The organism is Mesorhizobium sp. LSJC269B00, assembly GCF_000502815.1.
Taxonomy (GTDB): Bacteria; Pseudomonadota; Alphaproteobacteria; order Rhizobiales; family Rhizobiaceae; genus Mesorhizobium.
Map to the genome: position 1 here is coordinate 171,232 of NZ_AYVN01000007.1, position 54,654 is coordinate 225,885.

Annotated in this window: 55 protein-coding genes and 5 pseudogenes (1 of these 60 only partly in view); 35 read left to right on the plus strand and 25 right to left on the minus strand. The window is 63.0% G+C overall.

Annotated features, from left to right (window positions below; genetic code table 11):
• A protein-coding gene (locus X771_RS146040) for a TerC family protein (RefSeq protein ID WP_023688936.1) crosses the window boundary here: on the plus strand, window positions 1-261 show its end. Its footprint begins 501 nt before the window's first position; the window shows 261 of its 762 coding nt (coding positions 502-762); its start codon lies off the left edge, out of view; it ends in the stop codon at window positions 259-261.
• 22 nt (window positions 262-283) lie between these two features.
• Here the strand turns inward: X771_RS146040 and X771_RS01000000165140 are convergent.
• From X771_RS01000000165140 to X771_RS01000000165145, 3 genes and pseudogenes are all read right to left on the minus strand, one after another.
• A pseudogene (locus X771_RS01000000165140) lies at window positions 284-767 on the minus strand (SRPBCC family protein).
• 28 nt (window positions 768-795) lie between these two features.
• The gene (locus X771_RS146035) at window positions 796-1,158 is read right to left on the minus strand and encodes a glyoxalase/bleomycin resistance/dioxygenase family protein (protein WP_023688939.1); all 363 of its coding nucleotides are present in this window, start codon (window positions 1,156-1,158) and stop codon (window positions 796-798) included.
• 20 nt (window positions 1,159-1,178) lie between these two features.
• Window positions 1,179-1,661 (minus strand): annotated as a pseudogene (locus tag X771_RS01000000165145) (SRPBCC domain-containing protein).
• Between the two features lie 51 nt (window positions 1,662-1,712).
• On the opposite strand from X771_RS01000000165145, the gene X771_RS0134380 reads away from it, so the two are divergent.
• From X771_RS0134380 to X771_RS146020, 4 genes are all read left to right on the plus strand, one after another.
• Window positions 1,713-2,015: a helix-turn-helix domain-containing protein gene (locus X771_RS0134380; RefSeq protein ID WP_031202834.1), complete on the plus strand. Its 303-nt coding sequence runs from the start codon at window positions 1,713-1,715 to the stop codon at window positions 2,013-2,015.
• A 200-nt stretch (window positions 2,016-2,215) separates the two neighbouring features.
• Complete coding sequence (locus X771_RS146030) at window positions 2,216-2,965, plus strand: YebC/PmpR family DNA-binding transcriptional regulator (protein WP_023668740.1); 750 nt, start codon at window positions 2,216-2,218, stop codon at window positions 2,963-2,965.
• Between the two features lie 81 nt (window positions 2,966-3,046).
• Complete coding sequence (locus X771_RS146025) at window positions 3,047-3,835, plus strand: RDD family protein (protein WP_023688940.1); 789 nt, start codon at window positions 3,047-3,049, stop codon at window positions 3,833-3,835.
• On the plus strand, window positions 3,832-4,143 hold the full coding sequence (locus X771_RS146020) for a SelT/SelW/SelH family protein (protein ID WP_023668742.1): 312 nt from the start codon (window positions 3,832-3,834) through the stop codon (window positions 4,141-4,143). Before X771_RS146025 ends, X771_RS146020 begins: the two co-directional genes overlap by 4 nt.
• Window positions 4,144-4,176: 33 nt before the next feature.
• Here X771_RS146020 and X771_RS146015 read toward each other — a convergent pair whose 3' ends face one another.
• Complete coding sequence (locus tag X771_RS146015) at window positions 4,177-4,656, minus strand: DUF1772 domain-containing protein (RefSeq protein ID WP_023688941.1); 480 nt, start codon at window positions 4,654-4,656, stop codon at window positions 4,177-4,179.
• Window position 4,657: 1 nt separating this feature from the next.
• On the minus strand, window positions 4,658-5,485 hold the full coding sequence (locus X771_RS146010; protein WP_023688942.1) for an NAD(P)H-binding protein: 828 nt from the start codon (window positions 5,483-5,485) through the stop codon (window positions 4,658-4,660).
• Window positions 5,486-5,603: 118 nt separating this feature from the next.
• Here X771_RS146010 and X771_RS146005 point away from each other — a divergent pair, with 118 nt between their 5' ends.
• Window positions 5,604-6,245: a TetR/AcrR family transcriptional regulator gene (locus X771_RS146005; RefSeq protein ID WP_023684159.1), complete on the plus strand. Its 642-nt coding sequence runs from the start codon at window positions 5,604-5,606 to the stop codon at window positions 6,243-6,245.
• A 186-nt stretch (window positions 6,246-6,431) separates the two neighbouring features.
• On the opposite strand, the gene rpmE is transcribed toward X771_RS146005, so the two are convergent.
• Window positions 6,432-6,653 (minus strand): 50S ribosomal protein L31, encoded by a 222-nt coding sequence (rpmE, locus tag X771_RS146000; protein ID WP_023668748.1) that lies wholly within the window; start codon window positions 6,651-6,653, stop codon window positions 6,432-6,434.
• A gap of 204 nt (window positions 6,654-6,857) precedes the next feature.
• Between rpmE and X771_RS145995 the strand changes: the two genes are divergently transcribed.
• Window positions 6,858-8,660 (plus strand): ABC transporter transmembrane domain-containing protein, encoded by a 1,803-nt coding sequence (locus X771_RS145995; RefSeq protein WP_023688943.1) that lies wholly within the window; start codon window positions 6,858-6,860, stop codon window positions 8,658-8,660.
• Between the two features lie 10 nt (window positions 8,661-8,670).
• Here X771_RS145995 and X771_RS145990 read toward each other — a convergent pair whose 3' ends face one another.
• Window positions 8,671-10,158: a carboxypeptidase M32 gene (locus X771_RS145990; RefSeq protein WP_023688944.1), complete on the minus strand. Its 1,488-nt coding sequence runs from the start codon at window positions 10,156-10,158 to the stop codon at window positions 8,671-8,673.
• Between the two features lie 146 nt (window positions 10,159-10,304).
• On the opposite strand from X771_RS145990, the gene X771_RS145985 reads away from it, so the two are divergent.
• Window positions 10,305-10,658: a DUF1304 domain-containing protein gene (locus X771_RS145985; RefSeq protein ID WP_023668751.1), complete on the plus strand. Its 354-nt coding sequence runs from the start codon at window positions 10,305-10,307 to the stop codon at window positions 10,656-10,658.
• 78 nt (window positions 10,659-10,736) lie between these two features.
• On the opposite strand, the gene X771_RS145980 is transcribed toward X771_RS145985, so the two are convergent.
• The 7 genes from X771_RS145980 to X771_RS1000000165935 form a co-directional block, all read right to left on the minus strand.
• Window positions 10,737-11,162, minus strand: a complete 426-nt coding sequence (locus X771_RS145980) for a hypothetical protein (protein ID WP_023688945.1) — start codon at window positions 11,160-11,162, stop codon at window positions 10,737-10,739.
• Window positions 11,163-11,401: 239 nt separating this feature from the next.
• A complete protein-coding gene (locus X771_RS145975; RefSeq protein WP_023688946.1) occupies window positions 11,402-12,433 on the minus strand; it encodes a peptidoglycan -binding protein in 1,032 nt (343 codons plus the stop codon).
• A gap of 1 nt (window position 12,434) precedes the next feature.
• Complete coding sequence (locus X771_RS145970; RefSeq protein WP_023668754.1) at window positions 12,435-13,460, minus strand: MotA/TolQ/ExbB proton channel family protein; 1,026 nt, start codon at window positions 13,458-13,460, stop codon at window positions 12,435-12,437.
• A gap of 179 nt (window positions 13,461-13,639) precedes the next feature.
• Entirely contained in the window at window positions 13,640-14,260 is a 621-nt protein-coding gene (locus X771_RS145965; protein WP_023694587.1) for a hemolysin III family protein, read from the minus strand.
• A 206-nt stretch (window positions 14,261-14,466) separates the two neighbouring features.
• Entirely contained in the window at window positions 14,467-15,267 is an 801-nt protein-coding gene (locus tag X771_RS145960) for an inositol monophosphatase family protein (RefSeq protein ID WP_023684166.1), read from the minus strand.
• Between the two features lie 22 nt (window positions 15,268-15,289).
• Window positions 15,290-15,856: an elongation factor P gene (gene efp, locus X771_RS145955; RefSeq protein ID WP_023668757.1), complete on the minus strand. Its 567-nt coding sequence runs from the start codon at window positions 15,854-15,856 to the stop codon at window positions 15,290-15,292.
• A 141-nt stretch (window positions 15,857-15,997) separates the two neighbouring features.
• Window positions 15,998-16,882 carry a LysR family transcriptional regulator gene (locus X771_RS1000000165935; RefSeq protein ID WP_156936012.1) on the minus strand — a complete coding sequence of 295 codons (885 nt, stop codon included), beginning with the start codon at window positions 16,880-16,882 and terminating at the stop codon, window positions 15,998-16,000.
• Window positions 16,883-16,962: 80 nt separating this feature from the next.
• Between X771_RS1000000165935 and X771_RS145950 the strand changes: the two genes are divergently transcribed.
• A complete protein-coding gene (locus tag X771_RS145950; protein ID WP_023688949.1) occupies window positions 16,963-17,979 on the plus strand; it encodes an NAD(P)-dependent alcohol dehydrogenase in 1,017 nt (338 codons plus the stop codon).
• A gap of 9 nt (window positions 17,980-17,988) precedes the next feature.
• On the opposite strand, the gene X771_RS145945 is transcribed toward X771_RS145950, so the two are convergent.
• The 3 genes from X771_RS145945 to X771_RS145935 all read right to left on the minus strand — a co-directional run bounded on the left by X771_RS145945 (window position 17,989) and on the right by X771_RS145935 (window position 20,807).
• The gene (locus X771_RS145945) at window positions 17,989-19,053 is read right to left on the minus strand and encodes a tetratricopeptide repeat protein (protein WP_198025840.1); all 1,065 of its coding nucleotides are present in this window, start codon (window positions 19,051-19,053) and stop codon (window positions 17,989-17,991) included.
• A 46-nt stretch (window positions 19,054-19,099) separates the two neighbouring features.
• Window positions 19,100-19,747: a thiamine phosphate synthase gene (locus X771_RS145940; protein ID WP_023688951.1), complete on the minus strand. Its 648-nt coding sequence runs from the start codon at window positions 19,745-19,747 to the stop codon at window positions 19,100-19,102.
• Between the two features lie 142 nt (window positions 19,748-19,889).
• Window positions 19,890-20,807: a DMT family transporter gene (locus tag X771_RS145935; protein WP_023688952.1), complete on the minus strand. Its 918-nt coding sequence runs from the start codon at window positions 20,805-20,807 to the stop codon at window positions 19,890-19,892.
• Between the two features lie 129 nt (window positions 20,808-20,936).
• Between X771_RS145935 and X771_RS0134390 the strand changes: the two genes are divergently transcribed.
• Complete coding sequence (locus tag X771_RS0134390) at window positions 20,937-21,374, plus strand: Lrp/AsnC family transcriptional regulator (RefSeq protein ID WP_023704892.1); 438 nt, start codon at window positions 20,937-20,939, stop codon at window positions 21,372-21,374.
• On the opposite strand, the gene X771_RS145930 is transcribed toward X771_RS0134390, so the two are convergent.
• Window positions 21,331-21,828, minus strand: coding sequence for a GNAT family N-acetyltransferase (locus tag X771_RS145930; protein ID WP_023684173.1), 498 nt, complete (start codon window positions 21,826-21,828; stop codon window positions 21,331-21,333). The two genes, X771_RS0134390 and X771_RS145930, sit on opposite strands and share 44 nt — an antisense overlap.
• A 206-nt stretch (window positions 21,829-22,034) precedes the next feature.
• Between X771_RS145930 and X771_RS145925 the strand changes: the two genes are divergently transcribed.
• Entirely contained in the window at window positions 22,035-22,805 is a 771-nt protein-coding gene (locus X771_RS145925; protein WP_023688953.1) for a sulfite exporter TauE/SafE family protein, read from the plus strand.
• A gap of 7 nt (window positions 22,806-22,812) precedes the next feature.
• On the opposite strand, the gene X771_RS145920 is transcribed toward X771_RS145925, so the two are convergent.
• Entirely contained in the window at window positions 22,813-23,364 is a 552-nt protein-coding gene (locus X771_RS145920) for a DUF2269 family protein (RefSeq protein WP_023688954.1), read from the minus strand.
• A gap of 310 nt (window positions 23,365-23,674) precedes the next feature.
• Between X771_RS145920 and X771_RS145915 the strand changes: the two genes are divergently transcribed.
• The 6 genes from X771_RS145915 (at window position 23,675) to X771_RS145890 (ending at window position 28,298) form a co-directional block, all read left to right on the plus strand.
• Window positions 23,675-24,055: a hypothetical protein gene (locus X771_RS145915; protein WP_023688955.1), complete on the plus strand. Its 381-nt coding sequence runs from the start codon at window positions 23,675-23,677 to the stop codon at window positions 24,053-24,055.
• Between the two features lie 387 nt (window positions 24,056-24,442).
• Complete coding sequence (locus tag X771_RS145910) at window positions 24,443-24,973, plus strand: DUF1465 family protein (RefSeq protein WP_023688956.1); 531 nt, start codon at window positions 24,443-24,445, stop codon at window positions 24,971-24,973.
• A 67-nt stretch (window positions 24,974-25,040) separates the two neighbouring features.
• Window positions 25,041-25,547, plus strand: coding sequence for a crossover junction endodeoxyribonuclease RuvC (ruvC, locus tag X771_RS145905; protein WP_023688957.1), 507 nt, complete (start codon window positions 25,041-25,043; stop codon window positions 25,545-25,547).
• Window positions 25,548-25,557: 10 nt separating this feature from the next.
• Window positions 25,558-26,178, plus strand: coding sequence for a Holliday junction branch migration protein RuvA (gene ruvA / locus X771_RS145900; RefSeq protein ID WP_023684176.1), 621 nt, complete (start codon window positions 25,558-25,560; stop codon window positions 26,176-26,178).
• Window positions 26,179-26,221: 43 nt separating this feature from the next.
• Window positions 26,222-27,259 carry a Holliday junction branch migration DNA helicase RuvB gene (ruvB, locus tag X771_RS145895; RefSeq protein WP_023688958.1) on the plus strand — a complete coding sequence of 346 codons (1,038 nt, stop codon included), beginning with the start codon at window positions 26,222-26,224 and terminating at the stop codon, window positions 27,257-27,259.
• A 136-nt stretch (window positions 27,260-27,395) separates the two neighbouring features.
• Window positions 27,396-28,298, plus strand: a complete 903-nt coding sequence (locus X771_RS145890; protein WP_023688959.1) for a metallophosphoesterase — start codon at window positions 27,396-27,398, stop codon at window positions 28,296-28,298.
• Between the two features lie 145 nt (window positions 28,299-28,443).
• On the opposite strand, the gene X771_RS145885 is transcribed toward X771_RS145890, so the two are convergent.
• Entirely contained in the window at window positions 28,444-29,694 is a 1,251-nt protein-coding gene (locus tag X771_RS145885; RefSeq protein WP_023688960.1) for a cellulase family glycosylhydrolase, read from the minus strand.
• Window positions 29,695-29,759: 65 nt separating this feature from the next.
• On the opposite strand from X771_RS145885, the pseudogene X771_RS01000000165150 reads away from it, so the two are divergent.
• The 9 genes and pseudogenes from X771_RS01000000165150 to ftsH all read left to right on the plus strand — a co-directional run bounded on the left by X771_RS01000000165150 (window position 29,760) and on the right by ftsH (window position 39,669).
• Window positions 29,760-30,138, plus strand: a pseudogene (locus tag X771_RS01000000165150) (thioesterase family protein).
• A 312-nt stretch (window positions 30,139-30,450) separates the two neighbouring features.
• On the plus strand, window positions 30,451-31,161 hold the full coding sequence (gene tolQ / locus X771_RS145880; protein WP_023673844.1) for a protein TolQ: 711 nt from the start codon (window positions 30,451-30,453) through the stop codon (window positions 31,159-31,161).
• A 9-nt stretch (window positions 31,162-31,170) separates the two neighbouring features.
• Window positions 31,171-31,623: a protein TolR gene (tolR, locus tag X771_RS145875; protein ID WP_023673843.1), complete on the plus strand. Its 453-nt coding sequence runs from the start codon at window positions 31,171-31,173 to the stop codon at window positions 31,621-31,623.
• A 7-nt stretch (window positions 31,624-31,630) separates the two neighbouring features.
• Entirely contained in the window at window positions 31,631-32,788 is a 1,158-nt protein-coding gene (locus X771_RS145870; protein ID WP_023688961.1) for an energy transducer TonB, read from the plus strand.
• Window positions 32,789-32,828: 40 nt separating this feature from the next.
• Window positions 32,829-34,133, plus strand: a complete 1,305-nt coding sequence (gene tolB, locus X771_RS145865) for a Tol-Pal system beta propeller repeat protein TolB (RefSeq protein ID WP_023688962.1) — start codon at window positions 32,829-32,831, stop codon at window positions 34,131-34,133.
• 248 nt (window positions 34,134-34,381) lie between these two features.
• On the plus strand, window positions 34,382-34,888 hold the full coding sequence (gene pal, locus X771_RS145860; RefSeq protein WP_023684182.1) for a peptidoglycan-associated lipoprotein Pal: 507 nt from the start codon (window positions 34,382-34,384) through the stop codon (window positions 34,886-34,888).
• A gap of 211 nt (window positions 34,889-35,099) precedes the next feature.
• Complete coding sequence (gene ybgF / locus X771_RS145855; RefSeq protein WP_023688963.1) at window positions 35,100-36,182, plus strand: tol-pal system protein YbgF; 1,083 nt, start codon at window positions 35,100-35,102, stop codon at window positions 36,180-36,182.
• Window positions 36,183-36,233: 51 nt separating this feature from the next.
• Complete coding sequence (gene tilS, locus X771_RS145850) at window positions 36,234-37,640, plus strand: tRNA lysidine(34) synthetase TilS (protein WP_023688964.1); 1,407 nt, start codon at window positions 36,234-36,236, stop codon at window positions 37,638-37,640.
• Window positions 37,641-37,743: 103 nt separating this feature from the next.
• Window positions 37,744-39,669, plus strand: coding sequence for an ATP-dependent zinc metalloprotease FtsH (ftsH, locus tag X771_RS145845; RefSeq protein ID WP_023673598.1), 1,926 nt, complete (start codon window positions 37,744-37,746; stop codon window positions 39,667-39,669).
• Window positions 39,670-39,736: 67 nt separating this feature from the next.
• Here ftsH and X771_RS145840 read toward each other — a convergent pair whose 3' ends face one another.
• A complete protein-coding gene (locus tag X771_RS145840) occupies window positions 39,737-40,105 on the minus strand; it encodes a helix-turn-helix domain-containing protein (RefSeq protein ID WP_023688965.1) in 369 nt (122 codons plus the stop codon).
• Between the two features lie 185 nt (window positions 40,106-40,290).
• Between X771_RS145840 and X771_RS145835 the strand changes: the two genes are divergently transcribed.
• Together X771_RS145835 and X771_RS145830 are read left to right on the plus strand one after the other, a co-directional pair.
• Window positions 40,291-41,055 carry an SDR family oxidoreductase gene (locus X771_RS145835; protein WP_023688966.1) on the plus strand — a complete coding sequence of 255 codons (765 nt, stop codon included), beginning with the start codon at window positions 40,291-40,293 and terminating at the stop codon, window positions 41,053-41,055.
• 19 nt (window positions 41,056-41,074) lie between these two features.
• Window positions 41,075-41,953, plus strand: a pseudogene (locus X771_RS145830) (NAD(P)-binding domain-containing protein); the annotation flags it as partial.
• 73 nt (window positions 41,954-42,026) lie between these two features.
• Here X771_RS145830 and X771_RS145825 read toward each other — a convergent pair.
• Both X771_RS145825 and X771_RS145820 read right to left on the minus strand, forming a co-directional pair.
• Window positions 42,027-42,479 carry a hypothetical protein gene (locus tag X771_RS145825; protein ID WP_023688968.1) on the minus strand — a complete coding sequence of 151 codons (453 nt, stop codon included), beginning with the start codon at window positions 42,477-42,479 and terminating at the stop codon, window positions 42,027-42,029.
• A gap of 238 nt (window positions 42,480-42,717) precedes the next feature.
• Window positions 42,718-43,719 carry a hypothetical protein gene (locus tag X771_RS145820; protein WP_023688969.1) on the minus strand — a complete coding sequence of 334 codons (1,002 nt, stop codon included), beginning with the start codon at window positions 43,717-43,719 and terminating at the stop codon, window positions 42,718-42,720.
• 347 nt (window positions 43,720-44,066) lie between these two features.
• On the opposite strand from X771_RS145820, the gene glmM reads away from it, so the two are divergent.
• The 5 genes from glmM to serA all read left to right on the plus strand — a co-directional run bounded on the left by glmM (window position 44,067) and on the right by serA (window position 50,641).
• Window positions 44,067-45,419: a phosphoglucosamine mutase gene (gene glmM / locus X771_RS145815; RefSeq protein ID WP_023688970.1), complete on the plus strand. Its 1,353-nt coding sequence runs from the start codon at window positions 44,067-44,069 to the stop codon at window positions 45,417-45,419.
• Window positions 45,420-45,669: 250 nt separating this feature from the next.
• Window positions 45,670-46,515 (plus strand): outer membrane protein, encoded by an 846-nt coding sequence (locus tag X771_RS145810; protein WP_023688971.1) that lies wholly within the window; start codon window positions 45,670-45,672, stop codon window positions 46,513-46,515.
• 228 nt (window positions 46,516-46,743) lie between these two features.
• The gene (locus X771_RS145805) at window positions 46,744-47,604 is read left to right on the plus strand and encodes an outer membrane beta-barrel protein (protein WP_023688972.1); all 861 of its coding nucleotides are present in this window, start codon (window positions 46,744-46,746) and stop codon (window positions 47,602-47,604) included.
• A 201-nt stretch (window positions 47,605-47,805) separates the two neighbouring features.
• Window positions 47,806-48,981 (plus strand): phosphoserine transaminase, encoded by a 1,176-nt coding sequence (locus X771_RS145800; RefSeq protein ID WP_023688973.1) that lies wholly within the window; start codon window positions 47,806-47,808, stop codon window positions 48,979-48,981.
• Between the two features lie 58 nt (window positions 48,982-49,039).
• A complete protein-coding gene (serA, locus tag X771_RS145795) occupies window positions 49,040-50,641 on the plus strand; it encodes a phosphoglycerate dehydrogenase (protein ID WP_023688974.1) in 1,602 nt (533 codons plus the stop codon).
• A 62-nt stretch (window positions 50,642-50,703) separates the two neighbouring features.
• Here serA and X771_RS145790 read toward each other — a convergent pair whose 3' ends face one another.
• Window positions 50,704-51,168, minus strand: a complete 465-nt coding sequence (locus X771_RS145790) for a DUF2231 domain-containing protein (RefSeq protein WP_023688975.1) — start codon at window positions 51,166-51,168, stop codon at window positions 50,704-50,706.
• Between the two features lie 105 nt (window positions 51,169-51,273).
• On the minus strand, window positions 51,274-52,179 hold the full coding sequence (locus X771_RS145785) for a DMT family transporter (protein ID WP_023688976.1): 906 nt from the start codon (window positions 52,177-52,179) through the stop codon (window positions 51,274-51,276).
• A 209-nt stretch (window positions 52,180-52,388) separates the two neighbouring features.
• Between X771_RS145785 and X771_RS145780 the strand changes: the two genes are divergently transcribed.
• Both X771_RS145780 and X771_RS145775 read left to right on the plus strand, forming a co-directional pair.
• Window positions 52,389-53,687 carry an adenylosuccinate synthase gene (locus X771_RS145780; protein ID WP_023684197.1) on the plus strand — a complete coding sequence of 433 codons (1,299 nt, stop codon included), beginning with the start codon at window positions 52,389-52,391 and terminating at the stop codon, window positions 53,685-53,687.
• 76 nt (window positions 53,688-53,763) lie between these two features.
• Window positions 53,764-54,654, plus strand: a pseudogene (locus X771_RS145775) (hypothetical protein); the annotation flags it as partial.

A 54,654-nucleotide genomic window follows, 5' to 3' on the forward strand; every position in this document is an offset into this window, starting at 1 on the left:
ATAATGTACATCGCCGTGATCGTGGCGGTGAGCGTGATGATGCTGGCGGCAGGGCCGCTGGCCAATTTCATCGCCAAGAACCCGAGCATCGTCATGCTGGCGCTGGGCTTCCTGCTGATGATCGGCATGACGCTGATCGCCGACGGAATGGGCTATCATGTGCCGAAGGGCTACATCTACGCCGCCATGGGTTTTTCCGCCCTGGTCGAGGGCCTGAACATGCTGGCGCGGCGGCGCAAGAAATCCGGCGGCGGGCATTGATGCTGGCGCCGCAGGGGCGGCCCTAGCGCCCCGGCACGCCGTTTGGGTAGCGGTCGCCGATCAGGCCAAGCGAAAGGCCCTGTTCCAGCCATGCCTTTGCGCCGGCAAGAACCAGTGCGAAGCCGTCGGCCGAGCCGATCGCTTGCTTGACCTGCTCGTCGGGCGGTGCCGGCGAAGCCGAAATTGCTGACCTCAAGAAAGGTCGCACCGTCAGGCGTTTCGGCGCCGGGCATCTCCGTGAATGTCCAGACCACAGTGGTCGGCGGATCGCTCCATTGCATGACGATCTTCTTGTTCTCGACGATCTCGCTGACATTGACCATCGCCGAGGCGCCGTACATGCGCCACTCCCAGCGAACCTCTTTGCCGCCATCCAGCCGGCCGCTGCTGTGGGTAAACCAGAATTTCGTGGTGATGGCCGGGTTGACGATCGCCTCGAAGACCTCGGCGACCGGCCGCCTGATCAGCATGCCGGCTTCGGCAGTCGGCGTTTTGTGAATTTCCATCGACGCTGCTTCTTTGTCCGGTTTGCGCTCACCAAGCGTCAGGCTCGCGCACCATGTGAGCGATGCTGGCCGGGTTAGCGATCCAGAAGCCGCGAAAGCCTTCGCCCAGGGGCTCGACCGCGTCGCAACGGACGACGCCGGCCTTGGCGAGATGATCCGCAATGGCTGCAGAATCGTCGGTGAAAAGCTCAAGCCAGACTTCGGCCTGACTCAGCATCGGCGCCTCGTCGATCCACAGACGGTTGGGGCCGAGCTCGAAGCCGATGGCCGGCGCCTTGGCGGTGAATGGCTTCAAGCCGACGACATCTCGATAGAAGGCGATCGTCGCCTCGTATTGATGCGGGGGCACTTTCATGGCGATGTTGATGCCGCCGGTCATTTTCGCGGTCATTGCGGGCTCCGTTGCGCGGTTCATCTGTTTGTCTCGTTGGCCGGCTCGCCCCTCATCTCGCCGCGGTAGTAGCCGTCGCGCAGGTTGATGCCGTATTCGACATAGGCTTTCATGCAAGCCAGCATCTGCGACTAGCCCTCGCAATTGAGGTAGGATTTCTGCAGGCCGACCACGCCTTCCGGCCAGCCGGATTCAGCAATGGTCACAAGGGTGCCGCCATCGTCCAGCGGCTCGAAGTTCATCTCGATGCGTGTCTTATAGGCCGGCCTGTCGTCGGCATCTGTGGCATCCCAGCGCAACACGATGCGGCTGTCCTTGACCACTTCATCGACCTCGACCGGCACTTTTCCCCACCAGACGACACCGATGCCGGCTTCCAGCGGGGCGCTGGCGCCGCCGATGGTGGTGAAATAGCAGCTGAGCTTCTCCGGATTCACGACTGCGTCGAAGACTTCTGCGACCGGTTTGCCGATGCGCCCGGAAACTCTGAATCCAAGAGACATATCCACAGCTCCTTCCTTGATTGGTTCGACAATATGTTATAGAAACATAACATGTCAAGCCAAACCGCAGACGATCACGTTTTCAAGGCGTTGGCGAATCCGCGCCGTCGCGAATTGCTGGATCGGCTGAAGGATGCGCCGCAGACGACCGGCATGTTGTGCGAGGCGTTTCCCGACATCGATCGCTGCACCGTCATGCTGCATCTCAAGGTGCTGGAAGAAGCTGAACTGGTGGTGGCAAAGCGCGAAGGGCGCGAGCGCTGGAACCATCTCAACGCGCTGCCGATCAAGCATATTCATGACCGCTGGATCAGCCAGTATGCCGGCCATGCGCTCAGCATTATCGACGGCTGAAATCCGGTCTGGAGGGCTGAACCGGCGCGGCTGGACGAATTGAGCCGATTTATCTATAAGCCGGCCATTCCGACAGAGAACGCCGTGCATCCATCGCGTTGCACCTTGGACGGCTCTGAAAATTTGAATTCGAGTACCCGGGAAGACGAGGTGAGACCACCTCGCTTCGGGATGCTCTAGCCGAAGACGACAGGGGTGCCATGGCTGGCCATTCACAGTTCAAGAACATCATGCACCGCAAGGGCCGGCAGGACGCGGTGCGGTCAAAAATGTTTTCCAAGCTGGCGCGCGAAATCACCGTCGCCGCCAAGAGCGGGACGCCCGACCCATCGATGAACCCGCGTTTGCGCCTGGCTATCCAGAACGCCAAGGCGGTGTCGATGCCGAAGGACAACATCCAGCGCGCCATCAACAAGGCGTCGATGGGCGATGCCGAGAATTACGAAGCGGTGCGCTATGAAGGCTATGGGCCAGGCGGCGTGGCGCTGATCGTCGAGGCGCTGACCGACAACCGCAACCGCTCGGCCTCGAATGTGCGCGCCGCCTTCACCAAAGCCGGCGGTGCGCTTGGTGAAACCGGCTCGGTGTCGTTCATGTGGAACCGCGCCGGCGAGATTTACTATCCGGCCTCCGCCGGCAGCGCCGACAAGGTGATGGACGCGGCGATCGAGGCCGGCGCCGATGATGTCGAGTCCGACGAGGAAGGCCACACCATCTACTGTGCGTTCGAGAGTATGGGCGAAGTGTCTAAGGCGCTGGAAGCCTCGCTTGGCGAGGCCGAATCGGTGAAGCCGATCTGGCAGCCGCAGAACAATGTCCCGGTCGACGAAGAGCGGGCGCAATCGCTGATGAAACTGGTGGCAACGCTCGAGGACGATGACGACGTGCAGAGCGTCTACGCCAATTTCGAGGTCGACGACGAGACCATGGCCAAGCTCAGCGCGGCGTAGGTCCGTGCAATACAGTCGGATGCGAATATTGCTGTATGACGGCGGCCTGCCTATAGATTAGTCAGTGATCAGGGGGGGCCGATGACCGACTATAAAGAGGCAAGTTTTGCCGATGCGGTGGCCTGGCCTCGCCGGCCCGGCATATGGCGACGGTTTCTCGCTGCACTCATCGACTACCTTGTAATCCTGATCGCCCTCTATTTGCTCGTAGGGGCTCTATTTCTGCTGACCAACGGTGGCGTAAAAGGCAGCTTTTGGCTGAACTGGAAACTATGCCAGGAGGGTACGGTTCACGGTGCCCCGACACTTGCCCGTTATGACAGGCAGGTGTGTAGAACATCAGTACTCGGTTTGCCGGTCGCCATATGGAGCGTGGGTACGGCGCCGGGCTCAAAGCCTGGAGAAACATCCTCCATCTCGATCGATCTGGATTCGCAAGGGAATTTCAGGCCTGCAGCATTGGACCTGGGTTTCCTCGAGCTGATCGCTCTGGCGTCTTATCTCCTCATTATGGAGTTGAAGTCCGGCCAATCAATCGGCAAGCGGCTCACGGAGCTCACTGTACATGATGAGGACGACAGACATAGGGCCGGCCTGCCGGCGAGAAAGGCTGTTCGGCGGCAACTTATCAAGTTTCTCGGCGCATTACCGATCGTCCTGACGGGAAGCTGGTATGCTTTTCAGGCTTGGGGCACCGCTCCCGGTGGCGTGCTGGATTACTCCAGCCTGGAAATAGTGGTTGCATCCGCTGCCCTCGTTTTGGTGCTGATCTGGCCGGTCTGGATTGCGATATCCATAGCTCTGGGCGACGACCCGATACACGATCGATTCGCAAATACCACGGTGCGCATACAGGAGGCCCAGACATGAGTGTGCCGGAGAGGCCCCGCGTGGTCATCACCTATTGCACGCAGTGCCAGTGGCTGTTGCGGGCCGGCTGGATGGCGCAGGAACTGCTCTCCACCTTCGGCACGGATCTTGGTGAAGTGACGCTGGTGCCGGGCACAGGCGGCATCTTCACCGTTTCCTGCAACGATGTGCTGGTCTGGGACCGCAAGCGCGACGGCGGCTTTCCCGATGCCGCCAAGCTCAAGCAGCTGGTGCGCGACGTCATCGATCCGGGCCGCGATCTCGGTCATTCCGACCGCAAGGGTCACACGCAAAAGGACCCCGCTTGAGGCGAGGTCCTTGCGTTTGCGAAGTGCCATTTTTCAGAGCAATGCGAACATGAAGCAGGCCATCGACACGATGGCGGTGATGGTGCGGACGTGGTTCCACATCACCCATTGATTCAGATGGTTCGCCCACACGGCTGCGCCATTGGCGCTGGCCGCGTCGACGGCGGCGAGCGCATCGTTGAGCGGCACATTGAAGACCATGGTCACGATCGGGTTGCCGATCAAATAGATCACGGCACCGGCAAGCAGCCAGTATGAACCGGACTGGCTCCACCCCCCCATGATAACGGCGGCGATAAGCACCAGACAGAGCAGGCCGGTGCCGAACAGCGCCGTCATGAAGGTGGGCGTGATCACGGTGATGTTGATCGAATTCATCGCCGCGATGCCTTGGGGGACCGGCAGCCGGGCAAGCGCCGCCATGATAAAGTTGGAAAAGGCGAAGAACACGCCGCCGACGACGCCCGAGCCGATTGCAGCGATGATGGTGAGGGTGGGAAAAAGCTTGATCATCTCAGTTGCTCCAGATGCCGGTTGCAGCGGTTTCATTTGCGTAGGCGGAAAAGTCTTTCGGCGCGCGGCCGAGCACACGCTGGACGCCGTCGGTCAGCGTCTCGTTGCGGCCGTCAAGCACTTCGGTGAACAGCTCGTTGAGCAGCCAGGCGATTTCGGGCGGCAGTTCGTATGCCGCCGTCGCGGCGGTGAATTCGTCATGCGAGATCTTGATATAGCGGATGTCGCGGCCGGTCGCCTTGGCGATCTCGGCAACCGCGTCGGCGAAGCTTAGCAGCCGCGGCCCGGTCAACTCATAGAGCTGGCCGACATGACCCGGTTCGGTCAGCGCAACGAAGGCAGCATCGGCGATGTCGTCGACATCGACGAAGGGCTCGCCAACAGGGCCGACAGGCAAAGCCACTTCGCCTTGCCGCAAGGACTCGACGAGAAAACCTTCGCTGAAATTCTGCGAAAACCAAGCGCAACGCAGGATCGTCCAGTCAGCGCCCGAGGCTTTGACCATCTCTTCGGCGCGCTGGGCTTCGGTCTCGCCGCGGCCGGAGAGCAGCACCATGCGGGTGACGCCATTTGCCACCGCAAGCCTGGCGAAGGCGCCGACGGTCTCGGCGGCGCCCGGCACGGCGATGTCGGGATAGTAACTGATGTAGACGGCGCCCACGCCCTGCATGGCAGGCTCCCAGGTCGCCGGAACCTCCCAGTCGAAGCGGGGGCTGCCGGAACGCGAGCCGATGCGCACGGGAATGACCTGTGAGGTCAGCCGCTCGGCGAGGCGACGGCCGGCCTTGCCAGTGCCACCGAGGATCAGGACTGGTTTGGTGTCGGTCATTGTGGTTTTCCTTTGTTTACAAATATGAGTAATCCTCACATTTGCAAAACGTGATAAACCCTCGTATTTTGGGAGTCAAGCCGTCTGTTGGCAGATTTTGTCGAGACCGGAGGCCGTCATGGAAGACACAGCAACGCCCGCATCTGCCCAGGAGCAGGTCGCATCGCCGCGACGGGCGCCCACCCAGCAGCGCAGCCGCGAGCGGGTCGAGCGCATGCTGGCCGCAGCCTCGGCGCTGATTGCCGAGCAAGGCAGCGACGCCATGCGCATGGGCGAGGTGGCGGAACGGGCCGCGGTGTCGATCGGCTCGCTCTACCAGTTCTTTCCCGACAAGCGGGCGATCGTCTGGGCGCTGGCCGAGCGCTACACCGCCGAAAGCCAGGCCTGCATCTCCTCGGCGCTCAAGGATGTCGTCGACGCCGAGGGCCTGCGGCAGGCGTTTTCGGAGCTGGTGGATATCTACTATCAGCTGTTCCTGGCCGAGCCGGTGATGCGCGACATCTGGTCGGGCACGCAGGCCGACAAGGCGCTGCGCCAGCTCGAACTCGCCGACAGCCGGGCAAATGCCGAATTCCTGACCATGGTGCTGAAGCGGCTGCATCCCGGCGCCGATCCGGTGGCGCTGGAGACCACAGCGTTTCTGGTCTGGCAGATGGGCGAGGCTGCCGTGCGGCTGGCGATCTCGGTCGATCGGCAGGAGGGCGACAGGCTGGTCGCCGCCTACAAGCGCATGGCGCTGCGGGAATTGGTGGACGGGTAGGCTCGCACCACTCTGGGAAGGGTCGCTTCGAAGCAGCAGGGTGGAGGCGTCGGACCGCACCCGACCCTTGGGCCGACCTCCCCACAAGCGGGAGGTATCGGCGCGTTAGCTTGAAGCGACTGACTTTGACGGCAACAAAAAACCCGCCACAAAGGCGGGTTCTTTATTCAGCGATACAGGTAAACTTTAGAGGCCGAAACCTTCGAAGCGCTTCTTGAACTTCGACAGGCGGCCGCCGCGGTCGAGCAGGGTCTGCTGGCCGCCGGTCCAGGCCGGGTGCGTGGTCGGATCGATATCGAGGTTCATCGTATCGCCTTCCTTGCCCCAGGTCGAACGGGTCGAGTATTCGGTGCCATCGGTCATGACGACCTTGATGGTGTGGTAGTCGGGATGGATATCGGCCTTCATTGTCGTGCTTCCTGGCTTGCGGCGCTATAGACGGGCCCGCGGCCTGCGTCGATGCGCCCCTTTTTAAAACTCGAAGCCGCAGCTATTGAAAAGCCACGGCTTCTAAAACGGTCGGCGAGCCTATACATCAGCCGGAATTGAATCACAAGGCCACGGCAGGCGCATATTGAACGCGCCCACCTGGAGCGGCCAGAGGAAACGGTCATGGCGGACATCAGCGGCGAGCAAGACGGGCGCAGGCGCTCGCTCGGGCCGCTCAGGCGCCTATATCCCTACATATTCCGCTACCGCAAACTGGTCATAGGCGCCCTCATTTCGCTCGCCATCGCCGCAGCGACGACGCTGGCGCTGCCGCTGGCCGTGCGGCGCATGATCGACCACGGTTTCAGTGCTTCCGGCACCGTCGTCATCGCCGAGTATTTCGCCGCCCTGGTGGCGATGGCAGCCATTCTGGCGGCGGCGTCGGCCGGACGCTACTACTTCGTCATCACGCTCGGCGAGCGGGTCGTTGCCGACATCCGCAGCGACGTGTTTTCGCATGTCACGACGCTTTCGCCGTCCTTCTTCGACACCGCCCAGTCGGGCGAGATCGTCTCGCGGCTTGCCGCCGACACCACGCAGGTGAAATCTGCGGTCGGCGCCACTGCCTCGGTGGCGCTGCGCAACGTCATCCTCGGGCTCGGCGCGGTGGCGATGATGGTTATCACCAGCCCGAAACTGTCGGGCCTGGTGATCGCGGCCATTCCGCTCATCGTGCTGCCGCTGGTCGCGTTCGGCCGTTCGGTGAGGCGCCGGTCACGGCAGGCGCAGGACACGCTGGCGCAAGCGACCGCCTATGCAAGCGAGCAAATCGGCGCGGTGCGTACGTTGCAGGCGTTCACCAACGAGACGCTGGTCACCGGGCGGTTCTCGGCCGCGGTGGAAGCCGCCTTCCAGGCGGCGCGCTCGTCGATCTTCTCCCGCTCGCTGCTCACCTTCTTTGCCATCTTCATGATCTTTTCCTCGGTCGTGGCGGTGTTGTGGTTCGGCTCGCGTGACGTGCTTGCCGGCACGATGTCGCCCGGCACGCTCGGCCAGTTCCTGCTTTACTCCGTGTTTGCCGCAGGCGCGCTGGGCGCACTGTCGGAAGTCTGGGGCGAGCTTGCCCAGGCGGCGGGTGCGGCCGAAAGGCTGACCGAGATACTCGACGAGACGCCGGCGATTCAACCGCCGGCCAATCCGCTGCCGCTGCCCGCCAAGGCGACAGGCGCGATCAGTTTCGACGACGTCTCCTTCTCCTACCCGGCAAGGCCGGACCGTGCCGCCGTCCACGGCTTGAGTTTTCAGGTCGAGCCCGGCGAGACGGTGGCGATCGTCGGCCCGTCGGGCGCCGGAAAGAGCACCGTCTTTTCGCTGATTCTGCGCTTCTACGATCCCGAAACCGGCCGCATCGCCATTGACGGTGTCGACGTGCGCAAAGCCGATCCGGCTGAAGTGCGGGAGCGCATTGCCATCGTGCCGCAGGATGTCACCATCTTTGCGGCAAGCGCGCGCGACAATATCGGCTTTGGCCGGCCGGGCGCGACGAATGCCGAGATCGAGGCCGCCGCCAGGGACGCGCTGGCCGACGAATTCATCCTCAGGCTCGACAAGGGCTACGACAGCCAGGTCGGCGAGCGCGGCGTCACCTTGTCCGGCGGCCAACGTCAGCGCGTGGCGATCGCCCGCGCCATCCTGCGCGACGCGCCGATCCTGCTCCTCGACGAAGCCACGTCGGCGCTCGACGCCGAAAGCGAGACGCTGGTGCAGACGGCGCTGGAACGGCTGATGCAGGGCCGCACCACCATCGTCATCGCCCACCGGCTGGCGACCGTGCTGAAGGCCGACCGCATCCTGGTCATGGAGGGCGGCCGCATCGTCGAGGAAGGCACGCACCAGAGCCTGGTCGCCAAGGGCGGAATCTATGCAAGGCTGGCCAAGCTGCAGTTCGAAACCGGAGCAAGCGCCTTCAGGGGTGCCGCGGAGTAGCAACCCGCAATCAGGTGGGACCATACCGCTTGCGGAGATGCTCGGTGAAATACGCGGCGTTGAGCTTTTCCCCGGTGGCGCGCTCAAGCAGTTCGGGCGTCGACCAGCGCGATCCCTGCGACCAGATATTGTCGCGGCGCCAGTCATTGATGGCGGCGAAATTGCCCTTGGCGAGGTCGCTGTCGGCTGAAGGATGGTCGCGCGTCAGCGCAGCCCATTGCTGCGCCGCCATCATGGCGCCCAGCGTATAGGACGGGAAATAGCCGAAGGCGGCGCCTGGCCAATGCACGTCCTGCATCGGTCCGTCGGCTGGGTTGTCGATGGTCGAAAGGCCAAGATACTCCCGCATCTTGGCGTCCCAGGCTTCGGGCAGGTCGGCCGCCTGCAGCCGCCCCGAGACCAGCTCCTGCTCCAACTCGTAGCGCAGGATGACATGCAGCGGGTAGGTGACCTCGTCGGCGTCGACGCGGATCAGGCCGCGCTCGACCCGGTGCACATGCGGCAGGATGTCGTCGAGCGACCAGGCTTCGCCGAGATGCTTTTCGACCACGGGCAGCGCCCAGCGCCAGAATTCGGGGTTGCGGCCGACCTGTTTCTCGACGAACAGACTCTGGCTTTCATGCACCGCCATGCCGCGCGCCTTGCCGAGCGGCCAGTGCGCCCAGGCCTTCGGCAGGTTCTGCTCGTAGAGCGCGTGGCCGGTCTCGTGCAGCACGCCCATCAAAGCCGACAGGAAATCGGACGTTTTGTAGCGGGTGGTGATGCGAACGTCGCTCGGCACCCCGCCGCAGAAAGGATGGTGCGATACCGACAGAGAACCATGGGTGAGGTCGAAGCCGACCGAAGCCATCATGGCGAGACCAAGCTCGCGCTGTTTGTCGATCGCATAGCTGCCGGAGAGCGGCTTCAGCGGGCGCTTGGCCAGTCGCGCTTCCTGTACGGCCAGCGCTTCCGGCACGAAGCCCTTCAGGAATGTCTTCAGCTCGGTGAAGACCGGCGTGATGTCGGCGGCCCGGTTGCCAGGATCGTATTGCTCCATCAGTGCGTCGTAGGGATCGAGGCCGAGCGCGTCGGCGCGCAAAGCGGCTTCCTCGCGCACCAGCGCGATGACACCTTCGAGCGCCGGCAGGAATCCGGCCCAGTCGTTCTTGGCGCGCAGGTCGCGCCAGAGTTGCTCCGAGCGCATGCGCGCTACCGTCTGGCGCTCGACGAATTCGACCGGCAGGCAGGTCAGGTTGGTGTATTGGCGATGCAGTTCGCGGACCGCCGCCTGCTGCTCCTCGTTGAGCGCTTCAGCTTCTGCAGCGGCGAGCCAGTCGGCGATCTCCGGCGCGGTAGCCCTGATATGCAGCATGCCGGCAAGGGAAGACATCGCTTCGGCGCGCTTCTCGCCGCCGCCGACGGCCATGTGGGTCGCCTCGTCGGCGCCGAGGATGGCGAGCGCATGTTCCAGCGCTTCGAGCTTGTGGCCGAGATCATCGAGCTTCTGAAAAGACATGACAGGTTCCGCGTTTTGGACCGCGGGAAAAGATACCAACGCGCCAGGATTGGCAACCCTCAAAGGTGGCTATGCAGCTTGCGCCGGTGAGCTGGTGCGTGGAATGCTGGCTGACGGTGGAACACCGCCATGGAGGGGAGACTAAGATGATCGGCAATATCCTGGTCGGGCTGGTGGCCCTGATCCACCTCTTTATCGTCTATCTGGAGATGGTGGCGTGGGACACACCGCGCGGGCACAGGGCGTTCAACCTCAAGCCGGACTTCGCCAGCGCATCGAAGGTGCTCGCCGCCAATCAGGGGCTCTACAACGGCTTCCTTGCCGCCGGGCTGATCTGGGGCCTCTATCTCGGCGCGGCGGGATTCCAGATCAAGGTGTTCTTCCTGCTTTGCATCGCCGTCGCCGGCCTCTATGGCGCGGCGACTGCCAGCCGGAAGATCCTCTATATTCAGACCGTGCCGGCGGTGCTGGCCCTCGCTGCGCTGTGGCTGGGCTGGTGACAAAAAAGACGCCCTCGGAGCCAGATCCGGGGGCGTCAGACAGTCCCTTCCTCATTCCTGGAGATATCAGAGCGGATCTCAGCCGTTCGGATAATTTCCGCCGTCGGAGCCATCACCGATCATGAAGCCGCTGCCGGTGTCGGACATCAGCCTCTGATCGACATTGTCGAGGCGGCGCAGCAGATCGTGATATTGCGCGGCCGGGATCCGGCCATGGTCCGAAGCGGCGACCCGTTCGGCGGCCTGGCCGATATGCGCAGCACGCAGATGCAGCCACTGCGCTTCCGAGGTCGAGATGCCCTTCGTCTCGCGCGCATCCGTGATGCCCTGTTCGACGCCCCGCACCTGCTCGATCAGGCCGGTCACGCGCGGACCGGTCATGTCGGTCGGGTCGCTGGCGTCGAGGGCGCCCTTGTGATGTCCGGCGGCATAGGCGCCGGCGAGTGGAACAGTGATCAGAAGTGTCGTGAGGGTTGCGGTCCTGAGAGTCTTCAAAGAGCGCATGATGTGCGTCTCCTCCTGCTATGGAAGGGGCAAGCGCTTTCGCTCCGCCTTCCGGAAGCGGGCCGTCCGGTTCCGTCGCGTCGCGATGGGAGGCATCGCCGGCGGTTCTCGGCCCTGCGCGTCAAAGTAGGAGCCCGGAAACGCGAAGTGTAATTAAAGAAAGATAATGTTTTCAGGCCTTGCCGACCTGGCGTTGCGCCCTAGAGTTGAGCCGGCAAACAATTTCGCGTGACCGAAAATCACCGTTCGGTGAGCTTCAGTTCAATGCGTCGGTTCTTGTTGCGGGCGTCTTCGGTGTCGGCGGGGTCGAGCGGCTGGAATTCGCCGAAGCCGGCCGCAACCAGCCGGTTGGCGGGCACGCCGTTCTCGATCAGGAACTTGACCACCGAGGTCGAACGCGCCGTCGACAATTCCCAATTGTCGCGATAGCGGCCGGCGCCGGACAGCGGCTTGTTGTCGGTGTGGCCGTCGACGCGCAGCACCCAGTTGATCTCGGGCGGGATTTCCTTTTGCAACTCGATGATGGCATCGGCGAGCTTCTTCATCTCGACTTTGCCGGCATCGTTGATCACTTCCGACCCGGTCGGGAACAGAACTTCCGACTGGAAGACGAAGCGGTCGCCGACGATGCGGATGTTCTCGCGGTCGGCGAGGATTTCGCGCAGGCGGCCGAAGAAGTCGGAGCGATAGCGGTTCAGCTCCTGCACGCGCTGCGCCAGCGCGACGTTGAGCCGACGGCCGAGATCGGCGATCTTGGTGTTGGAATCGCGGTCGCGCGTTTCGGACACATTGAGGGCGTCCTCGAGCGCGCCGATCTGCTTGCGCAGTGCTGCGATCTGCTGGTTCAGGATCTCGACCTGGCTCAGCGCCTGCTGGCTGATCTGGCGCTGGCTGTCGAGTTCGCCGCCGAGTTCCGCGGCGCGCTGGGTGGCGGCGTCGCCGGCGCCGGCACCTTTTGCCAGCAGCTGCTCGAGCCGGCTCTTCTCAGCTTCGGCGGCCGACAGCGACGCCTGCAGATTGGCCAGCGAATCGTCCTTGTCCTGCGCGCTCGAGCGCTCCAGCGCCAGCAACTGCGTCAGTTCGTTGATCTGCGAGTTGAGGCGCGTGAGCGCCGTATCCTTGCCGGAGAGTTCGCGTCCGAGCAGGAACTGCGCCAGCACGAAAACGGTGAGCAGGAACATGATGGCGAGCAGCAGCGTCGACAGCGCGTCGACGAAGCCCGGCCAATAGTCGATCCGGCGATCGGTGCGCCGGCCCCTGGCGAGAGCCATGCTAGTGGACCCCGGGTTTCTTCAGCGCGTCGGCGATCTTTTCCAGCGTGTTGCGCATCGCCTTCTGCTCGTCCGATTGGGCCTCGACCCAGTCGCGCATGATCTGCTGCTCGGAGCGCATGTTCTTGACCAGTCCGGAAATGCCGTCGGCGAGATTGGCCATGGCGGTGGCGACGCGCGGATTGGAGCCGCCGCCGCTTTCCTGCATGCTGCGCAGCCGTTCCGACAGGACCCGGATCTCGTCGGAGGATTCAGTCTTGGCCGGGTCGGCGACGGCGATGTCGGAGGAGAGATCGGTGACCGAGGACAGCCAGTTTTCAAGCTCGGTATAGAAGCGGGTCTGCGCGCGGCCGGCCTGCAGGTCGAGGAAGCCTAGCACCAGCGACCCGGAAAGGCCGAACAGCGAGGACGAAAAGGCCGTACCCATGCCGGCCAGCGGCGCCGACAGCCCCTGCTTCAGCGAATCGAGCACGGCGGCGGCGTCGCCGGTGCCGGGATCGAGCGATTCGATGGTTTCGCGGATCGAGCCGATGGTGTTGAGCAGGCCCCAGAAGGTGCCGAGCAGACCGAGGAACACCAGCAACCCGACGAGATAGCGCGAGGTGTCGCGGCTTTCGTCGAGGCGGGTGGCGATCGAATCCAGCATGGTGCGCATCGAAGACGTCGAGAAGGCGACCGTCGAGGAGCGGCCGATCATCGCCTTCATCGGCGCCAGCAGCACCGGCTCGGTGGTTTCGGAACCGGCGCGGAAGGAATTGACCCAGCGCACTTCGCGAAACAGTCGTCCGACCTGGGCGAAGGCGAGCAGGATGCCGACCACAAGGACGCCGACGATCAGGCCGTTGAGGCCGGGATTGCTCCCGAAAGCGGTCGAGATCTGGCGGGTGAGGATGGCGGCGATGAAGGCGACGATGACCAGGAAGATGACCATGGTCAGGAGGAAGACCTGCGGGCTCGACAGTTTGTGCGGATCGTACATCAGGACATCAGAACGCCTGCCCACGCCGAAGGATCTGAGAAAAGCCATCCGTGCCCCGTTTCCGATGCTCTATTTGCCTTGACGCAATTCCGAACGGGAAGCCGCTCATACTTCCCTGGAACCGCTCCAGTGCCGCCGATCACGTAATTCGCGACTCTAAACGGAATTGTGACCAAATTGAATGGCGCTTGGCAATATTGCCCGACTGTCGGGCCGCACCACGCCGTTCAGAGGCGGTTGACGACCAGGCAGTCGACCATGGCGGCAAGATGCAGCCCGGCGCCGGTGACGACAAAGCCGTGCCAGAGGGCATTGTGAAAGCGCAGGCGTTTCCAGGCGAAGAAGATGACGCCGCAGGAGTACACGATGCCGCCGGCGACAATCAGCGCGATCGAGGTCGTCGGCAACGTCGCCACCAGCGGCTTGACCAGGACGACGCCGCTCCAGCCGATGGCGAGATAGAAGACAATGGCCAGACGATCGAAGCGGCCGGGCAGGAACACTTTCATGGCAATGCCGGTCAAAGCAGCGGTCCAGACAAGGACAATCATCGGCAGCGCCAGCGGCGAGCCGTCGAGCTGGGCCAGAAAGGGCGTGTAGGTCGCGGCGATCAGGAGGTAGATCGCCGCATGATCGAAGCGCCGCAAGATCCACTTCGCCGGCGACGTCACCGGCCACAGATTGTAGGTCAGCGAAATCGACAGCACAGTCAGCAGCGACACCACAAAGAAGGCGGCGGCGATGTATTCGCCGGGACCGGCATGGAAGGCGGCCAGTGCCAGCAAGGCCGAGCCGGCTGCTATCGCCAGCACGATGCCGACCGCATGGACGATGCCATCGGCGATCATCTCCGCACGCGAGTAGTGCCAACGCCCGACATAAGGGATTTCAACTGGCTGGTCTGGCTGCGCTTCTCGCGAGGATAGTGAAGGTATGCTCGTCATAAAAAATCCTGCGTCACCCTTATCTGGGCGGCCGCCGGGCAGTATTTCAAGCTTTGATTGCGGTTTTGCGACTGCGGCGCTTCAGCACGCCGCGCCGGCATGCCAAGTGATCAGCGCGCCGAAAGCGGCTTCTTCACCGCCTTGAGCAGCGCGCGCTGGATGACCTCGTTGCCGGCGACGAGCGAACCCGCCTCGAGCATATCCTGGCCTCCATCCATGTCGGAGACGAAGCCACCGGCCTCGCGGATCAGCAGCAGGCCGGCGGCAATGTCCCAGGCCGAAAGGCCGGTTTCCCAAAAGCCGTCCATGCGGCCGGCGGCGACATAAGCGAGATCGAGCGCGGCGGAACCCAGGCGGCGCACGCCCGAGACCTCGGCCATCACATTGCGCAACTCGACGAGGAAATTGCCGTGCTGGCCGCGGCCGAGATGCGGCACGCCGCAGCCGATGACGCAGTCGGTGAGCTTGCTGCGGCCGGCAACGCGCAGCCGGCGATCGTTCATGAAGGCGCCGCCGCCGCGCTCGGCGGTGTAGAGCTCATCCATTGCCGGATTGTAGATGACAGCGGCGACCAACTGGCCCTGTCGCTCCAGCGCGATCGAGATGGAAAAGATCGGAATGCCGTGCAGGAAATTGGTGGTGCCGTCGAGCGGGTCGACGATCCAACGGTGCTGGTCGTCGTCCCCTGCGATCATGCCGCGCTCTTCCATCAGGAAGGCATAGCCCGGCCGTGCCTTCGACAGTTCGGCAAACAGGATGTCCTCGGCCTTGCGGTCGGCTTGGCTGACATAGTCGCCCGGTCCCTTCATCGACACCTGCAGGTTCTGCACCTCGCCGAAGTCGCGCGACAGCGAGCGGCCGGCCTTCATGGCGGCCTGGACCATGACATTGAGAAGTGCGGAGCGTGCCATCGTATCTGTTCCTGCCTACGTGTCAGTCTGCGCGGCGCATGTAGGTGAGTTCGTTGGTGTCGACGACGATGCGTTCGCCGGCGCCGATGAATGGCGGCACCAGCACGCGGATGCCGTTTTCCAGGACCGCCGGCTTGTACGAGGACGCGGCCGTCTGGCCCTTCACCACCGGGTCGGCCTCGGTGATGGTCAGCGTCACCTGGTCGGGCAGCGAAATGCCGATCGGCCTGTCCTCATAGAGCTGGACCGTCACCATCATGCCGTCCTGCAGGAAGGCGGCGCGGTCGCCGACGAAATCCTTCGCCAGCTCGAGCTGCTCGTAGCTCTGCGTGTCCATGAACACCAGTGCGTCGTCCTGGGCGTAGAGGAAGGAAAAATCCTTCAGGTCGAGCCGGATCTGCTCGACGGTCTCGGCCGAGCGGAAGCGCTCGTTGAGCTTGGTGCCGTTGATCAGGTTCTTCAGTTCGACCTGGTTGTAGGCACCGCCCTTGCCGGGCTTGACGGTGTTGGTCCTGACCGCCACCCAAAGGCCGCCATCGTGCTCGATGACATAGCCGGGACGGATTTCGTTGCCATTGATCTTGGCCATGATGAGATTGATCCGGGATGCTACCAACGGCTTGGCCGTTGGTATGGGGATGGTCGCTGGACAAGCGATTTCGGGCCCCCAAGACCACAAATCGGCAGGAGAGGCAAGGGATGCCAGATCGCCCGACAAGGGCCGGTAGCCTCAAACCTGGGCTGCAATGACTTTGCCGACGGCCTCGACTATGGCATCCGCAGCCTCAGTCAGCCGGTTGAGATGAGGCGAACGAAGTGCGGCGACCTGCAAGGAAAGGTCGACATCTTCCGTGTTGACCAGCATGAGGCCGTCGGGAAGTCCGCGCCTTGCAAGACGCAACGGCACTAGCCCAAGGCCGTGCCCCCGACGGACCCATTCCATCTGCAAGGCCGGATCCTGTATCTCCGCCGCGATCTCGAAATAACGCCTTCCGCCGACCAGAACGGACATGAGTTTCTGGCGCGCGTCGCAAGGGGCCGGACTAAGCACCCACGGCATGGGTGTCCGGCCACCGTCTTCCGGATCAGGGACGGTGGACGCAGCTATGACGCCAAGACGTTCAGTGCCAAGCGCTTCCGGACCTGGCTTATCCGACGATCGCAGAACAATCGTCACATCGAGCTCGCCGCGTTCGAATTGATCGATCAGTTCGGCGCTCCAGCCGGTCTTGAGCCGTAGCGACACTTTCGGGAACGCCGCCGCGGCGTTGGCGATGGCCCCGGCGATGTCGCGGTCCGAGAGGCCATGGGCGAGACCCAGGCGGAACAGTCCTTCCGGCTCGGTCTTTCCGGCGAAGGATTTCAGCGCTTCTACGGAAGCGATGATATCGCGGCCGCGCGCCAGCACTTCCAGCCCCGTCGGCGTCAGTCGCGGCGGCTTTTGCCGGCGGTCGAGCAGCGTCGTGCCAAGCATGTCCTCCAGCCGCTGGATTTGCCGGGTCACAGCCGGCTGCGTCAGCGGCAGGCGCCGGGCGACCTTCTGGATCGAGCCCTCCTCGGCAAACAGGGCGAGCGTGCGCAATTCCTCAAGCATAACTAGAACGATGTTTTGCAAGCATAATCATTCTGAACATTATGAATTTGAAATCCACCGCCTGGCAAGCGATTTTCCTTTCAAACGGAAGGACAATGACAATGAAGGCAATCGAACTGCAGAAGCCGGGCGGCATCGACAATCTCAAGATGGTCGAACGACCAACGCCGGAACCCGGCCGTCAGGAGATGATCGTCCGCGTCAAGGCGACGGCGCTCAACTACCGCGATGTCGAGATCGCGCGCGGCAGCTATCACACGACATTCCCCTTGCCGCTGGTGCCGCTTTCCGACGGCGTCGGCGAGGTCGTTGCGGTTGGCTCCGAGGTCAGCCGCTTCAAGGTCGGCGACCGGGTCTGCGGCACGTTCTGGCAGCGATGGGTCGGCGGCAGCTTCGCCATGGCCGAACCCTCATACCAGCGCGGTGGCCCCATCGACGGTTTGCTGAGCGAATTCGCCCGGCTGGACGAACAGGCAGCTGTCATCGCGCCGGCGCATCTCAGCGACGTAGAGGCGGCGACGTTACCCTGCGCCGCGGTCACCGCTTGGCATGCCTTGTTTACGGAAGGCAACCTCAAGCCGGGCGAGACCGTGCTCAGCCTCGGCACGGGCGGCGTATCGCTGTTTGCCATGCAGTTCGCGAAGGCGGCCGGCGCGCGGGTCGTCGTTACGTCGAGTAGCGATGAGAAACTTGTCCGAGCCAAAGAGCTCGGCGCGCATCACGGCATCAACTACCGCGACAATCCGGACTGGTCGTCGGCCGTGCTGGCGCTGACCGATGGCCGTGGCGCGGACCACATCATCGAAGTCGGTGGTCCCCAGAGTTTCGCGCATTCGCTCAAGGCGTCGGCGCGTGGCGCCCAGATCAATGTCATCGGCTATCTCGGCGGCAGCGAAGGGGTGATTAATCCGCTCGACATCTTCCGCCGCCAGGTGAAAGCACGCGGCATACCGGTCGGCTCGCGCGAGTCCTTCGAAGCGATGAACCGGGCGCTCGCCGTCAATCGGCTGCGGCCGGTGATCGACCGGGTCTTCCCATGGGCAGAGGCAGCGCAGGCCTTTCGCCATCTCGAACACGGCTCTCCCTTCGGCAAGGTCGTGCTGGATCATACACAGTGACGTTGCGTGTCAGAGCAGGCGGTTGGCCTTCTGCAAGGCTTGCTTTGTCTGGTCGTCGGTCAGCCCTTGCAGGAAATCGTCCATCTCCGGATCGATAAGGCCGGCGCGGCGGGCGACCACATACCAGGCCCCAGCCAGGATCAGGTCGGGGTCGGTGCCGATGCCGCCCATATAGAGCTTTGCCAACCGGTTCTGGGCAGCGACATTGCCGCCTTCAGCTGCCTGCTTCATCCAGTTGAAGCCGGATTTCAGGTCGCGAACACCGCCCCGGCCCTCGATCATCCAGGCGGCAAGATCGATCTGAGCGGTGTCGTAGTTCTGCCTGGCAGCCTGTGCCAGCAAGCTGCGCGCCTTTGCATCGTCTCGCGTCTTGCCGCCGACGCCATTGGCATAGATCTGCGCCATCGCATACTGGGCGTCGGCAAGCCCTGTCGCCGCGGCACGCTCATAATAGGGCACAGCCCGGGCGATGCCGGCATCGCCAGGATCCTGCTGCACGAGCAATTGCGCGAAGTTGAACTGCGCCAGCCGGTTGCCGGCCTCGGCGGCGGCCTGCATCAGCGCATAGGCTCCCTTCTCGTCCTTCTTGACGTAGCGGCCGTCGAGCAGCATCAGCGCATACTGGAACTGCGATTCAGGAATCCCCTGCTCGGCGGCCTGCGCATACCATTTGGCGGCTTCCGCTGGGTTGAGCGGCACGCCCAACCCGCGCGATAGGATCTCGGCCACCAGCGTTTGCGCCGCCGGGTCGCCATTCTGAGCCCGCACCAACGCCAGATTGTAGGCCGTCTTGTAAAGGCCGCGCTGGAAAGCGCCATAGGCGGGGTCCGCCGGCTTGGCGCCGAAACGCTCTGGGTTGATGGCGTCGGCCGACGGCAGCGGCGCGGTGGTCGCGGGCTGGGGCAGCGGGGTGTCGATCGGCTTGTCGATATGGACGCCGGAATCGGTGGCACCGGCTTTTGGGGCACCCGCATCGGGGGCGACCGCATCCGGCACGCTGAGGGCGGGCGGGCTGGTGTCCGGCCTCGGCTGCGGCAGCGGAACGGTCTCCGCCGCGACCGCTGCCCCGCTCATCAAGGCTGCGACGAGAATCGCGAGAGGAAGTCCAGGTCGGCGCACGTCAGCCCTCGAAGCGCGGCGCGGTTTGGTCGAGCAGCGCATTGGCGGCAGCAATCGCCGCCTTCGGATCGGCGCCTTCGGCGAAGACAGCGCTTGAGACGGCCACGAACTCGGCGCCAGTGGCGGCCACCGCTTCTACCGAAGCGATGGCGGAACCGGCCATGACGACGCAAGGGATCTCAATCACGTCCGCCCACCATTGCCCAAGCGACAGGTTGCGCGGATGCGGTTCCGGCTTGTTGTCGTAGCCGAAGCGGCCGAAGAAGATGTAGTCGGGCCTGGTTTCGCCGAGTTCCAGCGCGTCGTCGCGCGTCTTGGCGCCACCGGCGCCGACCATCATCTTGCCCTGGAAGTGTTCGATGGTCTCGGCGAGCGCGTCCTTGGAAACCTCGACATGAATGCCGTCGGCCTGGACACGGCCGGCAATGCGGGTATCGCCGGCGATGATGACGGCGATGCCGGCCGCTTGCGCCGCCGGTACGATCTGTTCTGCAAAGGCCTGGAAGGCAGCCTCGTCCATGCCGTTCTCAGGCAGGATCAGCGAAGCGATATCACCGCCGTCGAAGGCAGCCGCAATGCGCTGCGCCGGAGCGTCATTGGGCGCGATCAGCACGATGCGGCAGCGGTTGGGGGGTGTTGCGTCGTTCATTGGCTTCGATCCCGGGTTTCGCCTATGCCGGGCGAAGATGGTTGCATTGCGGCATAGAACAAAGCGCCCGCTTTGAACAGGCGGGCGGGGATCGATGCGATGGCTTTGGTTTACGATCGCCGGCGAGCCGACGCTCTGCGGCTCATTTGACGGCTTGCGGGCTTTCGGCCGGCGATTTGGCCCTCCACAAAGTCCAGCCGAGATTCATGCCAGCGGCGGCGATCAGGATGGCGGCTGCGCCGACGAGCTGGGCCGGATGCAGCCGGTGGCCGAAAGCCATGACATCGACCAGGATCGCAACGACAGGATAGATGAAGGACAGCGACCCCTGCAGATGCGTCGGCAGTTTCTGGATGGCGGCGTACATCAATATGTACACCAGGCCCGTGTGAACGACGCCAAGCGTGGCCAGCATGGCCCAGCTCCAGGCATCGGCGGGCAAATGCGAGAGGTTGGCGAAGGGCGCCAGCATGACGACGCCGACGCAGACCTGGATCAGCGCGATCAGATGCGGCGGGGTGCCCTTGAGCTTCTTGGCGACGATTGCCGCGACAGCCCAGAAGAAGGCCGCTCCGAGCGCCATGATGATGCCGATGACATAATCTGTGCCGGTTATGCCGGAACCGACACCCGCATCGGGCCCTGTCTGCACGATCAGCAGCATGCCGGCGAAGGCGATGCCGAGCCAGGTCAGCTTGGCCAAGGTCAGCCGCTCGCCGAAGAACAGCGCGCCGAAGCCGACCAGCATGAAGGGCTGCGTGTTGTAGACCGCCGTGGCAATCGAGATCGAGGCGCGGGAGAAGGCGCTGAACAGCAACAGCCAGTTGATGACAATGGCCGCGCCGCCAAGAGCGGCGATGGCAACAATGCGCAGCGTCAGCCTGCCGCGCAGCAGCCCGAGTGCCGCGCAGGTGATCAGCAGCGCCACCGCGCCGAAGGCGCAGCGCCAGAACACCACGTCCATGACGGGCTGGCCCGACATGACGACAAACCAGCCGATCGTGCCGACGATCGTCATCGCCGCCGTCATCTCGATCGTGCCGCGTACCGTGTTGTCCATGACAATACCTCTATCTGTTGAGGCCATAATCTCATGCCGTCTTGAGGGTTTATATGCCCTATGAAAGGTGATAAGGGGACAACACCTTATTTAATAAGGCGCGCGCTGCCCTTTTGCGAGGAGATGAAAATGCTGGACGAGTTGGACAGAAAGCTTCTCGACATCCTGATCCTGGATTCGCGGACTTCGTTGAAGGATCTGGCGCAGCAGGTCGGGCTGTCGTCGCCGAGCGTCTCGGAACGGCTGCGGCGGCTCGAGGAACGCGGCGTCATCCGCGCCTTCACCATCGAGATCGACCCGGAGGCGCTGGGGTTTCCGCTGCAGGCGATCGTGCGGGTGCGGCCACTGCCGGGCAAGCTGCATATCGTCCAGAAGCTGATCGAGGAGATCCCGGAATTCGGCGAATGCGACAAGGTCACCGGCGACGACTGTTTCGTGGCCCGGCTCTACGTGCGCTCCATCGGCGAGCTCGACAAGCTTCTCGACCGCATCGCCGACAAGGCGGAGACCAGCACCGCCATCATCAAGGCGCAGCCGATCCGGCGCCGTCCGCCGCCACTGAATTAAGCTCCAGCTTGTAGCCGATGTGGCTAGCCTTGAAGCCGAGCCGGTCATAGAAGCGATGCGCGTCCTGGCGGCTCTTGTTGGTGGTCAGCTGGACAATCTTGCAGCCGCGTTCACGGCACTGTTCGATCGCCCATTCCAGCAGACGCTGTCCCAGCCGTTCGCCGCGGCGGTCTGCGACGACGCGCACAGCCTCGATCTGGCCGCGCAAGGCGCCCTGCAGCGACAGCCCGGCGAGATAGCTGATCTGCAACGTGCCGATGACGCGGCCGCTATCCGTCATCACGGCAAGAAACTGGTTGGGGTCGGCGTCGATGGCGGCAAAGGCGTCGCGATAGGCCTTGGCGAGTGGTTCGGTCGCATCCTCGCGGCTGCGGCCAAGCGGATCGTCGGCGAGCATGACTACGATGGCAGACAGGTCGGCCGCTTCGGCGCGGCGGATGTGGGGTTCGCTCATTGTCAAAAACCTGGGGGTCAAAAACCTGGGGCCAAAACCTGATGCAGCGGGGACGGCGCCCTTATGCATCGGCGACGATCTTGCCGCAAATCCGGAACCGTCGCTTTACGCACAGTTGATCGACACGGCCGGCATTTTCCCGGTCGCGGCGCAAGGGTTTCTGGGCTATTGCAGGGCAACCGTCTTCCCTCCAGCTTTTCCAGTTCATGTCAGGTCTGCTCGCCGATCCGTGGTTTTATGCCGCCGCCATTCCGGCGGTGATACTTGTCGGGCTGTCGAAAGGCGGCTTCGGCGGCGCTGTCGGCTTCGTTGGCGTGCCTTTGATGGCGCTGGCCATGCCGCCGGTGCAGGCGGCGGCCATCCTGCTGCCGATCCTGTGCCTGATGGACATCGTTTCGGTGTGGACGTGGTGGGGCGTCTACGACAGAAAGATGCTGGTCGACATGATGCCGGGCGCGGTGATCGGCATTGGGCTCGGCTGGCTGACGGCAGCGCTCGTAACCGAAGAGATGGTGCGGCTGATCGTCGGCGCTGTCGCGCTGATCTTCGTGCTGCGCTGGCTCTATCTCCAGTTCCGCCACGGTTCCGACCATGCGGCGGCGGCCAACCGCATCGCCGCCGCCTTCTGGGGCACCGTCGCCGGCTTCACCAGCTTCGTCGCCCATGTCGGCGGGCCCCCCTTCCAGGTCTATGCGCTGCCGATCCGGCTCGATCCGAAGGTGCTGTCGGGGACATCGGCGATCTTCTTTGCCGCCACCAACGCGCTGAAGCTGATCCCCTACTTCGCGCTTGGCCAGTTCGACACCGCCAACCTGACGGCGTCGGCCGTGCTGATGCCGCTGGCGCCGCTGGCCACCATCGCCGGCGCCTGGCTGGTGCGGCGCATGCGGCCGGAGATTTTTTATCCCTTCACCTACGCGACCGTGGCCGTGGTCGCGGTCAAGCTGCTTTGGGACGGAATCGCCGGCCTGTTCTAAATGCCGCTCAGGCGGCTGCCGGTTTGGTTCGCCGGGCGCTCGCAAAGGTCAGCGATGCACCACCCATGACCACGACCGCCATTGCGCCGAGAGTGGCGATGTCGTGCGCGGTCGGCTTCAGCACCATGTCGGCGACGACGACGATCATGATGACGAAATCGAACTTGACGATCCGTATCATGCGGCGCCCAAACGCTATGGCAGCCGGGGTCATGCCGTCTGCGGCAAGCATTGTGGCAAGCTTTTCGAACGAAGGCTTCAGCACGAGGATACCGGTCAGAAACGCGGCGGCGTAGCCGCAAAGGCCGATGACGACCCAAAGGTCGGAGAAGCCGGTCCATAGCGAAGTCAGCACCAGGCCAGAAGCCAGGGTCGCGACGGACGCCGGCACGAACAGACGCAAGCCGAGTTTGTCCGTCGTTCTCAGCATGACCATCAGCGTCTCGTCGTCGCCGGCGCGATCGGCGAGTATCGAAACCAGCAGCATGGCGAAACCGCCGCCGAGCCAGAGGATCGCTGCCATGACATGCAGGAATTTGAAGAGAGAATACCAGTCCATTGCCGCTCCTTGTGCATCGTTCCGGGGGTAAACGCTGCTTTCGCGCGTCTGCTTCCGAAGGAGGGCGGATTATCTCCGTACATGTATCCAGAAGATGCCGCGTGGGTGCCGGCTTGTTGCGGTGGCGCCGTCGCCGGATTTTACCGCAGCCCGCACAATACCCGGCATTTGCCGGATGGACGCCGTGTCGGCATTGGCTGGTTTCGCGGCATGATCCTGAAACCTGCGGGGACTAAGCCGCTCGCGACCGACGCTCCATTTTGGCCGCGCGCGGTCGGACCAAGTCTGCAACAACCATCGAGGGTATCCCATGCAAGGCGTAGCACGAAATTTCTTCACCCTGGCCGTCATCTATTCCCTGTGCGGCATGGCGCTCGGCCTGCATATGGCGATCTCCAATGACCATGGGCAGATGCCGACCCACGCGCACACCATGGTGGCGGGCTGGCTGATGTCGGCGGTGTTTGCCTTCTTCTACCACCTGTTTCCAGCGGTCGGGCAAAAGACGATTGCCGTCGTGCATTTCTGGCTGACGGCAATCTGCGGCATCGCACTGATGATCGGGCTTTACTTTGAACTTGCCGGCCATCCGGAGATCGAGCCGGTGCTGGCTTCCTCCTCGATGAGGTTTTATGCGGCAATGCTGCTGTTCGCCTTCATTTCCTTGCCGGCTGTGTGGAAGAAGGCATGAACAAGCTGACGATCAGGCTTCGGGGGCCGTTGTGCTGATACGGCACAGAAGGGCAGCGGTCGATCAAGAAATATCCGCGCCGTTAAGGGTTCATTAAGCTTTACAGGTGTTTACTATGTCCATCCAGTGATCTGGATTCTTACCGAGTGGTTGGAGCCACTTCGTTTGACGCCTCCCTGTTAAACTCCTGAGAGCCGCCTTATCCGCGGCTCTTTTTTTTGTCTGCTTTTGGTCCGCTTGGCGCCCCTGCGCAGGCGTTAACCGTTTGTTAAACATGTGCTTGCCTTCGCCGGCGGCGAAGCGCATTTTCAAGCTTCAGTCATCTAGGGTGCCGGCGTGACGGCGATGAAGCCGAATCAGCCGACGGGGCAGTGCAGGGGCGTATCGATGAACGAGCCTTCGAAGGGCAGCGCGAAAACCATCAAGCTGGCGGAACGCCGGGTTTTCTCCCAATCCTTCAAACCGCTCTACCAGGAAGGCATGGGCCTGGTTGAGCAAGCAGCGGAATATCTCGACGGCAAGGGCCGGGCCGAGGCCAAGAAGCTGTCCAGACTGGCGGCGACGCTCTATGCGGCCGAATCGATGCGGCTGACCACAAGGCTGATGCAGGTCGCCTCCTGGCTGCTTTTGCAGCGGGCGGCAAATTCCGGCGAGATGACCCGCGACCAGGTCGCCTCGGAAAAATCCAAGGTGCGTCTCGACACCGCCTCGGCGCATGACGAAGCGGTCGGCTGGGGCGAACTGCCGAAGGATTTCCTCGACCTCGTCACCCGCTCGCTGCGCCTGCAGGCGCTGGTGCGCCGCATGGACGAAGAGATCTATGGCGGCGCGTTTGCCGAGACGCCGGTAACAGGCCGCCGCGCCAATCCGGTTTCCGACCAGATCACGCTGCTGAATACGGCTTTCGCTCGAGGTTAAACGCTTCCCGTTTCCGGTTTGTTCACATTTCCCTGACATCGCTGTGCGCCGGAGGTAGACTTCGCGCATGAGGGAAGCGATTCGCATTATCGGTATCGATCCGGGGCTGAGGCGCACCGGATGGGGCATCGTCGAGAGCCTCGGCAACTCGCTGCGCTTTATCAGTTCCGGCACTGTACGCTCCGACGACAAGGCGGCGCTGGCGACACGGCTCTGCCAATTGCATGACGGGCTGGCCGAGATCCTGCATGCGGCCATGCCGCAGGAAGCGGCCGTCGAGCAAACCTTCGTCAACAAGGATGCGGTGGCGACACTGAAGCTCGGCCAGGCGCGCGGCATAGCCATGCTGGTGCCGGCGCTCGCCGGCCTTGTCGTCGCCGAATATGCCCCCAATGCCGTCAAAAAGGCGGTGATCGGCGTTGGCCATGGCGACAAGAAGCAAATCCACATGATGGTCAAGGTGCTGTTGCCGAAAGCCGTTTTCGACACCGAACACGCCGCCGACGCGCTAGCTATCGCCATCTGCCACGCGCATCACCGGCAAAGCGTCGCCTACAGGATGGCGCTGGCATGAGGGATCACGCATGATCGGCAAATTGAAAGGCACGCTGGACGAGATCGACGAGGATTTCTGCCTCGTCGATGTGCACGGCGTCGGCTATGTCGCCTATTGCTCGGCGCGCACGCTGGCCGCGCTGCCTTCGCCCGGCGAGGCGGTGGTGCTGTTCATCGAGACCTATGTGCGCGAGGACATGATCCGGCTCTACGGTTTCCAATCGGTGCTTGAGCGCGAATGGTTCCGGCTGTTGATGAGCAATGTGCAAGGCGTCGGCGCCAAGGTGGCGCTGGCCATCCTGTCGACGCTGGCGCCGGCCGACCTCGCCAATGCGATCGCGCTGCGCGACATCGCCATGGTCAGCCGCGCGCCCGGCGTCGGCAAGAAGGTGGCCGAGCGCATCGTCACCGAATTGAAGAACAAGGCGCCGGCCTATGCCGGAACCGCCTCCGGCGCCATCGGCCTGAAGCAGGAACTCGGGGAAGGCGTGGCGCCGGCGCCCATCACCGACGCCGTCTCGGCGCTGGTCAATCTCGGCTATTCGCGCGACACCGCAGCCAATGCTGTCGCGGCGGCGCTGAAGACGGCCGGCGAGGACGCCGATGCCTCGAAGCTCATTCGTTTCGGGCTGAAGGAACTGGCGCGGTGAGTGATTGCTTGTCCGGTCCTTTGCCCTGTGCGAGGAAGGCCGCATGAGCCTTTCACCCCGCCTCATTGCCCCGGAAAAGCGCGGCGAGGATGCTGAGCAGACCTTGAGGCCGCAGACGCTCGCCGATTTCGTCGGCCAGGCCGCGGTGCGGGCCAATCTCAAGGTCTTCATCGAGGCCGCCAAGGGCCGCAGCGAGGCGCTTGACCATGTGCTGTTCGTCGGGCCGCCGGGGCTTGGCAAGACAACGCTGGCGCAGATCATGGCGCGCGAGCTCGGCGTCAATTTCCGCTCGACCTCCGGTCCGGTGATCGCCAAGGCCGGCGATCTCGCCGCACTTCTCACCAATCTCGAAGACCGCGATGTGCTGTTCATCGACGAGATCCACCGGCTCAATCCGGCAGTCGAGGAGATCCTTTACCCGGCGATGGAGGATTTCCAGCTCGACCTGATCATCGGCGAAGGTCCGGCGGCACGCTCGGTCAAGATCGATCTTGCCCGCTTCACGCTCGTTGCCGCCACCACCAGGCTCGGCCTTTTGACCAACCCGCTGCGTGATCGCTTCGGCATTCCGGTGCGGCTCAATTTCTATTCTGTCGAGGAACTGGAGCAGATCGTGCGGCGCGGCGCCCGCATCCTGCAAATGCCGCTTGGCGACGATGGCGCGCTGGAGATCGCACGTCGCGCCCGCGGCACGCCGCGCATCGCCGGCCGGCTGCTGCGCCGGGTGCGCGACTTCGCCTCCGTTGCCGGCGACGGTCACGTCGACAAGCAGGTTGCCGACGAAGCCCTGACGCGGCTGGAGGTCGACGCGCTCGGCCTCGACGCGCTCGACCGCCGCTATCTCTCGATGATCGCGCGCAATTTCGGTGGTGGGCCGGTCGGCATCGAAACCATCGCCGCCGGCCTGTCCGAGCCGCGCGACGCCATCGAGGACATTATCGAGCCCTATCTGATCCAGCAGGGTTTCATCCAACGCACGCCACGCGGCCGCGTGCTGACCGCCAATGCCTGGCGCCATCTCGGCCTCGACGCACCGAAGGATCTGGCGCAGCAGCAGATCAACCTGTTCCAGGAAGAGTAACGGAGATTTGTCCTCCGGAACGGGCTGTCTGCGCAGAATTTCCTCAAGCCTGCCAGCGTGAAGGCGCATTCCTGGATGCTATCGGGCGTCGTAGTGTCGGCGCGAACTGCTCCGAACAAGCGTCGGAGCCAGAAAAGTGATCACCAGACGCGGGTTCCTGAAATTCGCCGGAGGTTCGTTCCTCTCGCTAGCTTCGCTCAGTGCCTATGCGGTCGGCATCGAGCCGATGCTGTTGACGCATGTGAAGCGCTACCGGCTGACGCCGCCGCATTGGCCTGCAGATCTCAAGCTGCGCGTCGTAGCACTTGCCGATATTCACGCCTGCCGTCCCTGGATGACGCCTGAGCGGATCGCTTCGCTCGTCGAAGATGCGAACGTGCTGAAGCCCGATCTGATCGTACTGCTCGGCGACTATTTCTCAGGCATGTCCCTGGTGACGAACCGGGTGGAGGCCCATGAATGGGCGCCGGCCTTGTCAGGACTGAAGGCGCCGCTTGGTGTGCTGTCGATCCTCGGCAATCACGACTGGTGGCACGATCCTTTCGCGCAGCAGGCCGGAGCGGGGCCGACTGTGGCGCGCAAGGCATTGGAGGAAGCCAGCATCTCGGTTCTGGAGAACGACGCCGTGCGCCTGCAAAAGGACGGATACGGCTTCTGGATCGCCGGACTCGCCGACCAGCTGGCCCTGTTACCGAACAAGGCCGCAGGCCGCGACAAATTTGAAGGCCTCGACGATCTCGACGGCACGCTGGCCAAGATCACCGACCAGGCACCGATCATCCTGCTTGCGCATGAGCCTGACATTTTCCCGAAAGTGCCGTGGCGGGTTTCGCTGACGCTGTCGGGCCACACACATGGCGGGCAGGTCAGGCTGTTCGGCTATTCACCGGTGGTGCCGTCCCGCTTCGGCAACCGCTTTGCCTATGGCCATGTCGTCGAGAATGACCGCAATTTGATCGTGTCAGGCGGGCTCGGCTTCAGCATCGCGCCGGTGCGCTTTGGCATGCGGCCGGAGATCCTGCAGATCGACCTCGGTTAGGGCATGCCGGTATTCAGGTGATGCCGGCCTGCAAATGAGGTGTTCCTGCGCTTCCGGTAGTCACGGACCAAAGTCCGCTCCCTTCCGGTTCTCGGAACCCCTCATTTCCGACTCGGCCTGACCTGAAATCTCGACATGCCCTAGGCTAATGGAGCGAGCGGATTGCATCCATCACGGCGGGTTCGGCCTTTTCGCCGTTGAAGGCATCGACGATGCCGAAGGCGCCGCCAAAACTCCACACCGACCATGAGAAGCCATGCGCCTCGGCGCGCGCGATCATGTCCTTGACATAGGCGGCGCGGTATTTGGGCGGCATCACATAGGGGTTGCCATACTCCTGGCGGATCATGCCGAACTCGCCCAGCGTGATGTTTTCCGGCTTGATGGCGTTGGCCTTCGCCCAGGCCTCGACCTTTTCGAACGGCGCATCCATGACGCCGAGCAGCTTTTCGTCCGTGTCCATGCTGGCGGCTTGTTCATCGAGATAGGCGAGCAGGGCGTTCCGTCTGGTCCATGGCGCCTCGGCTTTTATCTTGGCGCGGATCGCATCCAGCGTCGCATCGAGCTCGGCGCGCGGCACCGCGGTCAGCGGATAGGGCAGCCCGGTAACATAAAGAATGAAATCGCCGGCCCAGGTCGCGCCCTGATGCGTCAGCAGGAACGGGTCGTAGGAGTGGAAGGTCCAGATGAGGTTGTCGTCGGGGATCGACTTTGGGTCGATCCTGACCAGCGAAGCCGCATTGGAATAACAGGCGCCGGTCAGGATCAGCGTCAGCCTGGTGGCCGAGGCGCGCGCGGCCGCGAACAGCTTTTGCTGACGCTCCGGCCACAGGCTGGTGCCATCGCTGTCGCAGTCGACGATAGGCTCGTTCATCGGCTCGAAAGCGACCTGCGCCGGGTCCTCAGTGGCAAGCGTGCGCGCCATTTTGCGGACGACCTCGACATAGGCGTCGAAGGTTGCGGGATCGTCCATCACCTGGCCCATGCCGATCTCGCGGCCGCCGCCGGCCGGGATCAGGTGCATGTCGACGATCACTTTCAGACCGGCCCGGTTGATCATGCGCGCCGAGTCCCGCACGCTGGCATAAAGGTCGTCACGCAGCGCCAGTGTCTGATCCGACATAAACGGCGAGGGATCGACCGGCATGCGCAGAAAGTCGAAACCGGCGGCCTTCAGCGCCTTGAGGTCATCCTCGTTGAGGAACTTGCGCCATTCCGGATAGGGCAGGATGGCTTGTCGGTCGTTCCATTTGTCTTCCCCGACCCAGGTCGTCCACTGGTCGAGGTTGAGGCCGCGCTTCATCGAAAAGCTCGCGGCCTGACCGGGAAGCGCAGACGCCGCCAGCACCAGCAGCGCTGCCATCACGGTCTTGATCATCGCCGTCAACAGTGCCATCCGGTTTGCTGCGCTGGTGATTTTGGCAAGACAGGTGCCCCGCCGGGGGCAAAAAGGAAAGCGCGATGGACGATCATGGTGAATCGGCGGCGCTTGCTGCCGGGCTTTCCGGAGCCTTGACGGAATTCGGCCATCGGCTGATGGCGCGGGTCTACTATGCCGACNCAGACGTGTGCTCTTCCGATCTACGGCGAACGGATCGTCTGGGTGGTGCGGCGGATGGAGATAGATTTCCGCTCGCCTGCCCGCATGGACGACATCCTGACCATCGACACATCAACGCAGGATATTTCCGGCGCCCGCATCGTCATGGCGCAGCAATTGAAACGCGGGACAGAGGTTCTGGTCGAAGCAAAGGTCGAGGCGGCGATCATCGGCGAGAACGGCCGGCCGAAGCGCTTTCCGAAAGAATGGATCGCGGCCTTTCTACCAGGAGCAAGCTGATATCCAGGCCTGCCGGCCGGCAACGAGCGGCCAATCGGCAGCGCATTCGATTGTGGATGGATGGCCCGCGTCGTGCCTTGGCGCGGCAATGCGCCGCGCCATATTTCCTAACCCATCCTTAACCATAACGGTTCATGAAGAGATCGGTGAAGATTGGAAGAATCCGCGCGCCTTCCTTTCACCAATATTTGCCCTGAAAAGGCCGCCAACGGTGCATTTTGGGGTTAATCCGGAAGCCAAGCGCGAACGGACCACAAGGGATGCCCATGGGCCAGCCGCCAGCGATGCCCGGAAAATCTTAAGGACTGAAGCATGGAAACTACCGCACTCGCCGATCCGGCAGCGCAATTGTCGATTTGGGCGCTGTTCACACAGGCCAGCTGGGTGGTCAAGCTGGTCATGATCGGTCTGCTCTGCGCCTCGGTCTGGACCTGGGCGATCATCGTCGACAAGCTGGTCAGCTATGCCCGCATGCGTCTGTCGCTCAATCGCTTCGAACAGGTGTTCTGGTCGGGGCAGTCGCTGGAAGAGCTCTATCGCACGCTTGCCGACCGCAAGACCACGGGCATGGGTGCGATCTTCGTTGCGGCCATGCGCGAATGGAAGAAGAGCTTCGAGAAGGGGGCCAAATCGCCGCTCGGCCTGCAGACCCGCATCGACAAGGCGATGGACCTGGCGTTGACGCGCGAGATGGAGAAGCTGGAGGGCCGTCTCGGCTTTCTCGCCACCACCGGTTCGGCTGCACCCTTCATCGGCCTGTTCGGCACCGTCATCGGCATCATGACCTCGTTCCAGGCGATTGCCGGTTCGAAGAACACCAGTCTCGCGGTTGTTGCACCCGGCATTGCCGAAGCGCTGCTGGCGACGGCCATCGGTCTTCTCGCCGCCATACCGGCGGTTATCGCCTACAACAAGCTGTCATCCGACGCGAACAAGATCGCGGTGCGGATGGAAGGGTTCTCGGATGAGTTCTCCGCCATACTCTCGCGCCAAATCGATGAAAAAGTAGCGCCTAAGGGCTGAGGTAAGAAGATGGGTATGTCGGTTGGCATGGCAGGACGCGGCGGGCGCGGACACAGGCGGCGCGGCCGCCACCATGCATTGATGTCGGAAATCAACGTCACGCCGATGGTCGACGTGATGCTGGTGCTCTTGATTATCTTCATGGTCGCCGCACCTATGTTGACGGTCGGAGTGCCGGTCGACCTGCCGGAGACGAAGGCCAAGGCTATGAACGCCGACACCCAGCCGATCACCGTTTCGATCGACGCGGCCGGCAAGATTTTCCTGCAGGAGACCGAAATCCCAAGGGAAGAGCTGGTCGCCAAACTGCAGGCGATTTCCAAGACCGGCTACGAAGAGCGCATCTTCATCCGCGGCGACAAGGCGACCAACTATGGCGCCGCGATGGAGGTCATGGCCCTCATCCAGGCCGCCGGCTACAAGAATATCGGCCTGATTTCACTGCAGCAACAGGATCAGTAGACGCACGATGAAGACCGGCCTCACCACATCGGTGATACTGCATACGGTGGCACTGGCTTTCGGCCTGTTCACCCTGTCGGCGCCGGCCGCGCTGCCGTCCACGGATGTGGAGTCGATAGCGGTCGACATCGTTCCCATGGAAGCCATTGCGCAGACGCTGCAGGGCGACAAGAAGGCGGTGATGCACGAAAAGCCGGCGCCGATGCCGACCAAGCGTCCCGACATCGTGCCAGATGCACAGAAAATCGGCGAGAACAGCGTTGATACCGACAAGCCGGTGACGGACGAGCCCAAGCCGAAGCCGGTGGAGAAAACAGCGACGGCTGCTCCGGCGCCGACCCCGACCGAAAAGCCGAAGACCGAGGACACGCCGAAGCCAAAGGAAGCGCCGAAGCCGACACCTGCGACGGAGGTGGCGCCGGAGCCGCAGCCGAAGGAAGAGGTCAAGCCCGAGCCGGTGAAGCAGGTTGAACCGAAGCCGACCCCGGTGAAGGAGCCTGCACCAACACCGCAGCCGGACACGACCGCCGCCATAGAGCCGAAGCCACGCGTGAAGCCCGACGCGGTCGCCGAAGCCATATCGGATCAGCAGCCTCTGGAAGAAGCGCAGCTTCCGACTTCCGCTCCTGCTCCGGAAGCACGGCCGAAGCCGCAACCGGCGCAGGCTGAAAGCGCGAAGGCTCCGGACCGCAAGGACGCCGACAAGCCGGTCAAGGAAGCCTCGTCGAAGCCGAGGTCCGAGGAAAAGCAGTTCAATGAAGGTGAGATCACTGCTCTGCTCGACAAGCAGAAGCCTTCTGGCGGCGGCGCCAAGCGCTCGACGCAGCAGGCGTCGCTCGGCGCCGACAAGACCCAGGGCCAGAAACTGTCGCAGGCCGAAATGGGCACTTTGTCGGATCAGCTGGGCAATAGCTGGACCCTTCCGGTGGGGGTTGAGGGCTCGGAAAACTTCGTCGCCGTGATCGTGTTCAATCTCGATGCCTCCGGCAAGCTCGAAGGCCGTCCGACCGTCGAAAAATCGAGCGGAAACCGCCAATTCGACGAGAGTGCGGTACGTGCCGTCCAGAAGGCAAACATGGCTGGCCTGCAAGTTCCTGCCGGCAAGCATGATATCTGGGCCCAGGTTCGAGTCACTTTCGACCCCAGGGAGATGCTGGGGCTCTAGGCCTGGTATCCACAAAATCAGTTACGAGAAGCGAGAAGACATGAAATCCATCCTCAAGCCGCTCCTGACGATTGCAGCCATGGCGCTGGGCATGACTGCCGTTGCCACCTTGCCGGCGCGAGCACTCGTCGAGATCAACGTCAACAAGGGCAATGTCGAACCGTTGCCGATCGCAATCACCGATTTTCAAGGTGAGCTTGGCGCCCAGATTTCCGATATCGTCAGCGCCGACCTGAGACGCTCAGGCCTGTTCGCACCGATAGACAAGAACGCCTTCATCGAGAAGATCGCCAATCCGGATGCGCAGCCGCGCTTCGACGACTGGAAGGTGATCAATGCGCAGGCGCTGGTTACCGGCAGTGTCGCAAAGGAGGCGGACGGCCGCATCCGCGCCCAATACAGACTGTGGGATACTTTTGCCGGCCAACAGATGTCGGGCGAACAGTTCTTCGCCAATGACGCCAATCAGCGCCGCGTGGCCCACATCATCGCCGACGCGATCTATGAGCGGCTGACCGGCGAAAAGGGCTATTTCGACACGCGCGTCGTCTTCATCGACGAATCCGGCGCCAAGAATGCACGCAAGAAGCGGCTCGCCATCATGGATCAGGATGGCGCCAACGTGCGCTATCTCTCCGACGGCCGCTCGATCGTGCTGACGCCGCGTTTCTCGCCGAATCGGCAGGAAATCACTTACATGTCGTATGAAAGCGGCCAGCCGCGGGTCTATCTGCTGCAGATCGAGACCGGACAGCGCGAACTGGTCGGCAACTTTCCCGGCATGACCTTTGCGCCGCGCTTCTCGCCCGACGGCCAGAAGGTGATCATGAGCCTGCTGCGCGATGACGGCAATTCCAACATCTTCGCCATGGACCTGCGAAGCCGCTCGACCACCCGGCTGACCAACTCGACCGCCATCGACACCTCGCCCTCTTATTCGCCCGACGGCAGCAAGGTGGTATTCACTTCCGATCGTGGCGGCCGTGCGCAGATTTATGTGATGGGCGCCGACGGCTCGGGCCAGACCCGCATTTCGTTCGGCGACGGCGTCTATTCGACGCCGGTGTGGTCGCCGCGCGGCGACCTCGTCGCCTTCACCAAGCAGACCGGCGGCGAATTCCAGATCGGCGTCATGAAGACCGACGGTTCGGGCGAGCGCATCCTCTCCTCGGGCTTCCAGCAGGAGGGACCGACCTGGGCGCCCAACGGCCGCGTGCTGATGTTCTTCCGCGACTCCGCCGGCGGCCCAAAACTGGTTTCCGTCGATCTCACCGGCCGCAACGAACAGTCGATCCCGACCGCGAATTTCGCGTCGGATCCCGCCTGGTCGCCGCTGCTGGAGTAGTTTCGGCCGAATTGCCACACCTGCTAAAAGGGGCCCGTTTGGCCCCTTTTTCATTCATTAGTCGCGTTTCGGCCGCATTTCCGCCTAGGGTCCGCGCCAACTGTGACCGTGGATTTGAAGGTCGTGGACGGACGATCGAAACCAAACATTAACCGTATTTCTTGAATGCCGGTTAACCCAAACGTGGTTACTGGGTGATCAACGAAATCACTCGAAATACGATCACTCGAATACGAAGGAGAGGCGGCATGGGCCGTATCGCAGCACTTACCAGAAACCCGGCGATGATCGCCCTGATCGCGATGCTCGCCATCACCGGTTGCGCCTCGAAGAAAACCCCGAACAACGCTGCCGATCTCGGTCTCAATGGCGCGGGTGCCGCAACGCCGGGCTCGGCGCAGGACTTCACCGTCAACATTGGCGACCGCATCTTCTTTGACACGGACTCGACCGCGATCCGCGCCGATGCGCAGACGACGCTGTCGCGGCAGGCACAGTGGCTCAACCAGTACAAGCAGTACGCCATCGTCGTCGAAGGCCATGCTGACGAACGCGGCACACGTGAATACAATCTGGCTCTCGGCGCCCGCCGCGCCGCCGCCACTCGCGACTTCCTGGTCGCCAGGGGCGTCTCGGCGAGCCGATTGAAGACGATTTCCTACGGCAAGGAACGTCCGGTCGCGGTCTGCGACGACATCTCCTGCTGGTCGCAGAATCGCCGCGCCGTCACCACGCTCTCCGGCGCCGGCTCCTGATGAGTAAGACGGCGGCCTTAGTCGCATAATTGCAACACCTCCATGCGAAAGGCGGCCTTGTGGCCGCCTTTTTCAGTTTCGGCCCCGGAAACAAACCCGGAAACAAAATTTGGCCGAAGTCTCGCCTCCTGCTAAGAGCCGAGGGCGTCGTGCCGGTCCCACTGTGATCGGAAGGCGCGAACAGGCTCACGATATTCACGGCGAGAGGCACATGCATTTCAGATCGGTCTTGAGCGGCACGCTTGCGCTGCTGCTCGTATCAGGCTTCGCGGCTTCTGCGAGCGGCACCGGACAACCCGCGGATAGCGGCTTTTCCTTCCATCTGCCGACGCTCGGCATTTTCGGCAAGAAGGAGAAGCCGGAGCAGCAACAGATCGCGCAGCAGCAGGACGGCACCGCCGCCGCGGGGCTGGAAGATCAGCTCCGGCAGATGAACGGCAAGCTCGAGGAACTCAACTTCCAGATCCTGCAGATGCAGGAGCAGATGCGCAAGCAGCAGGAAGACAACGAGTTCCGCTTCCAGCAGTTGGAAGGCGGCTCCAGCGGGCAGCCGCCGGCCCAGAAGAAATCGGAGGTCGCGCCGCAGGACGGTGGCGCGGGCACCGGCGTCGCCGAGGCCCCGGCAGACCAGGCGCCGGCCGATGCCGGCGCGCAGTCGGATGGCGGCCAGAGCGTCGGCGAGGTCATCGTCGAATCGCAGACCGGCGATCCCGGCAAGGTGATCAACGGCACGCCGCCCAAGACCTTCGGCACCATCACCGTCGACAAGAACGGCAATGTAATCGACGCCGGCGGCAACACGCAGGCAGCGGCGCCGGCGGAAGGTGCGGCTCCCGCCGCCGAGGCGCCGGCTGCCGGGGCTAAGACCGGCAAGTCGGACGGCACGGTGGTGGCGGCGCTGCCTGCCACCAACAACCCGGAAGAGATCTACCGCAACTCCTACCAGTTCATCCTGTCGGGCGACTACAGCACCGCCGAGCAGGGTTTTCGCGACCACATCGCCCGCTTCCCGAAGGACGCCAAGGCGGCGGACGCGCATTACTGGCTTGGCGAATCGCTGCTTGGCCAGCAGAAGTATCATGACGCTGCCGAGGTTTTCCTCTCCGCCAGCAAGGACTATCCGAAGGCCAAGAAGGCGCCTGACATGCTCCTGAAGCTTGGCGTGTCGCTGGTCGGCCTCAAGCAGAAGGATGTCGCCTGCGCCACCTTCGGCGAGATCGGCAAGCGCTATCCCGATATTTCGGCCGCGCTCAAGGAACGCGTCAAGCAGGAGAGGGCGCTGGCGGCGTGCTAGTCTTTGCCGTGTCGTCCCTGAACCGGGACCACTTTTGCGCGACATGCATTGATGCTCGATACCGAGCCTGACCTTTCGAATTTTTCGCAGATCGACTTTACCAACGGCGCGCTTGCGGCCGTGTCCGGCGGCAGCGACTCGACCGCCCTCCTTCTTCTCCTCAAGGCTCACCTCGACCGCAGCGCCCCGACAGCCCGGCTGCTGGCGGTGACGATCGACCACGGCCTGCGTCCGGAAGCAGCAGTCGAAGCGCGCAAAGTGGCAAAGCTTTGTGCCGAGCGCGGCATCGCGCACCGGACGCTCAACTGGTCCGGCGCCAAGCCGTCGGCCGGCCTGCCCGCGGCGGCGCGCGAGGCGCGCTACCGGTTGCTGGCCGAGGCAGCGCAGGCGCAAGGCATTGGTGTGATCGTGACCGGCCACACCGCCGACGACCAGGCCGAGACCGTCCTGATGCGAGCCGCGCGGAATGATGGGCGAGAGCTTGCAGGCCGAGGTCTGGCCGGCATGGCGCCTGCCACTCTCTATGACTGGCGGACCTGGATCGCGCGGCCGCTGCTCGGCGCTCGGCGCGCGGCGTTGCGCGCCTTCCTGCAGCGCGAACATGTCGGCTGGGTCGAGGATCCGACCAACATCGACACGAATTTCGAACGCCCGCGCATCCGCGCCGTGCTCGGCGAAGACCGGAGCGGGCAGCGTTTTGCCGAAGCGATCGGCCTGGCCAGGCGGGCCGCCGGCGAGCGCGAACAACTCGGTCGCCGCGCCGCCGCCCTGATCGGTGAATTTGCCAGCCGGCCGGCGAGGGGTCTCATCCGTCTCGATCCCGGTCTTGCCGAAGCTGACGACACGCGAGCCGCGGTCTATGCGCTGCGTGTCCTGCTGGCGGCGACGGGCGGCACCGCCTTGTTGCCGGACCAGGCGCGCGGCGAAGCGCTGTTCGAGCAAATGCGGGCCGGTCGGCTTTGCGCCACATTGTCGCGGGCGGTCGTCGATATCAGGCGAAACGGCATCTTCCTGCGCCGTGAATCGCGCGACCTGCCGCGTTCCGCGCCGATAGCTGGCACTCTGCTCTGGGACGGTCGCCGGCGGATCACGCCAGACATCGAAGCCGGGGCGATCACATTGGGCGACAGTTCGGGTGCATGGTTGATCGCGCCGCTTGGCGCTGCTGCCGCCGCCAAAACGCCGATTGCCGGGGATGGCTCGCCGCCAAGCCTTGTGCGCGCCGCCCTGGCTGCGGAACCGGCGCTATGGCGCGGCGGCGAATGCCTTGGTTTTGCAGGGGATGTAGCGGCGGCGGCGGCAATCGCCGTCAGCCCCGCCGTTGCGCCCTTTGCCCGTTTTCTGCCGTGCTTCGATCTGGTGTTGGCGCAGGCCGTGGCCGAGTTGATCGGCGCACCGCCTGTCTCGGCTTGCCCTTTGGCCGCCACAGTGCCGGTTGATCATGGCGCGAAAGCTTAACCCAGACGTGCTGTTATGCTTGGCAAGGGGGGGCGCTCTCCCTATGTTAGGCGCAAGTTTCCTCTCATGACGCGTGTCCCAGCGGGCACCAACGGGACAATTGATGAATCCGAATTATCGCAATCTCGCGCTCTGGGCGATCATAGCGGTCCTGCTCATTGCTCTCTTCAATCTGTTCCAGACGCCGCAGACTCGCGGGGCCTCGACCGACGTTCCCTATTCGCAGTTCCTGCAAGAGGTCGCGGCCGGCCGGGTCAAGACGGTGGTCATCGCCGGCGCCCGCATCACGGGCACCTACGCCGACAACGCCAATGGCTTCCAGACCTATTCGCCTGGCGATCCGCAGCTGGTCTCGCGGCTGCAGGACAAGAACGTCACCATCAATGCGCGGCCTGAGTCGGACGGTTCCAACTCGCTGTTCAGCTATCTGATCTCCTACCTGCCAATGATCCTGATCCTTGGCGTGTGGATATTCTTCATGCGCCAGATGCAGTCCGGCTCCGGCCGCGCCATGGGTTTCGGCAAGTCGAAGGCCAAGCTTCTCACTGAGGCGCATGGCCGCGTCACCTTCCAGGATGTCGCCGGCGTCGACGAGGCCAAGGAAGATCTGGAAGAGATCGTCGAGTTCCTGCGCGATCCGCAGAAGTTCCAGCGCCTCGGCGGCAAGATCCCGCGCGGCGTGCTTCTGGTCGGACCTCCCGGCACCGGCAAGACGCTGCTCGCCCGCTCCGTCGCCGGCGAAGCGAATGTGCCGTTCTTCACCATTTCGGGTTCCGACTTCGTCGAGATGTTCGTCGGCGTCGGCGCAAGCCGTGTCCGCGACATGTTCGACCAGGCCAAGAAGAATGCTCCCTGCATCATCTTCATCGACGAAATCGACGCCGTCGGCCGCCATCGCGGCGCCGGCCTCGGCGGCGGCAATGATGAGCGCGAACAGACGCTGAACCAGCTGCTGGTCGAGATGGACGGCTTCGAGTCCAACGAGAGCATCATCCTGATCGCCGCTACCAACCGGCCCGACGTGCTCGACCCGGCGCTGTTGCGTCCGGGCCGTTTCGACCGCCAGGTGGTGGTGCCGAACCCCGACATCGTCGGCCGCGAGAAGATCCTCAAGGTGCATGTGCGCAACGTGCCGCTGGCGCCGAATGTCGACCTCAAGGTGATCGCGCGCGGCACGCCGGGCTTCTCGGGTGCCGACCTGATGAACCTGGTCAACGAATCCGCTCTGATGGCGGCGCGCCGCAACAAGCGCCTTGTCACCATGGCCGAGTTCGAGGACGCCAAGGACAAGATCATGATGGGCGCCGAGCGCCGCTCGTCGGCCATGACCCAGGCCGAAAAGGAGCTCACGGCCTATCACGAGGCCGGCCATGCCATCCTGGCGCTCAACGTGCCGTCGGCCGATCCGCTGCACAAGGCGACCATCATCCCGCGCGGCCGCGCGCTCGGCATGGTCATGCAGCTGCCGGAAGGTGACCGCTATTCGATGAGCTACAAATACATGATCTCACGGCTCGCCATCATGATGGGCGGCCGCGTTGCCGAGGAGTTCAAGTTCGGCAAGGAGAACATCACCTCGGGCGCCTCCTCGGACATCGAGCAGGCGACCAAACTGGCGCGCGCCATGGTCACCCGCTGGGGCTTCTCCGACAAGCTCGGCCATGTCGCCTATGGCGACAACCAGGAAGAGGTTTTCCTCGGCCATTCAGTGGCGCGCACGCAGAACGTCTCGGAAGAGACCGCGCAGATCATCGACGCCGAAGTGCGCCGGCTGATCGACGAGGCCTATGTCACGGCCAAGTCCATCCTGACCAAGAAGAAGAAGGAATGGATCGCTCTGGCGCAGGGCCTGCTCGAATACGAGACGCTTTCGGGCGAAGAGATCAAGCAGCTGATCGCCGGGCAGAAGCCCGCGCGAGATTTGGGGGATGACACCCCCACAAGCCGCGGCTCGGCTGTGCCGAAGTCCGGCCGCCGCAAGAAGGGTCCCGAGCCCGAAGGCGGCATGGAGCCTCAGCCGTCGAGCTGAGCTGACATCATGTGATCCAAGAAAACGCCGCGGCTTCGATCCGCGGCGTTTTGCTGTTCAGGGTCTCTCAAACAGCGGGCGATGCGGATGCATTTACTTTGCCGGGGCGCACACCGTCAGTCCGGCCAGCATGTTGCTTGCCCCATCTGGCCAGCGGGATCAGGGCATTGTCCAGCTCGATGCCGAATTCGGTAATTGAGTATTCGACCCTCGGCGGCACCTCGGGAAAGATTTCGCGATGGACGATGCCGTCGGCCTCCATTTCGCGCAGCTGTTGGATCAGCATCTTTTCGCTGATGTCAGGCACCAGCCGCTTCAGCTCACCGAATCGTGCCGGCGCCTTGTGAATCTGCCAGAGCAGTAGCGCCTTCCATTTGCCGCTGATGACCTCCAGCGCCGGCCCCAATCCGCAACTATCTGGCTGTTTCTTTCCCATGTTTCATCCAATTCTGAGCAATCGGTGGGTAGCTTACATTTTTGTCGGTACTTGAGAAAAACCAAGCCGGTCCATAGCTTCAAACCAGCTCGCCGGCATCGGCGAACACCACAACATCATATCGGTACCTCGCTTCGACCTGCAAAGGCCGTCGGCGGCCGGATTTTGTCAAAAAGGGATGGATCATGACACGATACGCAAACAAGAAGGCCGTTGTCATCGGCGGGACGCACGGCATGGGGCTCGCCGTTGCCGAAGCCCTGATCGAAAGCGGCGCCGAGGTCCTGGTCACCGGCCGCGACCAGCGCAACATCGAGGCCGCGCGAGCCAAGCTGCTTTCGCGAGCTCATGTCGTGCGGTCCGATATCTCAGACATGGCCGATATCGTCACGCTCGGTGCCGAAGTGGGGCAGAAGCTTGGCCAGATCGACTTCCTTCACGTCAATGCCGGGGTGGCCAATCTCGAACCCGTCGAGCGGGTCACCGAGGACAGTTACGATCGCACCTTCGACATCAACACCAAAGGCGCTTTCTTCACCGCGCAGCGCCTGCTGCCCCTCATCAGGGATGGTGGCGCCATAGTCTTCACCTCGTCGATCGCCGACGAATCCGGCACTGGCGGCATGAGCGTCTATTCCGGATCGAAGGCGGCACTGCGCGCCTTCGCCAAGGTCCTGGCCGCCGAGCTTCTGCCGCGCCGGATCCGCGTGAATGTGGTCAGCCCTGGTTTCATCGATACGCCGACGATGGGTGTGGCCGACGCCTCGGCCGAGGAGCGGGCCGCCTTCATGGCGATCGGCGACGCGGTCACGCCGATGAAGCGCCACGGCACGATGGAGGAGGTGGCGCGCGCAGTGCTGTTCCTGGCTTTCGACGCGACCTTCACCACGGGCGCGCGGCTGACCGTGGACGGTGGCCTTGGCCAGGACCTGACCCCGACACCGGCGTAACCGCGCAACCAAACCAAGGAGAAGCAGAATGAGCGACATAACAGTAATCGGTCTCGGCGCCATGGGCACTGCGCTTGCCGAAGCCTTTCTGAACCAGGGACATGCGGTGACGGTGTGGAACCGTTCTCGGGCAAAGGCTGAGGCTTTGGCAGCCAAGGGCGCCATTGTGGCCAAGAGTGTCGAGGAAGCCGTCAGATCGAGTCCACTGATCGTGGCGTGCCTGCTTGTCTATGACACCGTTCGTGAGGTGCTCGGCCCAAGCCGAGAGGCGCTGTCGGGCCGCACATTGGTCAATCTCACCAACGGCACGCCCGAGCAGGCGCGGGCGATGTCGGGCTGGGCGGTGAGCCAGGGCGCCAGCTATATCGACGGCGGCATCATGGCGGTGCCGCCGATGATCGGCGGGCCGCACCCCCTGATTCTCTACAGCGGTTCGCGCCAGGCGTTCGATGCCTGTTCGGGGCAGCTCGGAGCGCTCGGCACCAGCAAATTCCTCGGTGAGGATCCAGGCCTCGCGCCGCTCTATGATATCTCGCTTCTGACCGGCATGTACGGCATGTTCGCGGGCGTTCTGCAGGCGTTGGCATTGACGGGCGCAGCAGGAATCCCGGCCGGCGAGTTCATGCCGCTGCTGGCCTCCTGGCTTCAGTCGATGCAAGGCCTGCTGCCGAAGTGGGCGGAACAGATCGACAGTGGCGATCACACCAGCAATGTCGTTTCCAACCTGGGCATGCAGGCTGATGCCTATGTCAATGTCATCGATGCCAGCAGGTCGGCTGACGTCAGCACCGAACTCGTCTTGCCGATGCAAAGCCTGATGAAGCGCGGGGTGGCTGCCGGCCAGGCCAATGCCGATCTTACAAGCCTGGTCGCACTGCTCTCGAAACAAGGCGCTTGACGGGGCAAGACCCAAGAGAAGGCCCGCCAACCTTGCGGTTGGGGGCCTTCGATCTTCAAACGCTGCTGGTCGATCAGCTCTTCAGCTTGGCGTTGCAGAGGCTGTAATAGCCGCCGCCCTTCTGGATCCAGCGAAGGCCGTTCAACGTACCCGCGTCCTTGTTGCCGTGGTAGCCCTGCAGGCAGGTCTTCATACGCGCCTTCGAGGGCTTCTCGGTCTTGAATTCGGCGGCGAGGGTGGTCGGGAATGTCACGCCCGTCGGCGCTACAGCGGGGGCGACCGCCGCGCTGGTTTCCTTCTGCGACTGCGGCTCGGTTTTGACCGCATCCGCATTGGCACTCTCCGCAGCTGACGTCGCACACTTCTCTGTGCGGAAAGCGGTCCAATCCATGCCGTTCAGAGTGCCGCCCTCCTTGGCTGTGCGATAGGCCTCGCCGCATTCCTTCATCGTCAGTGCGCTTGCAGGGGCGACGCTCCAAGCAATCCATGCCGTCACAGCCAATGCCGCCAATTTCAATCTGGACATAAGACCCTCCTGGTTGACAAAAGTTTGATGTCCTTTTGTATACCATTTGTTCTTCATATGTTCAACTGGAATCTTTGCGAACCAACCATAAGTCTGCGGTGGGCAGTGTGGGCGAATAGATGATGCCAACACCTTCCGCGGTATGTAAACGCGGGCAACGCCAGGTGTCTTCGAGCGCAATAAAAAGGCCCGCGCATGCTGCGATGCGCGGGCCATTCTGGAGAATATGGCTACGCGATCAGCTCTTCAGCTTGGCATTGCAGAGGCTGTAGAAGCCGCCGCCCTTCTGGATCCAGCGCAGGCCATTGAGCGTATTGGCGTCCTTGTTGGCATAATACACCTCGAGGCAGGTATGCATGCGGCCCTTGGCCGGCGTCTCGCCGGCGTATTTCTTTGAGATCGCGGCCGGGAACTTGACACCTTTGGGAGCGCTGACCGAGGGCTTCTCGGGCTCGCTGGTATAGGTCGCCTCGCTCGGAGCCGGCACGGTGTCGTCGTCATCTGCGCCGGCGCCGCATTCGGCCTTGCGGAAGTCGTTCCACTTCTTGCCACCCAGCGTATTGGCAGACTTGGCAGCCTGGTACTTGGCGCTGCAATCGGCCATGCTCAGGCCCTTGCCGCTGCTGCCGGCAGCTGCCTTGGTGGTTGCCTTGGCGGGTGCTGCCGCGGCCGAGGCCCCGGCGGCGCATTCGGTCTTGCGGAAGTCGTTCCACTTCACGCCGTTCAGCGTGCCGGCGGCCTTTGCCGCCTGGTATTTGGTGCTGCATTCCTTGGCCGTCAGGCCCTTGGCGCCATCGTCGGTTGTGGCTGCGGCCTTGGTCGTGGCCTTGGCCGGTTCTGCCGCGGCGGATGCGCCGGCGGCGCATTCGGTCTTGCGGAAGTCGTTCCACTTTGCGCCATTGAGCGTACCGGCGGCCTTGGCAGCCTGGTACTTAGCGCTGCATTCCTTGGCCGTCAGACCCTTGGCGCCATCATCAGCAGCGGCGGCCTTGGTCGTGTCCGTCTTGGCCTCAGCGGCCTTCTTGGCCGCCGGCTTTGCGGTCTCGGTGGTGGCCGCCGCGTCGGTGCCGCACTCGGCCTTCCGATACTGATTCCAGGTCTGCCCGTTCAGCGTGCCGGCGTCCTTGGCGGCATTATACTTGGTACTACACTGGGCCATGGTCAGCGCGCTGGCGGGCGCCGCCATGAACAAGGTTGCGACGGCAAGACCCGTCAAAGTTGCAAGTCGGTGGATGAGCATGCGTTTCTCCCGTTGCTGCGCCCATAGGTTGTACCTGTGTCAATCAATAGCTCTCAACGCTAGGCTGCGCCAGATGCTAAACGGCGTTCTCCCGATAAGGTGATGGATCCATTGCGATCGGCCCACTCCAACAGTCCGGATTACCGGCCCAATCTGCGCGGTGTGGCCCAGTGTGAATGCTATATTGCGGCAACACCGTGTCATGGTACGTTGCCCAACGCTCCGAACAGCCTGCTACAATGATTTTCTAAGAATTGGTAATATACAATCACACAATGTGATAGTCGGGCTCGGACCAATTGTGGCATTACGAGCCGGCTGAAAAACCGACGGGGATTCTGGCAAGCATGGCAGGACGTTATTTTGGCACCGACGGCATTCGCGGGCGCGCCAACAAGTTTCCGATGACGGCTGAGATCGCGATGCGGGTCGGCATGGCCGCCGGCCTCTCGTTCCAGCGCGGCAGCCATCGCCACCGCGTCGTGCTCGGCAAGGATACCAGGCTGTCCGGCTACATGATCGAAAACGCCATGGTGTCCGGCCTGTGCGCGGCCGGCATGGATGTGTTCCTGCTCGGCCCGATCCCGACACCGGCGGTCGCCATGCTGGTGCGCTCGCTGCGTGCCGATATCGGCGTCATGATCTCGGCCTCGCACAATCCCTATTACGACAACGGCATCAAGCTGTTCGGTCCCGATGGCTACAAGCTCTCCGACGAGATCGAGGAGCGCATCGAGAGCATGCTCGACAAGGATATCGAACTGGCGCTCGCCGATTCCGACGGGCTCGGCCGCGCCAAGCGCGTCGACGGCGTGCATGACCGCTACATCGAATTCGCCAAGCGCACGCTGCCGCGCTCGATGTCGCTGTCGGGTCTCAGGATCGTCGTCGATTGCGCCAATGGCGCAGCCTACAAGGTGGCGCCCGCCGCACTTTGGGAACTGGGCGCCGAGGTCATTGCCATCAATGTCGATCCGAACGGTTTCAACATCAACAAGGAATGCGGCTCGACCCATCCGGCCGGCCTGCAGAAGAAGGTGCATGAAGTGCGCGCCGATATCGGCATCGCACTCGACGGCGATGCCGACCGTGTCGTCATCGTCGACGAGAACGGCGCCATCGTCGACGGTGACCAGATCATGGCGCTGATCGCCGAGTCCTGGCACCAGAGCGGGCGATTGGCCGGCGGCGGCGTCGTCTCGACGGTGATGTCCAATCTCGGCCTCGAACGCTTCCTTGGCGACATGAAGCTGCAGCTGCATCGCACCAAGGTCGGCGACCGCTATGTCGTGGAACATATGCGCGCGCACGGGTTGAATGTCGGCGGCGAGCAGTCGGGCCACATTGTGCTGTCCGATTTCTCGACCACTGGCGACGGGCTGGTCTCGGCTCTGCAGGTGCTGGCCTGCATCAAGCGGCAGAACCGGCCGGTCAGCGAATTGTCGAAGAAATTCGAGCCGGTGCCGCAACTGTTGAAGAATGTCCGCATCGCCGGCGGCAAGCCGCTTGAAGAAGCCTTGGTCAAGGCGGCGATCGAAGATGCGCGCAACCGTCTTGGCAAGGCCGGCCGCCTGGTCATACGGCCCTCCGGCACCGAGCCGCTGATCCGCGTCATGGCCGAGGGCGACGACCCACAGCTGGTCGAGGCCGTGGTCAACGACATCGTCGACATCATTTCGGAAACGCGCAGCGCCGCCTGATTGCGCTGCCTCCAACGGCAGGGGCGAACTGCCGGCACAAGACTTCAAGCCCGCCTGCAGGCGGGCTTTTTGTTTCGGCCAGGGTTGGTCCCAGCGTCAGGCGGCGGAGGCCGTTTGCTAAAATGTCGAGAATTCGTGGTTAATCGACAGGGTTAAACGCCTTTTAACTTTTGCAATTCATTATCCACAACTGAGGTCAAACACATTCGAGCGGATTCAAAGTTCCGACGGGTTCTCAGGGGTGACAAACATGTTCAATACAGCAAAAATGGCTTTCCTTGCCGCGCTGTTCGCAGGCGTGGCCGGGCCAGTATTCGCCGCCGATCTGGCGGAGCCGCCAGTGGTCGAAGAGGCGCCGGCGCCGATCGCCTACGAGCAGCCGGCCGATTTCGGCGGCTGGTACATCCGCGGCGATATCGACTATCATTGGTCGAAGTTCCGCGGTGGCGACTATATTACCTACGGACCCGGCACGAACGACTTCGACGCCGGCAAGCTCAAAAGCGCATTTTCGGCCGGCGCTGGTGTCGGTTACCAGATCAACCAGCATTTCCGTACCGATCTCACACTCGACTGGATGAGCAAGTCCAAATTCCGCGGCTCGACCAGCGGAACCTGCGGCGATCTGCTTCCTTGTACTTCCGTCGACACTTCCTCCTATTCGGCATTGTTGCTCCTCGCCAATGCCTATGTCGATATCGGTACTTGGCACGGCGTGACGCCCTATGTCGGCGCCGGCATCGGCGGTGCATGGCTGAAGTGGGATACGCTGCACAACACCGACAGAGACGGTTCGTTCGAGCACCGCGGCGGCAAAGGCTGGCGTTTCGCCTACGCCCTCATGGCCGGCGCCTCCTACTGCCTGACCGACCGCGTCAAGCTCGATGTCGGCTATCGCTACAGCCACATCAATGGCGGCCGCATGTTCGAATATGCTTCTGGACTGGGTGGCACCACCGGCGCTGGTCCGGGCTTCGATCGCGGCATCAATGTGCACGAAGTGCGCGGCGGCCTGCGCTACCAGTTCGGCCGGTCGGACTGCGCCCCGCCGCCGGAGCCTTACCAGCCCGAGCCAGAGCCGATCTACACCAAGTAAACGCTTCGAAACTCCAGTTCGCGAACCGCCCGGCTTTTGCCGGGCGGTTTTCGTTTGTGGTCTCAAAGAGACCTTCCAGACGGCATTGACCGCCAGGAAAAAGCCCGGCGAAATCAATTCGGTAACGCTCCGTTATCCTTAACCCTGACTTAACCACTATGGTTAACAATGCTTGTTGAAACGGCGCTCGCCTTCAACGAGGGTGCCAATTTCAGGAGCCGGGGACCCATGAATTTCAAATTGCTGACAGCGCCGGCACTTGCCGCACTCGCGCTTGCGCTGCTGACGCCGGCGCAAGCCGCGGACTACGATCCGCCGATCTATGTCGATCAGGCGCCGGACTATCAACCGGTCGAGGTCGGCTCGGGCTGGTATCTGCGCGGCGATGTCGGCTACGCGTTTAGCCATCCCTTCGAGCATGAGGAAGCGACAACCGGCCCGCTTAACAGCTTTACCGATGAGAGCAGCCTTTTCACAGGCAGTTTCGGTATGGGGTATCATGTCAACGACTATCTTCGGGTCGAACTGAACGGCGGGATTCTTCCGACCGACAAATTCGGGGAACACGCCAAGTTGGCAGCCACTTGCGACGGCCATACGCTTGTGGACGACGGTTTTGGCACCATCAATTCCGTCGCGGCTACGCAGGCATGCGATCTTTCCGACAATGCTTCCAACAAAGGCTACAGCATCATGGCCAATGGCTATGTCGATCTCGGCACCTATGTTGGAATCACTCCATATCTTGGCGGAGGGGTCGGTGTCGCATATAATAAATATTACAGGAGCATTGGGGCGAAGGATTGCGTGGAAGTGGCCCCCAATTCGTCCGGCACGGGCGGGTTCTCTTGTGATGATCCGGCCGGCTACGAGGGTGCAACGGATAAAGAGGGCAAATTCAACCTTGCTTATTCGATCGGTGGCGGTCTTTCCTATCAGGTGGCCAAGAACGTGTCGGTTGACCTTGGCTACGAATATTTCTCGGTGCCGGAGGGCAAATACGTCGCTTATGACCGCGGCGCCTTCAACATCCACAAGGGCATCAATTATCAGACGGTCAAGCTCGGGCTGCGCTACGACCTCTGGTAGGCTGGCTGCAGATACGAAACCCGACGGCGGATCTCTTCGATCCGCCGTTTGCGTTTGGGGTCACGAAATCCTGATCCCGGACTGCTCCTATCGTGTCAGCGACAAAAACTTTCCTCTTGACGCCTGAGGGTTGAACGCATATCGCCGTCCGTGGGCCACCCCTCCCCAACGAGGGGCCACTATCTGGAAGGATAGACCACGATGACGACGCACACGAAGCCCGGACTCCGTCCGGCAAATCCCAATTTCTCCTCAGGTCCCTGCGCAAAACGCCCCGGCTGGTCGGTCGAGGCGCTGAAGAATGCCGCGCTCGGCCGTTCCCACCGCGCCAAGATCGGCAAGACCAAGCTCGAACAGGCGATCGAGCTGACGCGCGAAATTCTCCAGGTTCCGGCGGATTACCGTATCGGCATCGTGCCGGCGTCGGACACGGGTGCTGTCGAGATGGCGCTGTGGTCGCTGCTCGGTGAACGCGGTGTCGACATGGTGGCATGGGAAAGCTTTGGCTCCGGCTGGGTGACCGATGTGGTCAAGCAGCTGAAGCTCGCCGATATCAGAAGGATCGAGGCAGGCTATGGCGAGCTGCCGGATCTCACCAAGATCGATTTCGACCGCGATGTGGTCTTCACCTGGAACGGCACGACCTCAGGCGTGCGCGTGCCGAATGGCGATTTCATTCCAGCCGACCGCAAAGGCCTGACCATCTGCGACGCGACCTCGGCCGCATTCGCGCAGAGGCTCGATTTCCAGAAGCTCGATGTCGTCACCTTCTCCTGGCAGAAAGTGCTGGGCGGCGAGGGCGCACACGGCATGCTGATCCTGTCGCCTCGCGCCGTCGAGCAACTGGAAACCTACAAGCCGGCGTGGCCGCTGCCGAAAATCTTCCGCCTGACCTCGGGCGGCAAGCTGATCGAAGGCGTCTTCAAGGGCGAGACCATCAACACGCCGTCGATGCTGTGCGTCGAGGACTATCTCGATGCGCTTCATTGGGCGAAGTCGATCGGCGGTCTCGATGCGTTGATTGCCAGAGCCGATGCCAATGCCGCCGTGCTCGATGGCTTTGTCGACAAGTCGTCCTGGCTCGGCCATCTCGCGGTCGATGCGGCGACACGGTCCAACACGTCCGTATGTCTGTCCTTCACCGACGCCGATGTCGCGGCGCTCGACGCCGACGGACAGGCGGCCTTCGCCAGGGCGATCGTCTCTGTGCTCGACAAGGAAGGCGTCGCCTACGACATCGGCTCCTATCGTGACGCACCTTCCGGTCTGCGCATCTGGTGCGGCGCCACCGTCGAGACCTCCGATCTCGAGGCGCTGCTGCCTTGGCTCGACTGGGCCTTCGCCACGCAGAAGGCTTCGCTGAAGGCCGCAGCCTGAGATTTCGTGGCGGCCTGCGGGCCGCCCTTTCCCGACAATCCAGTTCAAGGAGGCCGCCATGGCGCCCCGCGTTCTCGTCTCTGACAAACTCTCCACCACCGCCGTCCAGATATTCAAGGACCGCGGCATCGAGGTCGACTATTTGCCCGATCTCGGCAAGGACAAGGAAAAGCTGCTCGAAGTCATCGACCAGTATGATGGTCTTGCCATCCGCTCGGCGACCAAGGTCACGGAAAAACTGATCAACGCCGCGACAAGACTCAAGGTCGTCGGCCGCGCCGGCATCGGTGTCGACAATGTCGACATCCCCGCGGCGAGCCGCAAGGGCATCATCGTGATGAACACGCCCTTCGGCAATTCGATCACCACGGCCGAACATGCGGTGGCGATGATCTTTGCACTCGCACGGCAGATCCCGGAGGCCAATGCCTCGACCCATGCCGGCAAATGGGAAAAGAACCGCTTCATGGGCGTCGAGATCACCGGCAAGACGCTGGGTGTCATCGGCTGCGGCAATATCGGCTCGATCGTCGCCACGCGCGGCGTCGGCCTGAAGATGCATGTCGTCGCCTTCGATCCGTTCCTGTCGGACAAGCGCGCCGAGGAACTCGGCGTCGACAAGGTCGAGCTGGACGAGCTTTTCGCCCGCGCCGATTTCATCACGCTGCACACGCCGCTGACTGACAAGACGCGCAACATCATCGACGCGGCGGCGATCGCCAAGATGAAGAACGGCGTGCGCATCATCAATTGCGCGCGTGGCGGGCTCATCGTCGAAGCCGATCTGGTCGCGGCGCTGAAGAGCGGCAAGGTGGCGGGCGCCGGCGTCGATGTGTTCGAGGTCGAACCGGCGGAGAACAACGCGCTGTTCGGCATGGAGAATGTGGTGGCAACGCCGCATCTCGGCGCCTCGACAGCGGAAGCACAGGAAAATGTTGCGCTGCAAGTAGCCGAGCAGATGGCCGACTATCTGATCAAGGGTGCGGTTTCGAATGCCATCAACATGCCCTCGATCACGGCCGAGGAAGCACCGCGGCTAAAGCCGTTCGTCAAGCTCGCCGAAGTGCTCGGCGCCTTTGTCGGCCAGGTCACCGAGGACCCGATCAACGAGGTCGAGATCCTGTTCGATGGCTCGACCGCGACGATGAACACGCGTGCCCTGATCAGTGCCGCGCTTGCCGGACTGATCCGGCCGCAGGTCGCCGACGTCAATATGGTGTCGGCGCCGATCATGGTGAAGGAGCGCGGCATCATCGTCGCCGAGGTCAAGCGCGACAAGTCGGGCGTGTTCGACGGCTACATCAAGCTGACGGTGAAGACCGAGCACATGACGCGCTCGATCGCCGGCACCTGCTTCTCCGACGGCAAGCCGCGTTTCATCCAGATCAAGGGCATCAATCTCGACGCCGAGGTCGGCCAGCACATGCTCTACACAACCAATGCCGATGCGCCCGGCATTATCGGCCTGCTCGGCACGGTGTGCGGTGAGAACGGCGTCAACATCGCCAACTTCCAGCTCGGGCGCAACCGGCCGGGCGGCGACGCGATTGCGCTGCTCTATCTCGACGCGCCGTTCCCGGAGAAAGTGCTGGAACAGGTCAAGGCGCACAAGTCCATCGACTCGGCCAAGCGGCTGCAGTTCGACGTCAACGCAATGTAGTTGACGGCGTGGCGGATGCGGCGGTCCTCCCCCATCATTGGGCGGCCGTCGCAGAGGCCGGTTCAGGTCAATTCGTCTGAGCCGTCGGAGACGCCCACGCGATGCCGATAGACCAGTTCCCAGCCCTTCCACCCTGTAAACAGCAGGATCAGAACCACGATCAGCGATAAGATAAAGCCGGTCGGGATCACAGCCGCCGCTCCACCGACATAACGCGAGTACCAGTTATAAGGCTCGATCAGCACGACGAGCACGTTGCCGCCGGCATGGAGCCATGCCGTCGTGAGATTGCGGATCTGAACATCGCCGAGAACGTCCGTCAGGCCGGTAAGAGCGGCCAAGGCGCCCATGATCAGGCCGGCGCCGAGAAGCCAAAGCGATCCGGTGACCCACCCGGGATCGGCTGTTTGCCAGAAAATCAGATCGCAAACGAAGGTACCGACAAAGAAGGCGATCGGAAACGGAATCAGCATTGGATGAATGGGGTGACCGGCAATGCTTGCTGTGCTGCGAGGGTTATGGCTCATCTTGTTGCCTCCCACGGAAGCAAACTCCGCCAGAGGTAAAATGTTCCAGGTCGGCGCGCGGCAGCAGTTATCGCGACGGCGGCGCAGCGCGGCAGCGGCCAAATGTTATCCGCAGCGGTTCGGTGCCGACATCTTGCGCCCGCTGTATTCGGCGAGCGAAATGCCGCCCAGCACCAGGGCAAGCGCCAGCGCCTGGTAGAGCTGGAATGTCTCGCCGACAATCAGCACTGACAGCAGCGTGCCGAAGATCGGCACCAGATTGATGAACAGCCCGGCACGGTTGGCGCCGATCAGTTCGTTGCCCCTGATATAGGTGATCTGCGAAATGACCGAAGCGCCGATCGCGGTATAGACGATGACCACCCAGCCGCTGATATCGGGGACGATAACCTTGCCGGCGGCGACCTCCCACAGGAAGAACGGCAGCGAGGTGATGAGGGCAGCGATCGCCAGGGACAACATCAGGCTCTGCCAGCGCATCACCGGCTTCAGCCGCAGCCCGACCGAATAACCGCTGTAGAGGACGACCGCGACCAGCATGATGGCGTCGCCGAAATTGAGTTCCAATGTGAGCAGCCGGCGCGGATCGCCGTGGCAGGCAGTCAAGATGACGCCGAAGATGGTCAGCACCACGCCCGCAATCTGAGCCCAGCTCACGCGCAGGCGGAAGAAGAAGAAATTGGCAATGATGATCAAGACCGGCATCGCCGCCTGTTCGATCGAGACATTGATCGCCGTCGTGTAGTTGAGCGCGGTGTAAAAAATGGTGTTGAACAGAGTGAAGCCGCTGGCGCCAAGTGCAGCCAGGACGAACCAGTGTTTGCGCACCACCGGCCAGTCCTCCCTGATCGTGCGCCAGCCGATCGGCAGCAGGATCGCGACGGCCAGCACCCAGCGCAGGAAGACCAGCGTCATCGGCGAGACGTGATCGACCGCCAGCTTGCCGGCGACGGAATTGCCGCCCCACAACAAGGTGGTCAGCAGCAGGAACAGGTAGGCGCGTCGATGCATTGCGGGATTCCGGCCGCCTGGGGAGTTGTGTTTGCCGGCCTATTGCCCCCGCCGACGCAAGTAAATGATGTCAAAGCCGAAAATTGTTGTGCCTCAGGGCATTTTCGGCGGCAAAGAAAGGTCGCGCTTGCGAGGTCTTGACGCTATAGAGGCCTGTCGTTTCGAACCATATCCAGGCCGCCAGGGCGGCATCTCAAGGGAAAAGAAACATGGCCAATGTGGTGGTCGTCGGCTCGCAATGGGGCGACGAAGGCAAGGGCAAGATCGTCGACTGGTTGTCGGAGCGCGCCGACGTGGTCGTGCGCTTCCAGGGCGGCCACAATGCCGGCCATACGCTGGTCGTCGACGGCAAGGTCTACAAACTGTCGCTGCTGCCGTCGGGCGTGGTGCGGCAAGGCAAGCTGTCGATCATCGGCAATGGCGTCGTCTTCGACCCGCACGCCTTTGTCGCCGAAGTGGCAAAACTCAAGGCGCAAGGCGTCGAGGTCACGCCGGACCGCCTGAAAATAGCCGAAAACACCGCGCTTATCCTGTCGCTGCACCGGGAGCTGGACGGATTCCGCGAGGACGCCGCCTCCAATTCCGGGACGAAAATTGGCACGACGCGTCGTGGCATCGGCCCAGCCTATGAAGACAAGGTGGGCCGGCGCGCGGTTCGGGTGATGGATCTGGCGGATTTGGAAACGCTGCCCCTCAAGGTCGACAGGCTGCTGACGCATCACAATGCGCTGCGTCGCGGGCTTGGCCATGGCGAAGTCACGCATGAGGCGATCATGACCGAGCTGACCTCGGTCGCCGATGAGATCCTGCCCTATATGGACCGCGTCTGGAAAATCCTCGACGACAAGCGCCGCGCCGGCGAACGCATCCTGTTCGAGGGCGCGCAAGGCACGCTGCTCGACATCGACCACGGCACCTATCCGTTCGTCACCTCGTCCAACACCGTTGCCGGCCAGGCAGCCGCCGGCTCGGGGGTAGGCCCCGGCGCCATCGGCTATGTCCTGGGCATCACCAAGGCCTATACGACGCGTGTCGGCGAAGGCCCGTTCCCGACCGAGCAGAAGAACGAGATCGGCGAATTTCTCGGTACGCGTGGCCACGAATTCGGCGTCGTCACCGGGCGCAAACGCCGTTGCGGCTGGTTCGACGCCGTGCTGGTGCGCCAGGCCGTCGCCGTCAACGGTATCAAGGGCATCGCCCTGACCAAACTCGACGTGCTCGACGGGCTGGATGAGATCAAGGTCTGCACCGGCTACCGTCTCGACGGCGAAACGATCGACTATCTGCCGGCCAGCCAGGGCGCGCAGGCGCGTGTCGAGCCGGTCTACGAGACGCTCGAAGGCTGGAAAGGCACCACAGCCGGCGCGCGCAGCTGGAACGACCTTCCGGCGCAGGCCGTCAAATATGTCCGTTACATCGAGGAGCTGATCGGGGCACCCGTCGCGCTCCTTTCCACCAGCCCGGAACGGGACGACACGATACTTGTGACCGATCCGTTTCAAGACTAGTTTTCTGAAGCCTTTCCGGGCATCGCGGCCGATTTGCGGGGGCCGGCGCGGAAACAAAATACAGGTCGACTGAAGCATGGCAGATTTCGTTGCTATTCTGAAAAAGGCGCTCGACAAGCACGGCGACGAAACGCCCGAAAAGCGTACGCGGATCTATGAAAGCGTTCGTACCATGCTGGCGAAGAAGCTTGCGGAGTATTCGCCGCCGCTGGCCGCCGAAGCCATAAGCACGCAGAAGCGATCCCTGGAAGATGCCATCTCGAGCGTCGAGCGCGACTATGCCAGGGCGGTGCCGGCATCCGATCCGCTGGCGGAGCTGGAGCACATCTTCTCCTCCATAGACCGCAACAAGAACCAGTCCAGTCATGTAAAGCCTTCCGCCACGCCTGCGCCGGCCTGGCAGCCGGCGAAACCGGTGCAGCCGGCGCCGGCCGCCAGGACAGAGCCGAGCTGGCAGAGGCCCGCGCCGACACCGCCGTCGCCTGCGGCGCGTGCAGAAACCATCGACAAGCAAGCCGTGGAGCTGGACGCCGACGACGACAGCGCCGATGTGTTCGCCAATGACGAGCAGCCGGTCGCGGACACGTTCCAGCGCCTGCGCCCAGCCGAGCGCAGGCGCAGCTATGGCGGGTTGATCGCGGCTGTCGTCGCGCTTCTGGTGGTCGCCGGCGGCGGCTATGGCATCTGGCTGAACAAGGATGCCTTTGGCTCGATGCTGGGCCTCGGCGGCGACACCAAGACGGTCTCGACCGAACCGCTGGTAAAGCCGGCGCCGGCCAAGCCCGCGGCCGATGCACCGGCACCGGCCGCTGCCGGCGAGGGAACGAAGTTCACCCAGCGCCTGTCGCCCGAAGGCGGTGAAACCGACCCCGGTCCCGCGGCCGGTCAAAGCGGCATCGGCGAGGGCGAGTCCGTCGCCGCGCTGACCACACCGCCCCCCCCGGCTCCAGCGCCACCTGCGGCTCCA

Coding starts and splice junctions, on each gene's coding strand:
- X771_RS146035 (WP_023688939.1), bottom strand. CDS start 1,158: ATGACCGCGAAAATGACCGGCGGCATCAACATCGCCATGAAAGTGCCC.
- X771_RS0134380 (WP_031202834.1), top strand. CDS start 1,713: ATGTCAAGCCAAACCGCAGACGATCACGTTTTCAAGGCGTTGGCGAAT.
- X771_RS146030 (WP_023668740.1), top strand. CDS start 2,216: ATGGCTGGCCATTCACAGTTCAAGAACATCATGCACCGCAAGGGCCGG.
- X771_RS146025 (WP_023688940.1), top strand. CDS start 3,047: ATGACCGACTATAAAGAGGCAAGTTTTGCCGATGCGGTGGCCTGGCCT.
- X771_RS146020 (WP_023668742.1), top strand. CDS start 3,832: ATGAGTGTGCCGGAGAGGCCCCGCGTGGTCATCACCTATTGCACGCAG.
- X771_RS146015 (WP_023688941.1), bottom strand. CDS start 4,656: ATGATCAAGCTTTTTCCCACCCTCACCATCATCGCTGCAATCGGCTCG.
- X771_RS146010 (WP_023688942.1), bottom strand. CDS start 5,485: ATGACCGACACCAAACCAGTCCTGATCCTCGGTGGCACTGGCAAGGCC.
- X771_RS146005 (WP_023684159.1), top strand. CDS start 5,604: ATGGAAGACACAGCAACGCCCGCATCTGCCCAGGAGCAGGTCGCATCG.
- rpmE (WP_023668748.1), bottom strand. CDS start 6,653: ATGAAGGCCGATATCCATCCCGACTACCACACCATCAAGGTCGTCATG.
- X771_RS145995 (WP_023688943.1), top strand. CDS start 6,858: ATGGCGGACATCAGCGGCGAGCAAGACGGGCGCAGGCGCTCGCTCGGG.
- X771_RS145990 (WP_023688944.1), bottom strand. CDS start 10,158: ATGTCTTTTCAGAAGCTCGATGATCTCGGCCACAAGCTCGAAGCGCTG.
- X771_RS145985 (WP_023668751.1), top strand. CDS start 10,305: ATGATCGGCAATATCCTGGTCGGGCTGGTGGCCCTGATCCACCTCTTT.
- X771_RS145980 (WP_023688945.1), bottom strand. CDS start 11,162: ATGCGCTCTTTGAAGACTCTCAGGACCGCAACCCTCACGACACTTCTG.
- X771_RS145975 (WP_023688946.1), bottom strand. CDS start 12,433: ATGGCTCTCGCCAGGGGCCGGCGCACCGATCGCCGGATCGACTATTGG.
- X771_RS145970 (WP_023668754.1), bottom strand. CDS start 13,460: ATGGCTTTTCTCAGATCCTTCGGCGTGGGCAGGCGTTCTGATGTCCTG.
- X771_RS145965 (WP_023694587.1), bottom strand. CDS start 14,260: ATGATCGCCGATGGCATCGTCCATGCGGTCGGCATCGTGCTGGCGATA.
- X771_RS145960 (WP_023684166.1), bottom strand. CDS start 15,267: ATGGCACGCTCCGCACTTCTCAATGTCATGGTCCAGGCCGCCATGAAG.
- efp (WP_023668757.1), bottom strand. CDS start 15,856: ATGGCCAAGATCAATGGCAACGAAATCCGTCCCGGCTATGTCATCGAG.
- X771_RS145950 (WP_023688949.1), top strand. CDS start 16,963: ATGAAGGCAATCGAACTGCAGAAGCCGGGCGGCATCGACAATCTCAAG.
- X771_RS145945 (WP_198025840.1), bottom strand. CDS start 19,053: ATGAGCGGGGCAGCGGTCGCGGCGGAGACCGTTCCGCTGCCGCAGCCG.
- X771_RS145940 (WP_023688951.1), bottom strand. CDS start 19,747: ATGAACGACGCAACACCCCCCAACCGCTGCCGCATCGTGCTGATCGCG.
- X771_RS145935 (WP_023688952.1), bottom strand. CDS start 20,807: ATGGACAACACGGTACGCGGCACGATCGAGATGACGGCGGCGATGACG.
- X771_RS0134390 (WP_023704892.1), top strand. CDS start 20,937: ATGCTGGACGAGTTGGACAGAAAGCTTCTCGACATCCTGATCCTGGAT.
- X771_RS145930 (WP_023684173.1), bottom strand. CDS start 21,828: ATGAGCGAACCCCACATCCGCCGCGCCGAAGCGGCCGACCTGTCTGCC.
- X771_RS145925 (WP_023688953.1), top strand. CDS start 22,035: ATGTCAGGTCTGCTCGCCGATCCGTGGTTTTATGCCGCCGCCATTCCG.
- X771_RS145920 (WP_023688954.1), bottom strand. CDS start 23,364: ATGGACTGGTATTCTCTCTTCAAATTCCTGCATGTCATGGCAGCGATC.
- X771_RS145915 (WP_023688955.1), top strand. CDS start 23,675: ATGCAAGGCGTAGCACGAAATTTCTTCACCCTGGCCGTCATCTATTCC.
- X771_RS145910 (WP_023688956.1), top strand. CDS start 24,443: ATGAACGAGCCTTCGAAGGGCAGCGCGAAAACCATCAAGCTGGCGGAA.
- ruvC (WP_023688957.1), top strand. CDS start 25,041: ATGAGGGAAGCGATTCGCATTATCGGTATCGATCCGGGGCTGAGGCGC.
- ruvA (WP_023684176.1), top strand. CDS start 25,558: ATGATCGGCAAATTGAAAGGCACGCTGGACGAGATCGACGAGGATTTC.
- ruvB (WP_023688958.1), top strand. CDS start 26,222: ATGAGCCTTTCACCCCGCCTCATTGCCCCGGAAAAGCGCGGCGAGGAT.
- X771_RS145885 (WP_023688960.1), bottom strand. CDS start 29,694: ATGGCACTGTTGACGGCGATGATCAAGACCGTGATGGCAGCGCTGCTG.
- tolQ (WP_023673844.1), top strand. CDS start 30,451: ATGGAAACTACCGCACTCGCCGATCCGGCAGCGCAATTGTCGATTTGG.
- tolR (WP_023673843.1), top strand. CDS start 31,171: ATGGGTATGTCGGTTGGCATGGCAGGACGCGGCGGGCGCGGACACAGG.
- X771_RS145870 (WP_023688961.1), top strand. CDS start 31,631: ATGAAGACCGGCCTCACCACATCGGTGATACTGCATACGGTGGCACTG.
- tolB (WP_023688962.1), top strand. CDS start 32,829: ATGAAATCCATCCTCAAGCCGCTCCTGACGATTGCAGCCATGGCGCTG.
- pal (WP_023684182.1), top strand. CDS start 34,382: ATGGGCCGTATCGCAGCACTTACCAGAAACCCGGCGATGATCGCCCTG.
- ybgF (WP_023688963.1), top strand. CDS start 35,100: ATGCATTTCAGATCGGTCTTGAGCGGCACGCTTGCGCTGCTGCTCGTA.
- tilS (WP_023688964.1), top strand. CDS start 36,234: ATGCTCGATACCGAGCCTGACCTTTCGAATTTTTCGCAGATCGACTTT.
- ftsH (WP_023673598.1), top strand. CDS start 37,744: ATGAATCCGAATTATCGCAATCTCGCGCTCTGGGCGATCATAGCGGTC.
- X771_RS145840 (WP_023688965.1), bottom strand. CDS start 40,105: ATGGGAAAGAAACAGCCAGATAGTTGCGGATTGGGGCCGGCGCTGGAG.
- X771_RS145835 (WP_023688966.1), top strand. CDS start 40,291: ATGACACGATACGCAAACAAGAAGGCCGTTGTCATCGGCGGGACGCAC.
- X771_RS145825 (WP_023688968.1), bottom strand. CDS start 42,479: ATGTCCAGATTGAAATTGGCGGCATTGGCTGTGACGGCATGGATTGCT.
- X771_RS145820 (WP_023688969.1), bottom strand. CDS start 43,719: ATGCTCATCCACCGACTTGCAACTTTGACGGGTCTTGCCGTCGCAACC.
- glmM (WP_023688970.1), top strand. CDS start 44,067: ATGGCAGGACGTTATTTTGGCACCGACGGCATTCGCGGGCGCGCCAAC.
- X771_RS145810 (WP_023688971.1), top strand. CDS start 45,670: ATGTTCAATACAGCAAAAATGGCTTTCCTTGCCGCGCTGTTCGCAGGC.
- X771_RS145805 (WP_023688972.1), top strand. CDS start 46,744: ATGAATTTCAAATTGCTGACAGCGCCGGCACTTGCCGCACTCGCGCTT.
- X771_RS145800 (WP_023688973.1), top strand. CDS start 47,806: ATGACGACGCACACGAAGCCCGGACTCCGTCCGGCAAATCCCAATTTC.
- serA (WP_023688974.1), top strand. CDS start 49,040: ATGGCGCCCCGCGTTCTCGTCTCTGACAAACTCTCCACCACCGCCGTC.
- X771_RS145790 (WP_023688975.1), bottom strand. CDS start 51,168: ATGAGCCATAACCCTCGCAGCACAGCAAGCATTGCCGGTCACCCCATT.
- X771_RS145785 (WP_023688976.1), bottom strand. CDS start 52,179: ATGCATCGACGCGCCTACCTGTTCCTGCTGCTGACCACCTTGTTGTGG.
- X771_RS145780 (WP_023684197.1), top strand. CDS start 52,389: ATGGCCAATGTGGTGGTCGTCGGCTCGCAATGGGGCGACGAAGGCAAG.